Source organism: Chitinophaga filiformis (assembly GCF_023100805.1).
GTDB classification, from domain to species: Bacteria; Bacteroidota; Bacteroidia; order Chitinophagales; family Chitinophagaceae; genus Chitinophaga; species Chitinophaga filiformis_B.
Map to the genome: position 1 here is coordinate 1,326,443 of NZ_CP095855.1, position 57,671 is coordinate 1,384,113.

At 45.6% G+C, this 57,671-nt stretch carries 54 protein-coding genes and 2 tRNA genes (2 of these 56 running past the window's edge); 26 read left to right on the top strand and 30 right to left on the bottom strand.

Features of this window, described 5'->3' with window-relative positions:
• The 3 genes in view from MYF79_RS05525 to MYF79_RS05535 are tightly spaced (at most 16 nt apart) and all read left to right on the top strand, a layout consistent with a single transcriptional unit that may run on beyond the window.
• Positions 1-944, top strand: the 3' portion of a protein-coding gene (locus MYF79_RS05525; protein WP_247812921.1) for a RagB/SusD family nutrient uptake outer membrane protein. 520 nt of this gene lie to the left of the window's left edge; only the last 944 of its 1,464 coding nucleotides appear in the window; its start codon lies off the left edge, out of view; it ends in the stop codon at positions 942-944.
• 16 nt (positions 945-960) lie between these two features.
• Positions 961-1,791: a DUF4843 domain-containing protein gene (locus MYF79_RS05530; protein WP_247812922.1), complete on the top strand. Its 831-nt coding sequence runs from the start codon at positions 961-963 to the stop codon at positions 1,789-1,791.
• Between the two features lie 15 nt (positions 1,792-1,806).
• Positions 1,807-3,222 carry a PKD-like family lipoprotein gene (locus tag MYF79_RS05535; RefSeq protein WP_247812923.1) on the top strand — a complete coding sequence of 472 codons (1,416 nt, stop codon included), beginning with the start codon at positions 1,807-1,809 and terminating at the stop codon, positions 3,220-3,222.
• Between the two features lie 110 nt (positions 3,223-3,332).
• Here the strand turns inward: MYF79_RS05535 and MYF79_RS05540 are convergent, their stop codons facing one another.
• Both MYF79_RS05540 and MYF79_RS05545 read right to left on the bottom strand, forming a co-directional pair.
• Positions 3,333-3,806, bottom strand: coding sequence for a hypothetical protein (locus MYF79_RS05540; RefSeq protein ID WP_247812924.1), 474 nt, complete (start codon positions 3,804-3,806; stop codon positions 3,333-3,335).
• A 42-nt stretch (positions 3,807-3,848) separates the two neighbouring features.
• Positions 3,849-4,247 carry a nuclear transport factor 2 family protein gene (locus MYF79_RS05545; RefSeq protein ID WP_247812925.1) on the bottom strand — a complete coding sequence of 133 codons (399 nt, stop codon included), beginning with the start codon at positions 4,245-4,247 and terminating at the stop codon, positions 3,849-3,851.
• A gap of 102 nt (positions 4,248-4,349) precedes the next feature.
• Between MYF79_RS05545 and MYF79_RS05550 the strand changes: the two genes are divergently transcribed.
• From MYF79_RS05550 to MYF79_RS05575, 6 genes are all read left to right on the top strand, one after another.
• Entirely contained in the window at positions 4,350-5,345 is a 996-nt protein-coding gene (locus MYF79_RS05550) for an AraC family transcriptional regulator (RefSeq protein ID WP_247812926.1), read from the top strand.
• A gap of 24 nt (positions 5,346-5,369) precedes the next feature.
• Complete coding sequence (locus tag MYF79_RS05555; RefSeq protein WP_247812927.1) at positions 5,370-5,783, top strand: MarR family winged helix-turn-helix transcriptional regulator; 414 nt, start codon at positions 5,370-5,372, stop codon at positions 5,781-5,783.
• A 168-nt stretch (positions 5,784-5,951) separates the two neighbouring features.
• On the top strand, positions 5,952-6,233 hold the full coding sequence (locus tag MYF79_RS05560) for a hypothetical protein (protein WP_247812928.1): 282 nt from the start codon (positions 5,952-5,954) through the stop codon (positions 6,231-6,233).
• 68 nt (positions 6,234-6,301) lie between these two features.
• Positions 6,302-7,090 carry a PhzF family phenazine biosynthesis protein gene (locus MYF79_RS05565; protein ID WP_247812929.1) on the top strand — a complete coding sequence of 263 codons (789 nt, stop codon included), beginning with the start codon at positions 6,302-6,304 and terminating at the stop codon, positions 7,088-7,090.
• Positions 7,091-7,348: 258 nt separating this feature from the next.
• Complete coding sequence (locus tag MYF79_RS05570) at positions 7,349-8,140, top strand: ester cyclase (protein WP_247812930.1); 792 nt, start codon at positions 7,349-7,351, stop codon at positions 8,138-8,140.
• 131 nt (positions 8,141-8,271) lie between these two features.
• A complete protein-coding gene (locus MYF79_RS05575) occupies positions 8,272-9,060 on the top strand; it encodes a carbon-nitrogen hydrolase family protein (RefSeq protein WP_247812931.1) in 789 nt (262 codons plus the stop codon).
• Here the strand turns inward: MYF79_RS05575 and MYF79_RS05580 are convergent, their stop codons facing one another.
• From MYF79_RS05580 to MYF79_RS05605, 6 genes are all read right to left on the bottom strand, one after another.
• Entirely contained in the window at positions 9,061-9,714 is a 654-nt protein-coding gene (locus tag MYF79_RS05580; protein ID WP_247812932.1) for an alpha/beta fold hydrolase, read from the bottom strand.
• 442 nt (positions 9,715-10,156) lie between these two features.
• Positions 10,157-10,228, bottom strand: a tRNA-Arg gene (locus MYF79_RS05585).
• A gap of 60 nt (positions 10,229-10,288) precedes the next feature.
• Positions 10,289-12,097, bottom strand: a complete 1,809-nt coding sequence (locus tag MYF79_RS05590) for an AMP-dependent synthetase/ligase (RefSeq protein WP_247812933.1) — start codon at positions 12,095-12,097, stop codon at positions 10,289-10,291.
• 61 nt (positions 12,098-12,158) lie between these two features.
• A complete protein-coding gene (locus MYF79_RS05595; RefSeq protein ID WP_247812934.1) occupies positions 12,159-12,449 on the bottom strand; it encodes a 2TM domain-containing protein in 291 nt (96 codons plus the stop codon).
• Between the two features lie 433 nt (positions 12,450-12,882).
• Complete coding sequence (locus MYF79_RS05600; protein WP_247812935.1) at positions 12,883-14,109, bottom strand: MFS transporter; 1,227 nt, start codon at positions 14,107-14,109, stop codon at positions 12,883-12,885.
• Between the two features lie 5 nt (positions 14,110-14,114).
• Entirely contained in the window at positions 14,115-14,789 is a 675-nt protein-coding gene (locus tag MYF79_RS05605) for a FadR/GntR family transcriptional regulator (RefSeq protein ID WP_247812936.1), read from the bottom strand.
• 157 nt (positions 14,790-14,946) lie between these two features.
• Here MYF79_RS05605 and MYF79_RS05610 point away from each other — a divergent pair, with 157 nt between their 5' ends.
• The 3 genes from MYF79_RS05610 to MYF79_RS05620 all read left to right on the top strand — a co-directional run bounded on the left by MYF79_RS05610 (position 14,947) and on the right by MYF79_RS05620 (position 16,469).
• Positions 14,947-15,597 (top strand): tetratricopeptide repeat protein, encoded by a 651-nt coding sequence (locus tag MYF79_RS05610; protein WP_247812937.1) that lies wholly within the window; start codon positions 14,947-14,949, stop codon positions 15,595-15,597.
• 140 nt (positions 15,598-15,737) lie between these two features.
• Positions 15,738-16,313: a MarC family protein gene (locus tag MYF79_RS05615; RefSeq protein ID WP_199236197.1), complete on the top strand. Its 576-nt coding sequence runs from the start codon at positions 15,738-15,740 to the stop codon at positions 16,311-16,313.
• A gap of 84 nt (positions 16,314-16,397) precedes the next feature.
• Positions 16,398-16,469: transfer RNA gene (locus MYF79_RS05620), tRNA-Arg, on the top strand.
• A gap of 119 nt (positions 16,470-16,588) precedes the next feature.
• Here the strand turns inward: MYF79_RS05620 and MYF79_RS05625 are convergent.
• From MYF79_RS05625 to MYF79_RS05635, 3 genes are all read right to left on the bottom strand, one after another.
• On the bottom strand, positions 16,589-17,503 hold the full coding sequence (locus MYF79_RS05625) for a glycosyltransferase family 2 protein (protein ID WP_247812938.1): 915 nt from the start codon (positions 17,501-17,503) through the stop codon (positions 16,589-16,591).
• 181 nt (positions 17,504-17,684) lie between these two features.
• Positions 17,685-18,224 carry an SRPBCC family protein gene (locus MYF79_RS05630; protein ID WP_247812939.1) on the bottom strand — a complete coding sequence of 180 codons (540 nt, stop codon included), beginning with the start codon at positions 18,222-18,224 and terminating at the stop codon, positions 17,685-17,687.
• 84 nt (positions 18,225-18,308) lie between these two features.
• Positions 18,309-18,728: a hypothetical protein gene (locus MYF79_RS05635; protein WP_247812940.1), complete on the bottom strand. Its 420-nt coding sequence runs from the start codon at positions 18,726-18,728 to the stop codon at positions 18,309-18,311.
• A 94-nt stretch (positions 18,729-18,822) separates the two neighbouring features.
• On the opposite strand from MYF79_RS05635, the gene MYF79_RS05640 reads away from it, so the two are divergent.
• From MYF79_RS05640 to MYF79_RS05650, 3 genes are read left to right on the top strand one after another with little or no spacing between them, the layout of a single operon-like run.
• On the top strand, positions 18,823-20,292 hold the full coding sequence (locus tag MYF79_RS05640) for a DUF3375 domain-containing protein (protein WP_247812941.1): 1,470 nt from the start codon (positions 18,823-18,825) through the stop codon (positions 20,290-20,292).
• 15 nt (positions 20,293-20,307) lie between these two features.
• Positions 20,308-20,901 (top strand): DUF4194 domain-containing protein, encoded by a 594-nt coding sequence (locus MYF79_RS05645; protein ID WP_149698987.1) that lies wholly within the window; start codon positions 20,308-20,310, stop codon positions 20,899-20,901.
• Between the two features lie 29 nt (positions 20,902-20,930).
• The gene (locus MYF79_RS05650) at positions 20,931-24,332 is read left to right on the top strand and encodes an ATP-binding protein (protein WP_247812942.1); all 3,402 of its coding nucleotides are present in this window, start codon (positions 20,931-20,933) and stop codon (positions 24,330-24,332) included.
• Between the two features lie 76 nt (positions 24,333-24,408).
• On the opposite strand, the gene MYF79_RS05655 is transcribed toward MYF79_RS05650, so the two are convergent.
• Positions 24,409-25,569 carry an iron-containing alcohol dehydrogenase gene (locus tag MYF79_RS05655; protein ID WP_247812943.1) on the bottom strand — a complete coding sequence of 387 codons (1,161 nt, stop codon included), beginning with the start codon at positions 25,567-25,569 and terminating at the stop codon, positions 24,409-24,411.
• 387 nt (positions 25,570-25,956) lie between these two features.
• Between MYF79_RS05655 and MYF79_RS05660 the strand changes: the two genes are divergently transcribed.
• Entirely contained in the window at positions 25,957-26,319 is a 363-nt protein-coding gene (locus tag MYF79_RS05660) for a hypothetical protein (RefSeq protein WP_247812944.1), read from the top strand.
• 2 nt (positions 26,320-26,321) lie between these two features.
• On the opposite strand, the gene MYF79_RS05665 is transcribed toward MYF79_RS05660, so the two are convergent.
• The 6 genes from MYF79_RS05665 to MYF79_RS05690 all read right to left on the bottom strand — a co-directional run bounded on the left by MYF79_RS05665 (position 26,322) and on the right by MYF79_RS05690 (position 31,533).
• Positions 26,322-27,065 (bottom strand): carboxypeptidase-like regulatory domain-containing protein, encoded by a 744-nt coding sequence (locus MYF79_RS05665; RefSeq protein ID WP_247812945.1) that lies wholly within the window; start codon positions 27,063-27,065, stop codon positions 26,322-26,324.
• Positions 27,066-27,403: 338 nt separating this feature from the next.
• On the bottom strand, positions 27,404-27,865 hold the full coding sequence (locus MYF79_RS05670) for a carboxypeptidase regulatory-like domain-containing protein (protein WP_247812946.1): 462 nt from the start codon (positions 27,863-27,865) through the stop codon (positions 27,404-27,406).
• A 302-nt stretch (positions 27,866-28,167) separates the two neighbouring features.
• Positions 28,168-28,914: a carboxypeptidase-like regulatory domain-containing protein gene (locus MYF79_RS05675; RefSeq protein ID WP_247812947.1), complete on the bottom strand. Its 747-nt coding sequence runs from the start codon at positions 28,912-28,914 to the stop codon at positions 28,168-28,170.
• Positions 28,915-28,941: 27 nt separating this feature from the next.
• Positions 28,942-29,685, bottom strand: coding sequence for a carboxypeptidase-like regulatory domain-containing protein (locus MYF79_RS05680; RefSeq protein ID WP_247812948.1), 744 nt, complete (start codon positions 29,683-29,685; stop codon positions 28,942-28,944).
• Between the two features lie 45 nt (positions 29,686-29,730).
• Complete coding sequence (locus MYF79_RS05685; RefSeq protein ID WP_247812949.1) at positions 29,731-30,360, bottom strand: carboxypeptidase-like regulatory domain-containing protein; 630 nt, start codon at positions 30,358-30,360, stop codon at positions 29,731-29,733.
• Positions 30,361-30,405: 45 nt separating this feature from the next.
• The gene (locus MYF79_RS05690) at positions 30,406-31,533 is read right to left on the bottom strand and encodes an alpha/beta hydrolase (RefSeq protein ID WP_247812950.1); all 1,128 of its coding nucleotides are present in this window, start codon (positions 31,531-31,533) and stop codon (positions 30,406-30,408) included.
• Positions 31,534-31,734: 201 nt separating this feature from the next.
• On the opposite strand from MYF79_RS05690, the gene MYF79_RS05695 reads away from it, so the two are divergent.
• Positions 31,735-32,103, top strand: a complete 369-nt coding sequence (locus tag MYF79_RS05695) for a winged helix-turn-helix transcriptional regulator (RefSeq protein WP_199654740.1) — start codon at positions 31,735-31,737, stop codon at positions 32,101-32,103.
• A gap of 77 nt (positions 32,104-32,180) precedes the next feature.
• Positions 32,181-33,998: a serine hydrolase gene (locus MYF79_RS05700; protein ID WP_247812952.1), complete on the top strand. Its 1,818-nt coding sequence runs from the start codon at positions 32,181-32,183 to the stop codon at positions 33,996-33,998.
• A 69-nt stretch (positions 33,999-34,067) separates the two neighbouring features.
• Here MYF79_RS05700 and MYF79_RS05705 read toward each other — a convergent pair whose 3' ends face one another.
• The 7 genes from MYF79_RS05705 to MYF79_RS05735 form a co-directional block, all read right to left on the bottom strand.
• Positions 34,068-34,730, bottom strand: a complete 663-nt coding sequence (locus MYF79_RS05705) for a YceI family protein (protein ID WP_247812953.1) — start codon at positions 34,728-34,730, stop codon at positions 34,068-34,070.
• 15 nt (positions 34,731-34,745) lie between these two features.
• Positions 34,746-36,404, bottom strand: coding sequence for a phenylacetic acid degradation protein PaaN (paaN, locus tag MYF79_RS05710; protein WP_247812954.1), 1,659 nt, complete (start codon positions 36,402-36,404; stop codon positions 34,746-34,748).
• A gap of 39 nt (positions 36,405-36,443) precedes the next feature.
• Positions 36,444-37,523: a tetratricopeptide repeat protein gene (locus MYF79_RS05715; RefSeq protein ID WP_247812955.1), complete on the bottom strand. Its 1,080-nt coding sequence runs from the start codon at positions 37,521-37,523 to the stop codon at positions 36,444-36,446.
• A gap of 467 nt (positions 37,524-37,990) precedes the next feature.
• Entirely contained in the window at positions 37,991-39,232 is a 1,242-nt protein-coding gene (locus MYF79_RS05720) for a DUF1015 domain-containing protein (RefSeq protein WP_247812956.1), read from the bottom strand.
• Between the two features lie 144 nt (positions 39,233-39,376).
• Entirely contained in the window at positions 39,377-40,447 is a 1,071-nt protein-coding gene (gene serC, locus MYF79_RS05725) for a 3-phosphoserine/phosphohydroxythreonine transaminase (RefSeq protein WP_247812957.1), read from the bottom strand.
• A gap of 184 nt (positions 40,448-40,631) precedes the next feature.
• Positions 40,632-41,582: a zinc dependent phospholipase C family protein gene (locus MYF79_RS05730; protein WP_247812958.1), complete on the bottom strand. Its 951-nt coding sequence runs from the start codon at positions 41,580-41,582 to the stop codon at positions 40,632-40,634.
• 71 nt (positions 41,583-41,653) lie between these two features.
• Complete coding sequence (locus MYF79_RS05735) at positions 41,654-42,292, bottom strand: DUF502 domain-containing protein (protein ID WP_247812959.1); 639 nt, start codon at positions 42,290-42,292, stop codon at positions 41,654-41,656.
• Positions 42,293-42,622: 330 nt separating this feature from the next.
• Between MYF79_RS05735 and MYF79_RS05740 the strand changes: the two genes are divergently transcribed.
• The 7 genes from MYF79_RS05740 to MYF79_RS05770 all read left to right on the top strand — a co-directional run bounded on the left by MYF79_RS05740 (position 42,623) and on the right by MYF79_RS05770 (position 52,992).
• Positions 42,623-43,234, top strand: a complete 612-nt coding sequence (locus MYF79_RS05740) for a TetR/AcrR family transcriptional regulator (RefSeq protein WP_247812960.1) — start codon at positions 42,623-42,625, stop codon at positions 43,232-43,234.
• A gap of 13 nt (positions 43,235-43,247) precedes the next feature.
• Positions 43,248-44,615, top strand: coding sequence for a TolC family protein (locus tag MYF79_RS05745; protein ID WP_247812961.1), 1,368 nt, complete (start codon positions 43,248-43,250; stop codon positions 44,613-44,615).
• A gap of 35 nt (positions 44,616-44,650) precedes the next feature.
• Complete coding sequence (locus MYF79_RS05750; protein WP_247812962.1) at positions 44,651-45,757, top strand: efflux RND transporter periplasmic adaptor subunit; 1,107 nt, start codon at positions 44,651-44,653, stop codon at positions 45,755-45,757.
• Between the two features lie 17 nt (positions 45,758-45,774).
• Entirely contained in the window at positions 45,775-49,341 is a 3,567-nt protein-coding gene (locus tag MYF79_RS05755) for an efflux RND transporter permease subunit (protein ID WP_247812964.1), read from the top strand.
• A gap of 174 nt (positions 49,342-49,515) precedes the next feature.
• Entirely contained in the window at positions 49,516-50,301 is a 786-nt protein-coding gene (locus MYF79_RS05760) for a TIGR00266 family protein (RefSeq protein WP_199654753.1), read from the top strand.
• Positions 50,302-50,415: 114 nt separating this feature from the next.
• Positions 50,416-51,681, top strand: a complete 1,266-nt coding sequence (kynU, locus tag MYF79_RS05765; RefSeq protein WP_247812965.1) for a kynureninase — start codon at positions 50,416-50,418, stop codon at positions 51,679-51,681.
• Positions 51,682-51,690: 9 nt separating this feature from the next.
• Entirely contained in the window at positions 51,691-52,992 is a 1,302-nt protein-coding gene (locus tag MYF79_RS05770) for a 2'-5' RNA ligase family protein (protein WP_247812966.1), read from the top strand.
• Positions 52,993-53,055: 63 nt separating this feature from the next.
• Here the strand turns inward: MYF79_RS05770 and MYF79_RS05775 are convergent, their stop codons facing one another.
• The 5 genes from MYF79_RS05775 to MYF79_RS05795 all read right to left on the bottom strand — a co-directional run bounded on the left by MYF79_RS05775 (position 53,056) and on the right by MYF79_RS05795 (position 57,020).
• Entirely contained in the window at positions 53,056-54,039 is a 984-nt protein-coding gene (locus MYF79_RS05775) for a FecR family protein (protein WP_247812967.1), read from the bottom strand.
• Between the two features lie 4 nt (positions 54,040-54,043).
• Positions 54,044-54,715, bottom strand: coding sequence for an RNA polymerase sigma factor (locus MYF79_RS05780; protein WP_247812968.1), 672 nt, complete (start codon positions 54,713-54,715; stop codon positions 54,044-54,046).
• A 20-nt stretch (positions 54,716-54,735) separates the two neighbouring features.
• Entirely contained in the window at positions 54,736-55,494 is a 759-nt protein-coding gene (locus tag MYF79_RS05785) for a head GIN domain-containing protein (protein WP_247812969.1), read from the bottom strand.
• Positions 55,495-55,643: 149 nt separating this feature from the next.
• A complete protein-coding gene (locus MYF79_RS05790) occupies positions 55,644-55,961 on the bottom strand; it encodes a carboxypeptidase-like regulatory domain-containing protein (RefSeq protein WP_247812970.1) in 318 nt (105 codons plus the stop codon).
• 318 nt (positions 55,962-56,279) lie between these two features.
• Positions 56,280-57,020 (bottom strand): Bax inhibitor-1/YccA family protein, encoded by a 741-nt coding sequence (locus MYF79_RS05795; protein ID WP_247812972.1) that lies wholly within the window; start codon positions 57,018-57,020, stop codon positions 56,280-56,282.
• Positions 57,021-57,429: 409 nt separating this feature from the next.
• On the opposite strand from MYF79_RS05795, the gene MYF79_RS05800 reads away from it, so the two are divergent.
• A protein-coding gene (locus tag MYF79_RS05800; protein ID WP_247812973.1) for a 2-oxoacid:acceptor oxidoreductase subunit alpha crosses the window boundary here: on the top strand, positions 57,430-57,671 show its start. Its footprint extends 1,606 nt past the window's final position; the window shows 242 of its 1,848 coding nt (coding positions 1-242); its start codon is at positions 57,430-57,432; its stop codon lies off the right edge, out of view.

A 57,671-nucleotide genomic window follows, 5' to 3' on the forward strand; every position in this document is an offset into this window, starting at 1 on the left:
ACTTTACCAATAAGATAACACCGATGTCGACCGTAAAGGGTGTGCTGGATACCGCCATTCTTGACCTGATGGCGGCTAAAGAGTTATTGAAAGTGTCTGATCCTATTCTGGACGCAGGGTATAAGGTAGGGTATCCGGTAAAAGATTCCAGCACGGAAGAAAACGGCCCGCTGTTCCTGCAGAATCGCCGTCATCGGATGAACTACTATGCTGTGTGCGGAGAGCTGGCCCGCATATATCTGTACAAAGGAGATAAGGCAAACGCACTCGCCAATGCACTGGAAGTGATCAACTCGAATAAATTCCCATGGACACGTCAGAATGATTTTCTTAATCCCAATGATGAAAAGAAAGACCGCATCCTGTACAGGGAACTGGTATTTGGATGGTATATTCCAAATGCGTCCGGTGCAATAAATGGGCGTTTCCGCGACGGAGAGAATGCTTTGTTTATTACGTCCGTAGAAGGACAGAATATTTATGAAACAGGCAGTGTTGGTGGTGAGGATTTTCGTTATAAGCAATGGTTCAGTGAACAGAGCGGGGGATTGGGTATCCGTATGCAGCTGGAGAAATATTACAGGGACGGCGACGCCAATATTCATTACCAGATGGCGCCTGCACTGCGTTTAAGCGAGATATACTACATCGCTGCAGAATGCACTTTTGATACCGACCCGGTAAAGGCGTGGGGATACTTTAACACTGTTAGGTTCTACAGGGGCATTGGTACCGCTATCACCAACCAGCCGTCTAAGGATGTGTTCATGACGGAACTGGTGAAAGAATGCCGGAAAGAATTTTATGGAGAAGGACAGATCTTCTATATGTATAAACGTTTGAACAGACCGGTTACCGGACTGGCGGGCGCCAGTTATGCCGCTACGAACAGGATGTTTGTACTGCCACTGCCAGACGACGAAATCCAATTTGGTAACAGATAATAAAACCTACGGCCAGATGAAAAAATATATTCTATTCGGTGTTCTTTGCTGTATGGTATGTCTTGCCTGCAAGAAAGAAGCAACGCCTTTATTCAATACTACAGAGAATGTCTATTTTGATTTTATACCCGATGAGGATGACGACAAAACAGATAGCCTTCTTTATTCTTTTGCTTATTTCCCCGACAAAGGAGAAGATACGGTATTTATCCCGGTGAGGATATCAGGTTTTCGTGTGAAGAAGGAACGGACCTTCATAGTAAAAACTGTAGATAGCAGTACAACTGCAATTGCAAATGTTCATTATGTTCCTTTAAAGGATAAATATATAATGGCCGCAGACTCGGGCATATGTATGGTGCCCCTGATCCTGCTGAATAAGGATACCCTGCTGAAAACAAAAACGCTGACCATCGGGCTTACGCTACAGCCAACGGAAGATCTGGGAGTAGCTTTCACCTTGCAGAATAAAGGCATTGTGAAGTTCTCCAACCGATTAGAGAAGCCAAGCTGGTGGAATGCCTGGGCGAGTGAACTGGGTGAATACTCCAGGGTAAAGCACGAATTGTTTATCAGGGTATCGGGTACTACTGAACTCGGTACTAATTTCCAGGATTTCAATATAATACCTAAAGCATTATATCATACAAGGCGATTCAAATCTTTCTTGCTGGATCCGTTTAAATGGGTGCAGCAATATCCGGAAGAAGGATATGTGATTACGATGGAAGCAGATGGATATTATTACTTCTACAGTAGTAAGAATCCCGATATCAAATACCGCCTGGAAAAGAATCCTGATGATGGCCGGTATTATTTCAAGGATGAAAATGGTAACCGGGTCTAAGTTAAATCCTATACAATGAAAAGAACATATCTATATATACTGATAGCCTTGCTGGCTCCCTTTCTTTCGGCATGCTTCAAAGACAAAGGGAATTATGATTATATAAAACTGGGAGAACCTGTTGTTTCCGGTCTGGACACATTATACACTGTGTTTACCGGAGATAGCCTGATCATATCTCCTAAAATAGTGTTGCCCGAGGGAAGGACTGATCTGACCTGTTACTGGAAAATAGATATTCCCGAAGAAGCACGTTCTGACGACTATCAGGGACCAGCACTAAAAATAGTTTACGGCCTTGGAGCCAAAAGGTACAGTGCTTTGTTGATCGTGAGAGATAACGGGACTGGTATGCAGTATTATTACAAATTTGTCGTTAGCGGTAAAACTGCATTTACTACGGGAACACTTGTATTGACGGACGACGGCGGTCAGGCAAAATTATCTTTCATTAAACCGGACGGTAAAGTACAGGCTGATCTTTATTCCTCAATTAACGGAGAGAACATTGGAACAAATCCCTTGCAGATCATTCCATTAAGGAATACCAGTTATATGAATGTAAATTCCGCCTACTGGATTGTTTGTGGCGATGCTACGCATCCTGCAGTGGAAATTAACAGTGATGACCTGAAACGAATGAAGTACCTGAAAGAGAACTTTTACGATCCTCCCGGCGAACTTCTTCCGAGTTATTTCCAGCGCCTGCTTAACGGAACTACCACTGCGGTGATGAATGACAGACTTTATGTAGGTACCACCGAGACAGCACCATTTGGTACTTATTATGGCTACTTCAGTAATCCTGTACCGGGCAATTACAACCTGGCCCCTGACCTGATCTATGCCTATACAAATGACGGTGCATATTATCTCGGATTTGATAAGGTAAAAAAATGTTTCCTGCGCTTTGACCCGACCACCTTTTTCGGAACAGAATACATCCAGGAAGATTCACTCTTCAACCCAAAGAACCTGAAGATGGATCTGCTGGAGATGGAGAAGATCACAGAAAATGACATGTATGCATTTTGTGACAGCAGCGGACAGACTTATGAGTTGAAGTTCGGTCTGGATTTTCTGAAAGGGAATTCGCGTTTCAAAACGAACTATAAACGCAAATTTAAAGGCGATAGTCTGCTCACTGCTCAAACCAAATGGCAATCGTCTCCGGTAGGTACGTTCTACTTCACTTCGAACGACAAGATCTACCGTTATAATCCAATTAACCAGGAGTTGAAACAGCTGGAAGCCAATTTCGGCGGAAAGCAGGTAACAATGATAAAGATACAGGAAGACGGCAATAAGCTGATTGCAGGTACGGAAAGCAGCGTTTATACACTTGATATCAGCACCGGAAAATATGGTAATATACTCAGTCAGGTAGATGGCCTGCCGGGAAAAGTAATTGATGTCTTCGTCAGACAATAACACTTTTTATCCTATCCTATTAAACCTACTTAACCAACCATTAACCCTACAACCAAAAGCCCCGCGATGCTTTTCGCGGGGCTTTGTTATTCCGGTGCTGCCGGTTGTGATTATTTACAAACGCCTTTTACGAGAGGAGCGTCTTCAAACTTCAGCTTGCTTGGATCTTTGTCAAACACAGGAACACCCTGGCTATCAAAAGAAGATGGAATCGCTTCAAATACCTGCTTGTTGTCCACTTTAAATATTACAGGCCTTTTGCTGATAGTGCCCTCACTCATAAAGTTGTATTCAGCCTTAATGATATTGTCAGCAATGGAGCCTTTGATAAGGCCAACATTTTCGTCCTTTTCGAACAGGTGATACTCCAGTCGTCCGTAAATTGTATCCTTCTTAATTTCAAACTCAAGATAGGTTGTATCCTTTCCGGAAATCTTCGTGTAACAAGGGCGGTCTGCTGTCTCTGCCGGCGCTGTGACAGTTGCGGTACTGGTGTCCTGCACTGCTGTTTCAGATGTATTGCTGGCCGGTGGCTGACAACTGAACATCGTTAATAAGGCTGCAGCTACAAAATATGGTTTCATGTAACAAGTTTTGCCTTATAGAACGAATAGTGTGCCAGTAAGTTACTTTCCCCAGAAATTATCTTCCTGTGCAATGTCTGACGAATAAATCCTGGCCTTTACGATCCGGCCACCTGTCACGGTATACACGTCGGTGTTATCCACATCGAGTTGCTGACCTCCCGGTTTCGTGGCGGTCCAGCGAATGAGGCAAGCTACGCTGTTGCCATTCGTGGTGATGGATCTGATCTCGGCCAGCCTGAGGGTATTGCCGGTTACTTCAAACATTCCGCCTACCATCTGGAAGACTTCAGTAACATTTTTCTTAACACCTGAGAAACGGTTATTGCCAGGTTGGTCCCATTCGATAGCGGTGTCCAGTAATGCAGCAAGTGTTTGGTTGTCGCCTTGTTGTACTGCGGTCAGAAATTGGGTAACTACTTGTTTAGCCTGATTTTCCATATTGTTTGTTTTTATGGGTGATTTGTTATTGCAAAACTATTTCCCGTACGCCGGGGCATTATTATCTTTATACGACAAACAATTACCATTTGACGACATGTTATGGAGAATAGCCGGAGACATTTTGTGTTGAGCCTGATAGCATATGCAGCCCTGCGTGATGTTCCGGCCACGCAGCTTTGCCGCTTGTCGGGAATAGACCTCGCTGCATTAAAGGCTGATGCGGGCTACGCAGTCAGCAATCAGCAGCTGGATATGTTATGGCGTGAGGCCAGCCAGCTGTCGGGCGATCCTTTATTCGGATTGCACTTCGGTGAGTCTTTACAATTGTCAGCGCTCGGCATAGTCGGGGATATTATCAGAACAAGTGATACTGTGGGGATGGCGGTGGAGAAGGCGGCGTCTTTGTCGCATCTGCTGACAGACTTGTTCAGAATAGCGGTGGAATCTTCCGGCAACGTTTTTATCATCCGCTTCCTTCCCCAGACGGGAAGGCCTGACACGTTTTCCTTTCGCCAGACTTTGGAGTTGTTCATGGTTTTTGTGGTGCATGAAATGGATGGTTTGTTATTGCGGAAAATAAAACCTGTAGCAGTACGCTTGCCATATCGCCTGGAAAATGCGGAAGAGTATACAAGAGTGTTCCGGTGTACAGCCGAAAAAAGCACTGCTGAATATGCGCTGATATTTGACCGTGAATACCAGCAGGAACCACTGCTGACGGCGAACTATGATATACAGCAAACTCTGTTGCGAAAGGTGAATGAAGGAATAACAGTAACGGGCGGAGAGCTGGGAGAGAAGATACGGCATTACCTGTTGACGAATGCTTATCTTGGAATACCTTCACTGAATGAGATTGCCGCCAATTTTAATGTTAGTCCCAGAACATTACAACGCAAGTTGAAAGACGAAGGGATCAGTTATCAGGATGTAGCTGATGAAGTCAGGAAATCGCTGGCTATTCATTATCTGGAGGAGGGTGGCTATCCCGTAAAGGAAATATCGTATATGCTGGGCTACAATGAGCTGAGTGCTTTTACAAGGGCATTTAAAAGATGGACGGGCAGGACACCGCTCAGTTTTCAGAAAAATTAGTACAACGTTCACAATGCAATAACTATGGAAGCTAACAAGCCTATCGGCTGGTACCTTAAAGAGGCCGATCAGCAAATCACATCTTATATGAATGATGTTTTTAAAGATCTTTCTATTACACGTTTTCACTGGATGGTGATACGTAACATAGCAGAGCGCGGACGCATCAATACCTGGCAGTTTTTCCAGGAGGTAAAGCACTTCGTTACCGTGCAGGAATATGGAGAGATCATACAATTATTCAAGGACCGGGGTTGGATAGTGATCGGTGCGGAAGACACCTGTACACTTACAGCGGCGGGAGAGGAGGCATATAGAGATCTTGCTGCATTGCAAAAGGAAAGGGCGGCACATATGATGCGTGGAATCAGTGATGAGGAGTATAAATTAACGCTCAGTGTACTGAACCGGATCATTGAGAATATCGTGCAGCAATAAGCAACTGGTTGGCGGTGTCAGTTCCAATGTAACTGTCGTTGCAGTTGAAGGCTGTTTACAGGTGTAACGGGAGCATAAAAGGAAAAACTGTTTTTGTGCTGTAAATGATTTATCGATACTTTTGTCTGGTCTTTAAATCGCGGTTATTATCAATAAAAATATATTAATATGGCAAAGTTACCCAAGTTTATGATTGCAGATGATCCTGTTACGGATCCTGACAATGAATATATCTTTCATACCGAGCAGCCACGTTTCTTCGCTAAAAGGGTAGAAGAAGATGAGGAAAAGGCTTATATTGATATTGTGGCAGAGTTTGATAATGTGGATGAGTTCTTCAAGAATGCTCCCGGTAAGAAAGAAGAACTGCTCGACCAGCTGGAAGAATGGTACTATTCCTATCTTGAGTGGCTGGAAGAAGATGAATATGATGATGAAGAGGAAGAATAACTGATCAGTTAAAATTTATTGAGAAAGTCAGCATATTGCTGGCTTTCTCTGTTTAAGACACAATAGATATGACCGAGCTTAACTTGTACCAGGTAGATGCATTCACAAATCATGTTTTTGGCGGTAATCCGGCCTGTGTTGTTCCCCTGGAAACCTGGTTGCCTGACAGGCAATTATTATTGCTTGCAAAAGAAAATGCGGTAGCTGAGACGGCCTTTTTCATTCCTGAAGGGGATGGCTTTGCCCTGCGCTGGTTCACCCCTGAAATAGAAATGGACCTTTGTGGACATGCTACCCTGGCAACAGCACATGTGATAAAAACATTCCTTGGCTATAAGAAGGACAAAATATCGTTTAGCTCTGCCAGCGGACCGCTTGAAGTGAGTTTTAAAGATGATCGCTACGTGCTGGATTTCCCTGCCCGGAAGCCGGTGGCGGTCTCTCTGCCGGATACCATCAGCAAGGCGCTGGACCGGCAACCCCTGGCTGTATTAAAGGCAAGGGACTATGTGCTGGTGTATGGTGCAGAAAGTGACATCCGGGATATCCGTATCAACAGGCAGGTCCTGGATCAGATCAACCTGGACCCCGGAGGTGTTATTATTACTGCACAAGGGAATGACTGTGATTTCGTTTCCCGCTTTTTTACACCTCAGGCTTCCATATTGGAAGACCCTGTAACCGGATCTGCTCATTGTTCATTGATCCCCTATTGGAGTGAACGTTTACAGAAAAAGGAATTAACTGCCATGCAGTTGTCTGAAAGGGTAGGAACGCTCTATTGTACAGATAATGGAGAACGTGTGCTGATAGCAGGCGATGCATGTACTTATTCTGTCGGGAAATGCTGGATATGACGTTTTAAGAAATAATATATTTTTAAAGGGGCTATTTTAAGCCCCTTTTTTACGCGATTACGGTTGCACTTCCCTGGTCCGGGAAATGCAGTCAGGGGAACATTTCTGAAAACCACATTAGGAGCCTTCCCAACAGTGTGTCCTCAATCAAGCCGTGCATACGCCTTAGCTCTGATGGTCATGCATATCATCCTTAAATCAATGATTTTTTACAATTCCTGCAACGCCGCCCCAGGTAGCTTTGTAAAAACAAAATCAATGAAAAGTTTACTATACCTGGCCGCAGCGATGTTATTATCACAGATAACCAATGCCCAGGTTACAGACAAAAAGGAGGTTAATATGCAGAACAAGGAAGTAATCAGGAAACTCTATGAGGAAGCAATGAACAAAAGAAATCTGGCCTTAATACCTGAACTGATATCTGCCGCTTATGACGGCCCTGATTTTAAACAGGTAGTTACGGGATTGACAAACGCTTTTCCCGACGCGCAGTGGAAGGTGAAAGATGTAGTTGCTGAAGGTAATAAGGTGGTAGTATTTCAGCAATTTCAGGGTACACACCGTGGTACATTCCAGCATATCCCGGCTACGGGAAGAAGAGTGGCGAGTAATGGTATAGTGGCATATGAGCTGAAGGATGGCAAGGTTATTCATAGTGAAACACTGACTGATAGATTAGGCTTTTTACAGGAACTGGGCGTACTACCCCGTGATATTAATGGCAATCCGGACAACATCGTTTTTATTGACAAATTCACAGTTCCCGCTACGGCTGTAAATGAGTTTCTTGAGCGGGTGAAGATCAACCGTGATCTTATTAAAACACTGCCTGGTTTCATTAAAGATGCTGCTTATTCTTATACTGATGCTGATGGTAAACTGGTTTTTGTGACAACGGCTGTATGGACCAATAAGGCTGTATTCGAGCAGGCCAGGGAGACGGTGCAGGCAGCATATAAGAAGGAGGGATTTGATATGCCGGAGATGTTAAAACGCCTGGGTATAACTATTGACAGAGGGGTGTATAAAGAGCTGTTGGGCCAATAAGGGGACGGAGGGGAGTAGTAGAGGTATATACAATATCAGGATGTTGTGCCGTACATGTTACTGCAATGATGTAGGCAGCAATATTTAGTCAATAAACTTAACTTTGCATCTTATCTTACAAAGCCCTGCATATGAAAATTGCTTTAGCTTCCCCTCCCTTTCCAACATCCATCAATGACGGATTATACTGGCTTGAAAAATTGGTAAAAGACGCAGCCGCAGCACAGGCAGAAATTATCTGTTTCCCTGAATCATATCTTCCAGGTTATCCGGGTATGGGATATGAAGCTGAGGATCGTACACAAGAGAAGTTACAGGCGGCATTGGATAAAGTGTGTGCCATTGCATCAGAAAATGAAATAGCTATTATTGTTCCAATGGACTGGCATCACGAGGGGAAATTATTGAATGTCGCCTTTGTAGTTGCCGCCAGTGGAGAAGTGTTAGGCTTCCAATCTAAAAATCAGTTAGATCCTACTGAGGATAATATATGGGAAGCAGGTACAGAGCGGCAACTCTTTGAGATCAATGGTGTGAAGTTTGGCATTACTATTTGCCATGAAGGATTCCGATATCCTGAATCTGTGAGGTGGTCGGCACAGCGGGAAGCCAGGATTGTATTTCTTCCTCACTTTGGAGGAAGTAATACGGAAGGTGTGCTGCCTAAAGAGTGGGGTAGCAAGGAGAATCCTTACTATGAAAAAGCGATCATGCTACGGGCAATGGAAAATACCATTTATATGGCTAGCTCGAATTATGCATCACGATATCCTGATGCTGCGTCTTCGGTCATAGCACCTGACGGAAGCTGCATCATACATGAGGCTTATGGCAGGACCGGAGTAATCGTAGCAGATATAGATCCTTCGAAAGCAACGGGATTATTAGCGAAGCGATTTAAGAATACACTTTACAATTGATTATAGCTTTTTCTCTACCCATTTCCTTGTTTCATCCACCAGTAATGACATCACATCCTTTTTACCTGCTTTAAATGAATGATCTGCGCCTTCAAGTTTAACCAGGGTTGCCTTTTTCAGAGAACCACACACGTCTTCAATTAGATCCCAGGTAGCCAGTGTATCTTTCGAGCCTTGTAGAAAGAGCATGGGTACTTTTATTTGCTTCAGATGATCGGCCCGTTCAATAGATGGTTTACCTGCCGGATGAAGCGGAAAGCCATAGAACACAATACCGTTGACCGGACTATCCGGATGGGCCGCCAGGTATTGTGAGCTCATTCTTCCTCCGAAAGATTTACCAGCAGCAAATAAGGGAAGTTTGGGTGCTAATTCACGCGCTTTATTAATAGCGGCCTCTATTGTTGCGTGCGCAACGGCAGGAGAATCAGGCCTGCCTTTTTTATTTTCAGCAAACGGAAAGTTAAATCTCAAGGTGGCGATGCCTGCTTTGGCAAGAGCGTCGGCCAGCGTTTCCATGAAGATATGATCCATACCTGCGCCTGCGCCATGCGCCAGGGTGAATATGCATTCAGGCTTAGCCGGAGCAATGTATTTGGCAGTAACTGTGCCTATAGCGGGAGATATCTCTAGTTTGAATGATTGCGTGCTCATGGTGAGTAAAGGTAAATTATATTGGGCTTATACAGCATGATCTTGGGTTCACATGGTATACTTGTCCGTAAGGCAACTTGAAGAGTTTTGGCTGGTTATAAAATATTATAATCAGCCAAAACTCGAAAAAACGACGACTTTGGGCTGAGTATAAAAGGGTTTTTTATGCTGGTAGGGCGTATTGAAGAGTAAAAGATACTCTCCGGAAGAATGGAATCCGGAGAGGCAGAATTAATTGCAGTGTATAGGAGCTTATGGTGTAAGGAAAAATGACTATTACCGGGATATCATACAAGGTGAAGTGGTGGCGGCAGATTTGTTTAAGTGATGAAGTGTGTAGTCGGCGGCGCCAGGGAATAGTATTTTGTTTTCGGGAGAATCATTTATTTGTAAGGATGGGTTAAAAACGAAAAAAGCCAGCATCGCTGCTGACTTTTCTTTGTAGCCCGGACAAGAATCGAACTTGTATCTAAAGTTTAGGAAACTTCTATTCTATCCATTGAACTACCGGGCCATAGGGTATAAACCCTAAAGTGGAGTGCAAAAGTAAACGTTTTTTACATATTTCGAGCACTTAGCTCAAAATTTGCCCGCTCACAGTGCTATTATAGATTTTCTCAATCTGTTGTTCGTATTTCTGGGTGATCACTTTCCGCTTTACTTTAAGGGTAGGGGAGAGCTCTCCATTGGCGATCGTCCATTCCCTTGGTAGCAGTTCAAACTTCTTGATCTGCTCTATGTGACTGAAATACTGGTTATATTTTTCAACTACCTGTTGGTAAAGTTGTTGAATATCAGTGTTTTGTAGCAGTTCCTCGTGAGAAGAGGTATGGAGTCCTTTTTTAGCTGCCCAGCTTTCCAGGTTAGTAAAAGAAGGGACAATCAGGGCGCCGGTGAACTTACGTCCCTCACCTACCACCATAATCTGCTCAATGAAGGGCGATTCCTTGAATTTATTCTCTATAGGCTGGGGAGCTACAAATTTGCCTCCCGAGGTCTTAAAGAGCTCCTTTTTACGGTCTGTGATCTTCAGGAACTTGTTGTTGACAAGTACGCCGATATCGCCGGTATGGAACCAGTCGTTTGTAATGGCGTCGGCAGTCAGATCAGGGCGTTTGTAATAGCCCAGTGTGATATTGGGGCCTTTGCAAAGGATCTCTCCATCTTCAGCTATCTTAACTTCCACATTGCTGATGAGCGGGCCTACTGTACCAAACATACGGTCTTTTACATCCACACGATTCACACTGATCACGGGTGATGTTTCGGTAAGTCCGTAGCCCTCCAGAATGGGAATGTTGGCAGCGGTGAATATTTTCAGCAATCTTACCTGGCAGGCGGCAGAGCCGACAACGACAGCGTCAATATTGCCTCCCAGGGCTTCCCGCCATTTCTTGAATACAAGTTTATTGGCGATGGACAACTGGAGATTATACCACCAGCCCATCGATTTATTGATCTCATATTTCTTACCCAGTTCAACTGACCAGAAAAACAGGGCACGTTTGATACCCTTTAATTCCAGCCCTTTGGCCATGATCTTTTCATATACTTTTTCGAGTAGTCGCGGTACGGTGGTAAAGATGCTTGGCTTGACCTCCCGCAGGTTGTCGGCGATGGTATCCATGCTTTCAGCATAGTAAATAGGCACTCCTGCAGTAAGGTATACGTAGGTTACCATGCGTTCGAAAACGTGATTGAGGGGTAGGAAACTAAGCGCCCTGGCCTCCTGGCTTACGGGCAGATAAGGGATACATGCCATCACATTGCTCATGATATTCCTGTGATTCAGCATTACTCCTTTAGGGGTACCCGTCGTACCTGAAGTATAGATGATGGTAGCCAGTTGTTCAGGATCTATTTTCTCCCTGATAGTTTTTATCCTTTCGATATCTTCTGGTTTTGCCATATCAGGGATTTCCATCCAATGGCGGCAACCTGCTATTTTGGTAAAAGAGAAGATCTCTTTCAGATGAGATAGTTTATGACGTATGGGGGCGATCTTATCAAATATATCCTGTCCGCTCACAAACAGGATAGAAGCGCCTGAATCGTTCAGGATGAACTCCGTTTCATGCTCACTGATGGTCGGGTATAATGGCGCCAGGACAGCGCCGGCTTGTTGGCAGGCAAGGTCTGTCAGCATCCATTCAGGACGGTTGGGAGATACTATCGCAATCTTGTCAGAGCCCTCGGGAGTTGTATCTCCCTTGCCTATGCCAAGTTGCAGCAGCCCTGCACTAAAACGCAGTGTAAGATCGGCTACCGCCTGTGTACTGTACTTTTTCCAGACATTGTTTTCTTTTCCTACCAGCATGTCTGACTTGGGATAATTCTTTAGCTGGTGCGCAATGACATCAAATAATCTGCGTGGCTGCTCCATATTGATCTGCTTACGTGAAGTACCTTGTTAAGGTAACGGAATTTATAAAGGTGGTGGAGTTTTATAAGCCTCTGCGTTGCTTTTCCTCCTGCAATTTTTCATATTCTTTTACTGCATCTCCCATCGGATCGCGATGCCAGGCATTAAAGTACTGGAATGCCAGCCCAAGTCCCCAGCCAATTCCAGGCCATACGGGCCATGGTGTGCCGCCATATCGATAGGCTCCTGTGGCTAGCCAGAGCGCCCAGAAAAAGGCGTTCATAACGAGGTAGATGATGAGCGAAGTTTTGAATCTCGCCCTAGACTGGGCGATTTTCCAGAGTCTTTCGTCGCGTTGAGAATTTGTTTCCATATGTATAAGATTTAAGCCCCGACTAAATGTAGCAATTTTTCCTGAATAGTACCAGTGGACGGAAGGGTGGCAATAAAAAAGAGGTAAAAACATTGTCCAGCCTGGAACTGCAATGTTATTTCAGCAGCACGACATAATTTTGGTTAACGACCTGATGGACAGACTGCATAACGCGATACAAAAATCATTTTCCCGGCATTCCACGAATCACATATAAACTTATTGGTTAAACTTCATTGCATATACTAAAGATTGTGTCTTAATGGTTATTTAATTGATGAAACCCAGAGCGTTTTGTCTAATAATGCACTCACCAGTCCCTGGTGACAAAAATACCTTTTGCAAACAGGGACCGGTGAGCTGGTTTTATTTTATTAACTGTGTGTGCCACATAGCATTATCGCAGCAGCGCGGCAACTTCAACACTTTATTTCTATTTGACCTTATGCTCTACATCCGGAAGCAGACCCGTAAGCAAGCCTATCAGTGGCAGGTAAGCGCATACGTCAAATACATAAGCAATGCTGGTCCTGTCAGCCAGTTCTCCCAGCAATGCAGAACCGACACCACCCATACCAAATGCAAGTCCGAAGAACAATCCGGCGATCATGCCCACTTTACCGGGTACCAGTTCCTGTGCATAAACAAGAATGGCAGAGAATGCGGATGAAAGGATCACGCCAATAAATACACTAAGTACGGATGTCCAGAACAGGTTAGCATGTGGTAATAAAAGCGAGAAAGGCGCTACACCAAGTATAGATATCCAGATCACGTATTTGCGGCCGATGCGGTCACCCACGGGGCCGCCGATAAAAGTACCTGCTGCAATGGCAAACAGGAAAATGAAAAGATAAACCTGCGCACTCTGTACAGATACATGGAATTTATCCATGAGATAGAATGTGTAATAGCTGGTCATACTGGCCATGTAGAAGTATTTCGAAAAGATCAGTACCAGCAATATGCCCAATGCAAAAACGACTTTGCCTCTGGGCAACTGTACGTATGTTGAGGTATCTGCACCTTTCGCCTTACTACGGATGCGATGTGTATTCTTCTTGTACCACGATCCGATATTGATCATCACTACAATGGCGAGCAAAGCTGCCAGCGAGAACCAGCTGATGCTGGATTGTCCTTTTGGTACAATGATCATCGCTGCGAGCAATGGCCCCAGTGAGCTGCCGGCGTTTCCTCCCAACTGGAAAAGTGATTGCGCCATACCATGTTTTCCACCGGAAGCCATATAGGCCAGGCGTGAAGCCTCGGGATGGAAGATGGAAGAACCGACACCGACCAGTGCTACAGACAGGAGTACCAGGTAAAAGTGGTGTGCCTGGGAAAGACTGATCAGTCCCAATAGGGTGAAGCCCATACCAATGGCAAGCGAATAGGGCTTTGGGTTCTTGTCTGTGTAATATCCTACCAGTGGTTGCAGCAGAGAGGCCGTTAGCTGATAGGTGAGCGTGATCAGCCCTATCTGGCTGAAAGAAAGCCGGAGGGAATCTTTAACGATGGGATAGATAGCGGGTATCAGTGACTGTATGGTGTCATTGATCAGATGGGAGAAGCTAAGTGCCACCAGAATAGAGAATACTGTATTCTGCGCGGCCTGCTGTGCCTGCGCTTTTGCGGTTTCCTGTAATGTTTTTTCCATGATATTTACTTTGCTGGCTCGTCGTTATTATGTTGGGTAATACGTTGGGCCCATTGCCATGCTTTCTGGGCATCCCTGGCAATGATGGCGTTTAAAAGATGCTTATGCAAATGCTGGGTTTCTCTAAAGCTCTCAGCATTTTTGAACTGCGTTATAAAGTGATTTTTCAGGTGATGCGCCACTGTTTTATAGAGGTCGGTGAGGATGCTGTTGCCGGATGCTTCCGCGATGGTTACGTGGAAGCTGATATCAGCCTCAATGGCGCCGGCTGTATCATCTGCAATACCCGCTTCCTTTCTCTTTTTCAGATAAGCCTCCATCTTTTCAATATCCTCCGCCGTTCTGTTGAACGCGGCCTTTTGGGCTATCTTCATCTCCAGCAGCTGCCGTACTTCGTCCAGGTCGTCCACTGCAGCCCGCTTTATCCGTTGGGGGAATGGTTCTTCAATACCAGTACTGGCCTCCACGAAGGTGCCCAGTCCCTGTTGAACACGTAATACACCACTGTTGGCCAGAATGCGTACCGCCTCCCGTATGGACGACCGGCCCACGCCATAGGTTTGCATTAAAGCCGGCTCTGTGGGTAATTTCTCGCCCGGTTTATAGACCCCCAGAGATATCTGCTCCTGTAAGCGCTGGGCCACTTCGTCGGCCAGGCTGTTTCTCTTAATAGACGTCATAAGTTAATCATCATATCATCTGATGATTCAAAGGTACGGGAATCTCCCCGTTTCCTCACACCTTTTTTTATTTATCTTTGCGCCTCTTATAAGAAATGAGCTATAAAACGTGCAACTTTGTAAGGGGTTCCACCAGACTTTAAAACAAGACTAACAAATGAAAGCATTTAACTTTTTTATTCTATATCGTCTGCCATTGGGTATTATCTTCCTGTTAGGTGGTGTTGCACTGGGTATTACTGTCGGTTGGTGGGAAGCTACTATTCTCCTCCTGATCGGCGTGGTTTGCCTTGTTACACATTTCATGTTCGGCCCTATGAGGCTGGTACAGGAAGCGGTGGAAGCTGGTGATATTGAAAAGGCGATGGGAATGATGAACAAGATCGCTTTCCCTAAACTGCTGTATAAACCGATCCGCTCTGTTTACTATTTCATGCAGAGTAATATGGCGATGTACAATAAAGACCTGGATAAAGCGGAAGCAACTATCCGTCAGAGTATCAAATCCGGTAGTCCGATGAAGGAATACGAAGGCATGCAATACTTTCAGCTGGGTACCATCGCTTACCAGAAAAACGATATGAAGGAAGCCGACCAGAACCTGAAGAAAGCGGTTAGAATGGGGCTGCCTGACAAAGAAAACACTGCTGCCGCACTGCTGACACTCGCTTCCATTGCGATGAGCCGCAGGGACTTCAAAACGGCAAAAGATTACTTCCGCAGGGCGAAGGCACAAAAGCCTACCACCGCGCAGATAGTAAGCCAGATAAAAGAAATGGATAAATACATCTCCCGCATGCCCGGTTGATGGACCTGCTTATATGAGAAAGGCGTCCTGTTACAAGCAGGGCGCCTTTTTTATTGCCTTAATTATTTGTATCTATGATACAATATTAAAATATGTAATAATCAATTAAACCTTATTTTTGTCCAAAACACAGTCATCCTATGTTCGGTTTGTTCAGTTTTGACCAGATTCTGGCTATTACCTTCACTCTTTTCGCTGTTATTGATATTGTAGGGTCTATTCCCGTACTGATCTCCCTGAAGGAAAAGCTGGGCCATATCGACTCAGGAAAGGCTACCATTGCCTCAGGCTTCCTGATGATCCTGTTCCTGCTTGTCGGAGAGCCATTCCTGAACCTGCTGAGCGTGGATGTTCACTCCTTTGCGGTGGCTGGTTCAATTGTGATCTTCGTGATAGGTCTGGAAATGATCCTGGGGGTGGAGTTTTTCAAAAGTGAGAAAGATACTAAGACAGGCAGCCTGATACCAATCGCATTCCCGCTGATAGCCGGTTCAGGTACCCTGACCACCATTATGTCGCTCAAAGCCAACTACGAGGAAACGAATATCCTGGCGGGCATCCTTCTGAACCTGGTGATCATCTATGTTGTATTGCGCTCTCTGAGCTGGATAGAACGCATCCTGGGTAAAGCGGGACTAATGGTAGTACGTAAGTTCTTTGGCGTGATCCTGCTGGCCATTGCCGTGAAGATATTCAAGAGCAACCTGAATATGTGATTGAAAATAAGTAGAGGGGCTTTTGTAATTGATCGCTAAATACATTAGTTTTGCCTTCCTTTCCTGGTGAACAGGATGGCTTCCGGCCTCGTAGTACAATGGATAGTATAAGAGTTTCCGAAGCTCCAGATACAGGTTCGATTCCTGTCGAGGCTACAAAAACAGCCAGTTTCGATTTCCGGAACTGGCTGTTTGCTTATATGGTGTCTTGAATCTATTTCTTTGCTTACTTTCTTTTTGCCTCTAAACCCAACATGCTGTACATCCTCCTGCAACTACGCGTGTGGCCTCATTTTAAAAAACATCTTCACACAAAAAAGGAACTTTCTGAATGCATTGCGTTTCTTCATTCCCAGGAAATAACGCTGGTGTTTGAAGAATAATCGCATGCGTTTGAAGTTGTTCGGAAGAGAATAACTTTCATAGCTATCATACAGCTCCTGGAAGATCTTTCTTTCCTTTTCCAATGCCGCCGGGCATGCATCGCGGAACAGGCGGAATATTGTCCTCGTATCCTGCAGCTTTGCTTTCAGGTCAAATTTTTTGCCGGTAATATTGGAGTGATGCTGCCTCCATTGTACAAACGCAGTATTGATGTATTGTACCTCGCCATAGAGTGTAGCAAAGAATGGCAGCCAGAGGTCATAAGCTGCCTCTTTGGGATATGGCATGGCTGCAACTGCGATAGCCCTTTTCATGACAAGGGAATGGCCTGCTACACAATTGTCAGTGGCGAAATAAAGACAACTATCAAAGGGCGTCTGGTGCTTAAGATCGGAATGTTTCCACAGGGGCTGAAGGTCTTCTGAAACCAGCTGTGAATCGCTGTAGATCATAGGATGATCTCCTATGGCATTCATTAACACTGCTGTTTTTTCGGGCGCCCATATGTCGTCCTGGTCGGAAAAGGAAATGAACTTTCCTGTGGCCAGGCTGACCGCTTTTTCAAAGTTCCTCGTATAACCAAGGTTGGAGGTATTGCGGAATACACGGATATGACTATGCTGTGCCGCATATCGTTCCAGGAGCTCAAAAGTATTGTCCTTACTGCAGTCATCAACTGCTACAATTTCGATATTGGGATAGGTCTGCGCGAGCAGCGAATCCATTTGTGCTTCCAGGAATTTCGCGCCATTATAGGTTGCCATCACTATCGATACAAGAGGAAGCTGTTTTATTTCGCCAGACATAGAAATAGAATAAGAAAAATACTGTTTAGAAAGCCGTTATCCGGTTCAGCGGCGTAAAAGTATTGATATTATTCATATTTGCATAGAAAACAGCCTGGTTGGGGCGGTCTCGTCTGTATTGCAATAAAAAAGGCACTGATGATACTTTAATATCATCAGCGCCCCTATTCAGTCCGTCAAATTACTTCTCTAAATTCGATTTCAGGTTGTTAAGCCCCGTCTGCAGATCATCTCCGATCATTTTCTCAAAATCCATGAACAACAACATCAGGTTCATGGGATAATTCATATGCCCGTCGAAACCCCATCTTACCTTGGTTGTTGTGGGAGAAACGGCTTCGGTCTGCATATAAGCCTGTTCGGTAGATTCAAAGGGCTTAATGAATCGTAATTCAAAGTCAACCCTTTCGCCTTCATTGATTTTTTTGATTTCCTGTTCGCCTTTACCTACATCTTTTTTCTCGCTGTCCCAGGCGGAAATAAAACCAACAGTGCCATCTGTACCTGTGTAGGTCTTTTTCATTGCCGGGTCCATCATGGCCCATTTGCTGTAGTTGTCCTGGTTTTTCAGGAGTTTGATGTAATCAAAAACCTCCTGTTTTGGTTTATTGATCACAATTTCCCGTTCAACACCATAGCGCTTTTTAGTAAAAGCAGCGAGTATCAATACAATAGCGACTAGTACGACGATAACAAGCAGGATCTTCTTTAATGCTTTCATGTGTGTAGGTTTAAGTTACGTGAAATGGTTTTCAGGTCTTTTTTGATTTGTATCAACAATGTAAAATAGGAATTGTTCTTGTCTCTAATCATCGTCCTGCCATGTCATGCACGTGATAGTATACAGATATGTGGCACAGACAGCTTGCCCATGCTGTCTTGCAGGTTTCCAACCCCTCATTTTCATGAACTCGTTGCAAAGCACATTCCGCAGGCTGGCTGGGATCCGGTCGTCCGTAATAACAACATTCGTTACAATGCCCTGTCGATTGATATAAAGTGTTGCTCCCCGGAAACTCGTTATCGGATATTCGTGTACCTTCTTATAATAGGCAGATATCAGTGGGATGATTTTCCTGATCCCATACTTCATAATGCCCTCATCTCCACCAGGATATGCAGGAGGAACCTCGGTAACACTATAATAAGTAGTACACCGGGACTGGGAGAACGCGGTTATTTGAAGTCCGGATAGCAGTAAACAGGCGGCAAGTAATGATTTCATAGTCAGCGGATACGCCAAATTACGACTTTCCATTATCCACATCCGTTCTCAAATCCATTTTTTTTCTCCAACTTACAGGCCTTTGGGGATTTTTATGAATAAAGACGATCTATATTGGTTAATATCCACCTCGCCAGCTATACAGATGTTGCGGCTGCGTAATACGCACTGGATCTTACCCTTCTTATATGGTGTTTTTAAAGAGGAGAACAGATTTTCTATTTCTGAGGTCCAGCTGGTACGCCTGCTGGCCGAGACCCTGAGCCAACAGGATGATGGAACTGAAGACCTGGAAGAAGCAAAGATCAACTTTGGAGAAGATGAGGAAACCCGCAGCCGTAAATATATCCTGAACTGGGTACAGAAAAGGCTACTGCAGGACCTCCCGGATGCAGAAGGAAATACCCAGTACCAGCTCAGCGCCTACACCGAGAAGGTATTCCAGTGGATGCAGACCTTACAACTACGCCAGCACGTAGGAACGGAAAGCCGTTTTAAGCTGTTATTCAATTCCTTACGGGATATTGTAGAGAATACAGAAGACGACAGGGCCAAGAAACTTGAAATACTGAAAAACAAACGGGCTGATATCGATAAGGAGATCAAAGCCCTGGAACTGGGTATCGTGCCGGACAGGTACAACAATGCCCAGGTGGAAGAGCGACTGGAACTGTTTACACGCCTGTGTTACGAATTGATCAGCGATTTCAGAGAGGTGGAAGACAATTTCAAGGCCATTCATCGTACCATCGTAGAGCAGCACACAAAGGCAGAGCAGAGCAAAGGTGCCATTATAGGGTTTGCCTTTGAAGCGTACGACTCCCTGCGCAATAGTAACCAGGGAAAGAGTTTCTATGCTTTCTGGGACTTCCTGATCTCCCGGGCAGGCCAGGAAGAATGGCGACAGCTCACAGACCAGCTGCTGCATACCATGGCGGAAAGAAAGATTGGCGGCGATGAACAGTTCCTGCAGAATATCAAGTCCATGCTGCTACAGCAGGGAAAAACCGTATATGACGCCAACGATAAAATGGCCGAAAAGCTCAGCCGCATTATATCTGAGAAAGAAATAGCCAGGCATAGACGCCTGCGCAAGCAGATCAACAACATCAAGGAATTTGTCTTCGACCTGATAGAGGAAGATGACAATATTGATTGTGGCATAACCTTGGATGATAGTGTGGGCATCAGGATGGTAATGGAAAAGAAACTGGCGCTGGAACAAAAGAGGACAACTGTAGAAGTGAAACAGCCGGCCAATGCCACCGAACAGATAGAGGATATCACAAGGTTCAGCAGGTTACTGAATACATCCTTTATCAACCGTAAACAGCTATGGGAGAAAGTGGAGCATGCATTGAAAGATAAGCAGACGGCTACGTTGAAAGAAGTGCTGGAACATTCCCCCCTGGAGAATGGCCTGGCAGAGATCATCAGTTATTATGATTTCCTGCGTGAGAAATCCAGCCGTGCATATATCGTGAAAAATACGACAGAACTGATCCCGCTAAATGCGGAGCAGACAAAATTTGTAGAAGTTCCCTATTTATTATTTGGTAAATAACAGAGCGGATTTATTATGAGCACATCGAAAATATTACCTTATGCATCAGTAGTGGTAAAGCTGCTGAAAGGCCCGGTGGAATACGTGGAGAAAGGCGCCTGGGAAAAATTACTGCAATACAAGGTTGAACTGACCGGCTTCCTGCAACAACTGGGGTTGCTCCTCGTACTGGATGAACAGGATGGCTACGCTTTTGTGAAACATGCACTTTCGGAAGATGACGAAGCATACGTTAGCTGGACACAAAGACGTTCTTTCAGCTACGAGGAAAGTATCATGCTCGTATTACTGCGGGAAATGATGGCTGAATTCGAGATCAGCGAATCAGCTTCCCGGGAGCTCATCAAGAAACGTCGGGAAATAAAAGAATATGCGGAGCTTTTCTTCAAGGAAGGCGCCAGCCGTATCAAATTTCTCAAAGAAATAGACAGGTTAATAGATAAAGTAGAAGAAAGCGGGTTCCTTCATAAAATGGAAAACCACGAAGTAATAGACGAACAGAAATTCAGGATCAGAAAGATCATCAAAGCAAAAGTGGACAGTGAAGCGCTGGAGAATTTTCAGCAGCAGCTGATGGCACATGCCGGAGGCGTTGTAGCCGCTGAATAATATACCTGTAAAAACCTTTTATTAGCACAATGCAGTTAAACGTTTTTAGTACTGATAATCAGAAAAGTGGATTCCGCCTGCAATACCTGGAGGTATTCAACTGGGGTACATTTGATGAACATATACATAGTATCAAACCTAATGGTGAGACCAGCCTGCTGACAGGTGCAAATGGTAGCGGTAAGACCACTTTCATTGATGCGCTGCTCACGTTGATGGTACCGGAAAAGAAATACCGTTTCTATAATCAGAGTAGTGGTAGTGAAAAGAAGGGCGACAGAACTGAGGATTCATATGTAATGGGTGGATATGGCATGGTCAATAACGAAGCGACCGGCATAACTAAAACCCTTTACCTGAGAGAGAACAAGGAAGAGGCTTACAGCATCCTGCTGGCCAACTTTGCAAATGAAGCTGACCAGGCAGTGACACTCTTTCAGGTGAGGTACTTTGTGAACGGAGATATGCGTAAGATCTTCGGTGTGGCCCACCGCGCGATGCATATCGCTGACGACTTCAGCCCCTTTGACCTGGGTGGTAACTGGAGACGTCGCATTGACCAGTTGTACAACAAGGGCGGTCGCCGGCAGGTAGAATGGTTCGACGCTGCCAGCAAATATGCACAACGCATGGTGGATGCCCTGGGTATGCAAAGTATACAGGCATTACAGCTGTTCAACCAGACGGTAGGTATCAAGGTATTGGGTAACCTGGATGACTTCATCCGCACCAATATGCTGGAACCGCGCAATATGGAAGAACAGTTCCAGGAATTGAAGAAACACCTGACAACCCTGCTGGATGCCCAGCGTAATATAGAAAAAGCAGAGGAGCAGATCCGCCTGCTGGAGCCTGTTAAGGAACATTATGAGAACTTCTCTTCTTATCAGACCACTATCACCCAGCTGAAACAGGAGCTGAACACCGCTACCATCTGGAACAGCTTTACGCGGAATCAACTCCTGACCCAGGCCTTGTTTGAACGCAGGCAGGAAGTGCAGAGCCTTCTTAAAAAAATAGAGGAAGCAAAGATCAATATGGCCGACTTGCTGGAACAGGAACGTACTACCCTGAACCTGCTGGAACAGAATAAGGCCGGACAACGCCTGCAGCAACTGGAGAAAGAGATCCAGGACCTGGAGAAAAAGCGCGTAGAAACAGAAGAGAACCTGAAAGAATTTTCCGCCTGGTGCGACACTTTGCACCTGAAGGAAAATGACATGAACGATGAAGCAACCTATCAGCGGATATTGAAGGAAGTGCATCGTAGCTCCCTGAAACTGGAAACAGAACAGCGTCTCAACGAGGAGGACGAATACAGTGCCAAAAGAGTAAAAGAACGTGCAGAGAGTGAAAAAGAAACCCTGGAGAAGGAGATAGAGATGTTGCACCAATCACGCAATAACATTCCTTCCCATCTGGTAGCACTACGCAAAGAGATCTGTAACAACCTGAAGATTGATGTCGGTGAGATATTATTTGCCGGGGAGCTGATCCAGGTAAAAGCAGAGGAGATTGAATGGCAACCTGCGCTGGAAAAATTACTGCATTCCTTCTCACTGCGTTTGCTGGTGCCGGAGAAACATTACAAGAAGGTAACGTCTTACGTAAACAATAACAACCTGCGTACGCGCCTGATCTATTATCAGATCAAGGAGTCTGCATTGACGCTGTATCCTGAGGATGATACAGTATATCACAAACTTGATTTCCATCCCGATCATAAATTAAGTCCCTGGGTTCAACAGCAGATCATCCAGCAGTTCAGCTACGTATGTGTGAATGATGAGAAAGCACTGCAACGTCATGAAATGGCGATTACGGTGGAGGGCCTGATCAAGAACCGCGACAGGCACGAAAAGGATGACAGGAGCGGCAGTAATGATGCTTCCCGTTATGTGATGGGCTGGAACAACGAGCGTAAGAAAGATGCGCTGATATCCAAAAGAAATAAACTGAATGAGGCGATCATCTCATCGAATGAGATCCTGCAGACCTGTAAGTCAAGGTCTGGTCGTTTGCAAAAGCAATTCTATGCAATAGGACGCCTGAAAGAACACAAAGGGTTTGACGAGATCAATGTTGCGAAGATCCAGAAAAGCATCCGTAAGGCGCAGGAGCAGATAGGTGCATTGACAGATGAAAACCAGGAACTGGATGCACTGAAACAACAATTGCTGGATATCGAACGGCAGAAGGAAGATAACCAGGAAGCACAGGCGATGCTTATCAGGAATGAAGCGCTGGAGCAGCGTAACATTGCAGATATGGAGGAAGAGCAGCAGGCCATGCAGCATCTGTTACAGCATATTACAGAAGCTGACAAGGATGAATTGCTGAACTTCCAGCAGCTGCATAGTCACCTGTTAGGCAACGTGACGCTGGACAATATCGGCGCCATCTATAAGTCACTCCGCGAAAACAAGGAGCAGGACCTCAAACTGGCAGAAGATGCCCGTCATAAGGAAGAGGTGATGCTGAACAGAAGTATCAACCGTCTGAAGAGTCCATCTGCGGAAGTGATACAGAAGTTCCCTGACTGGATCGCCGATGTACAGGCCTTCTCTGATGATGCAACGCATGCTACAGAGTATATCGAGTGGCTGAATAAGCTGACCACCGATAACCTGCCGAGATTCAAGAAAGATTTCGAAAGTTATATCAACGTTACGATCACTTATAAGATCGGCGGACTGAATGAGGAAATGGAGAAGTGGGAACGTGATATTTCCAATACAATACAGAAACTGAATCATTCGCTGAGCGGTATTAATTTCAACCGTCTTCCGGATACATATATCCAGCTGGTGAAAAGGCCTGTTGCCTCCGGCTCTGAAGCCAGGGAATTTAAGGGGCGTTTGCTGGACGCTTTACCGCAGGCAGCCAACTGGCAGCAGAGTAGCTTTGAAGAGAAAGCACTGCATTTCCGTGAGAAGGTACAACCGCTTATCGCCGCATTGGATGAGAGCGAGGCTTACCGTGCCCGCGTACTGGATGCCCGTAACTGGTTTGAGTTCTGGGCAGATGAGCGCTTTAGGGAAACGAATGAGTCCAAGAAGATATACCGACAGATGGGGCAGTTGTCCGGTGGTGAGAAAGCACAGCTGACCTACACTATTCTATGTAGCGCTATTGCTTACCAGTTCGGTATCACCCGCGAAGGGAAGAATGCGCGTAGCCTGCGCTTCATCGCAGTGGATGAAAGCTTTAGTAACCAGGATGAGGAAAAGGCAACTTACCTGATGGAGCTTTGTAAGCAGTTGCATCTGCAATTGCTGGTGGTAACGCCGAGCGACAAGATTCAGATCGTACAGCATTTCATTGCTCATGTACACCTGGTACAACGTGTGAACGGGCGTCATAGTGTGTTGTATAATATGACGGTGAAAGAGTTGCAGGATAAAATGGAAGATACCGGGGTGGTAGTCTGATATGTGCTCGCTATAAACATTAACTCCGTCAGCCATCCTTATTTAAAGGATTGCTGACGGAGTTTTTTTATTCGCATTAATAACTCATTTCCACAATCTTCTCAACATCATCTGGTGTTAATGCCTTTCTTTCACCTAAGCCGTTCCAGCCTCTTTCCGTGAACCTTTGAGAGATGATCTGAGCTGTTCCTTCATATGACCCGGTGTACTCAGACAGTCTTGTGCTGATATCGAGGGAGTGAAAGAATTCTTCTGTCATCTTTATGCCGGCAGTAGCCTGTTCTTCCAGGCTCATCGCTGTTACATTCCAGACACGTTCAGCATATTGGGCCAGCTTCTCTTTTTTGCCATTAAAGTTGTAGCGGTAATGAGAAGGTGCAATAATAGCCAGGGTTCTGGCATGATCTATTCCGAACATAGCGGTCAATTCATGCCCCATGGCATGTATCGCCCAATCGGTAGGTACTCCTTTCTGTATCAGGCCATTGAGGGCCATGGTACAGCTCCACATAAAATTGGCGGCAGCCTCATAATCAGCAGGATCTCTTATGATCCTGGGTGCCACCTCTATGAGCGTCTGCATGATACTTTCTGCGATCCTGTCCTGAAGCATAGCGCCGGCAGGGTAGGTCATGTACTGTTCCAGCACGTGTGTGAAAGCATCCGTAATACCATTGGCCAGCTGACGTTTCGGAATGGAGGCTACTACCTGTGGGTCGAGAATGGAGAATTGCGGAAATAGCCCCGGGCCTCCCATGGAGAATTTCTCCTGCGTCTCCTTCCTGCTGATCACGGCCCCGGAGTTCATTTCTGAACCTGTAGCCGGTAATGTAAGGACAGTACCAAATGGCAGTCCTTTTTTAGTGGAGATTCTTTGGGATAGTATATCCCATGGGCTGTCGCCTTCATAAAGGGCGGCAGATGAGAGGAATTTGACACCGTCAATAACAGAGCCGCCACCGACAGCCAGCATAAAGTCGATCTTTTCTTCTTTGATCACTTTGAGGGCTTTCAGTAATACCTCATATTCCGGATTGGCAGGAATACCGCTGAATTCCAGTACGGTAAATCCCTGTAAGGCATCTTTTACCTGATCATAAATACCATTCTGTTTAATACTGCCACCGCCATAAAGCATCAGTAGCTTTGCCCCGGCTGGAATTTCCTTGGGGAGATTGGCAATCTGTCCTTTGCCGAATAAGATCTTCGTTGGGTTCCTGAATTCAAAATTTAACATGTGGACGCTGTTTGTTAAGGTGTGTATATTGCTCTTCCTGATACAAAGTAAATGTAAAACTGTGTGCATTATGATTAACATGCTACTATAATAAATAGTTGCAGATAGCTGGAAAAATCAGGGGTGCGTATGACATAATGGCGAAAATGCATGTTTGACAAGGTCAATTATGTATGTGGCGTTAACGGGAGCATGTGTTATTATTGTTTGGTTATTAAGTTTATAAAATATTGACTTAATCAATTATGTATATAGAGACGTATTTGTTGATACTCGTCTTACAGAGATGCAGTTTTGGCAGTGTAAATACATGAATGATGTCCTGATTTTAGCAAAACTTTAGATTTAACAGTTCTATCTTGTGCATGAAAACAGGATATAAGGACTATGATCAGAGCATATAAACTATATACAGGCGAAGACGGGCATTCTCATTTTGCAGTGGGTACAGTAACACACCGGGACGTGAATGAAGCAGATTCTATCATGTTCAACGAAACAGCACCCCATTCTACCTATGACTGGCATCCTGCACCGACTACTCAATATGTCATTACCCTATCCGGAACGTTGTTGTTTGAGACATACCTGGGGGAACAATTTACCCTAAGACCGGGAGAAATACTGATCGCTATGGATACCTATGGCACCGGGCATAAATGGGAGTTGATCGATGATGATCCCTGGAGAAGGGTGTATGTGACTTTTAAGGAAGGGGTGGATATCAATTTTGTGCCTGACGGCGAATGATATTAACGACTAAATAAGTGCCTTAATTTTAATCTGGCAAGTATTAGAAAGGAACGGCGATGGTAGGGAAGTATAATGGTTTCACCTGTGAACACATCTTGAACTTCTGATAGAGTAATACACAGTTCACTTGTATTTGAGAAGTTGTTTACAGGAACAGTGTATTCTGCGGTTTCATACCCTATCCCTGATGCCTGAACGCATATTTCTCCATGTGTTTTCCTTACATTTAATTTGAAGCTCCCATCACTTTCTGTAATCATGCCTGTCTTGGTTCCTTTGATCACTACTGATATGCCTGTAAGTGGGTTATTTTTTATGTCTAAAATTATTCCTCTGATCAGATAAGACGAATCGCTTTTTTCAACAGGAGTTTTTTCGATGTGGATCACGGGACTACCCGACTCCTGTAACTGAATGGTCTCGTGCGTTGTTTGGGCAAAACCTTTCGTAGAAGTGAAAATGAATGTCGTCAATGGAGCTAATAGAAGGGCCGGCAGAAATCTTCTCCTGATAGGTTGAGTTGCTTCAAGTGAGCGGTTGAGCTGAGATGCGTAATAATGCCCACAGCTTTTACCAGGATGCGCTTTATGGTACTGAAGTATTTGCTCATCGCTCATTTGTGTAAAGTCTACTACAACCTTTTGGCAGCTTTGACAAAACTTGCCTTTCTGCACAGGCAGCATATTGTTCCATGATTCATTACATGGCCTAGGTATGGATATTCCTGGTGAGGTATTTTTCATACGAGCACTAACAATTTAGAAGATAGAATGTTTATTGGTCAATATTCTTTCTTCTATCAATGGGCATACTGAGCTCTTTGCTTAATTGTTCAGCATGAAAGCGTCCGCAAACTTCTTCACGTCTGTTCCTGGGGTATGAAATGATCTGCTGATCACTCATATTCGAGAAGTCAGTTACCGCCTTCTCGCAGTTTTAACAGAATCTGCCTTGCTCAGTAGGCGTCATGTCTGCCCATGTCTCATGGCAGGGTTGAGGAACAGATAATATGAGCGGCGCTTTTTTCATATTGGAATAATTATCCTTGTGACAGATGTTCAGTAAATTCTTACGGTGAAGATCAATGGAATAGATGTCTTACTTTGTATCTCAGCCGCTCCCATAATGTTATTCTTCTGAATTCTATTCCTCCTTTGTACTGTGGATGCATAGTAATACACAACATCGGTTCATGACTCGTATTAGGAATCCCCGCCAGAGGTAGAATAACTTCCTGTGTATAAAAACCGGGATATGATATGACCAACATGATAGTTTTCTCCTTGTAATCTGATGGGATCTCTAAGTCGAATCTTCCCGTAGTATCTGTACTAGTGCCTATTGTTGTTGTGTCTAATCTTACGCTGGTATACCAAATGGGATCACCTGCTTCATCAGTTATAATGCCTGTGATATGCGGTAAGGTATCTGGCTGCTGTTGGGGCTTTACTGCCACATCAGATTTTTCAGGCATTGTCTGCACTTGTGTCGCTTTACCATTGGCTTCTACAGATGGAATACTTACAGATAGTGCTGTTAACATTGAGCAATAGATACAAAGGGACGCTTACGTGTGTTATCAGATGAAATGAGTTGCCTGTTCAATTGCCCTTCCCGAAAGCTACCACAGATATTACCTTTGCTTATGTTGATGAAAGAGATGATTTCGTGATCACTCATGTTTGAAAAATCAATTACCGTCTTCTGACAGCTTTGACAGAACCTGCCTTTGTCTGTCGGTGTCATTGCGTCCCATGATTCATGGCAGGGTGTAGGGATCGATAGTATCAGCGGAGTTGTTTTCATGGTTCGTCAAAGCTAAAGAATGGGTTTCAAAATACATCCTCAACGAAAAAGTTGGCCTGCTTTATATCTAAAACGTTGCCAAAAGTTAGGTTTTGATGTCAGCGAGGCTGCTTCTACCCTGGCAACTGCTCCCATGAATAAGGTTGGCGTTGGGCCTTTACGGATTTGCATTGGAAATTCTATATATGCTACATCATGGCCTGAAATAATGAAGTCCTTTGGAACATACTCACTGTGGTGTACTTCCAGCGTAAGCGGTTTGTCTTTGTAGTTCCCGGGAATTTGCAGCTCGAACTTCCCGGTGCTGTCTGTTAATGCATATACTTCTTGCCCCTTAAGTATGATGATTACTCCTGGAAGAGCAGATTTACTCGCACTGTCTATGACAATACCTTTTATAGGCAGCAAGGTATCCCTATGTTGAGGTGTTATATCAGCTCGCTCAGGAGTTAACTGTATTTTCTCCGGGTTGCTTTTAGCCATGACTGATGGAATGGACACAGTCAATGCTGCAACCATGGCCGCTATTGGTGCTAAGACATTCTTTCTTTTATTGGCGGGCATGGCGAGCTCTCTGCTTAATTGTTCGGTGTGAAAGCGCCCGCAAATTTCTCCCTGCCTGTTCTTCAGGTAAGAGATGATCTGTTGATCACTCATGTTTGAAAAATCAGTTACTGTCTTCTGACAGTTTTGACAGAACCTGCCTTTGGCTGTCGGTGTCATTGCATCCCAGGATTCATGGCAGGGTGTAGGGATGGATATGATAATGGAAGATGGCTTTTTCATGTGATAGTTGTGAATTGTGAATAATTATTAACTGAGAATAGCTCTCACTGTACCAGTGAATTTCTTCCATATGGAGAGCTCCTGTTTGTTATCAGTAATAAAGTGAATACCATATCCCCCCAATACGGTGGTGTCCTCTTTCAGCATTATATCAAGTGGTTTACTATTCTTCCGTAGTACTACCTTAACATGTTTCTTTGCATAACCGATAAAGCTGACCTCAAGTATCAGCACCTTTTCCTTGAAATCAGGAGGTATCCTTAGTTTGAAATTTCCTTCCTCATCAGTTACTGCCCCGACATTCCGATCTTTTATTTTTATAGTTGCACCCGGCAGCGGCAAGTGGTCCTTATCTGTTTTTATTACGCCTGAAATAAAGCCTACCGGATTCTCTGATGTAATGTCATATGTGGCCCGCTTTTGCTTACCATCTGCGGTTTGTTCTGTTTTAGCTGTGAAGACTGCGGCTTTTACAGAAGGTATCGCTATGCTCAGCGCAGCAACAACAGCAGCGATAGATACATAAGGTTTGTGGCGCTTTTCAGGAACCGGCGCATAAATCGCTCTGTTTAACTGGTCGGCAGTAAAACGCCCACAGGCACTGGCCTTTTTGCTCTTCAATAACTCAATGAGCTGAGCGTCGCTCAACGCAGAGAAGTCTGTCACTGTTTGCTGGCAATGCTGACAAAATCGTCCTTTGTCGACAGGATTCATCTCATTCCATAATTCGTGGCAGGGAGTGGTAATTGACAAAGTATAGGATGATTTCATTTATCTTAATTTTAGGAACACAACAACGATTATCTGGTGCTTAGTTTACAAAGAATATTTGATCAGTGCTGGCTTGTTGATAAGATCTTGATTGATTCTATGAACGTTCTCCTGTTTGACAGGCATTACGGGAGGACATCCGATATGTCGTTGATCAACGGCCATACATATTTCGATATGATCATTCTGCTGAAATTGAGATAATCTATGGACTTGCGTGATGAAGCCAACAAGTGATATTCTTAATGACAGGGAATCTTTTATGTATGAGGGTGGTATTTTTAATGTAAATTCTCCTTCGATCCCTGTTGCTGTACCAAGCGCTTCACTTGTTGGAAACAACCGTAATGTCGCGCCTGGGAGGGGAACACCTGTAGTATCCAAAACAACTCCGCATATAAATCTTACAGTGTTTGCAGGGCGAACTAAAGAAAAGGGATTGGTGGTGCTATCAACCGGAGTAGGCGGCGCCATCACAAGAGAGACAGCTAACGACACCCGTTGGGCAATGGCTTCCGGCATGAAGAAAGATAGTGCTGAGACAATAGCAGTGACAAATATGAAAAGCCCCTTTTTACCGGGAGCCCGCTCCCCCGAAAGGTATTGAGAAATGTTCTGGGTAAAGGATCGGTATCGTTTCATAGCTATAGGATGCGTTAAATGTACAAATTGCATAAAGCAATAATAAAAAAGCCCGGATATTTCTTCCAGGTTCCAATATCACCGCGTTACATTCCTTAGAAACCTATCCACCGCATAAGTGGACAGCTGCCCTCCCGGACCTTTCAGGTTGTAGTCAAATCCATGCGTAGCCCAGGGCAGGGACAGGAAAAAATGTTTAACGCCCTTGACAGTCAATTTTTTATTGAGCCGGATACTGTGCTCATAGGCCACAAGTACATCGTTCTCTCCGTGTATAATGAGCGTGGGCACTGTATGTTGATCTGCAAATTCAATTGGTGAGCTGGCGGCATAATTATCCGGAACGGCGTTATAAGCACCTCCGAGGTAATTCTCCAGGACTTTGCGGGAATCCATCACCAGGGGATTGGCGGGCAATGAATATCCCCATACCATATCTGCAGGGCCATAGAAGTCTATGACGCCTTTCAGGCCCGGTACCTTTTGACGGTACGCTGCCAGTAATGCGATCTGCGCGCCGGCAGAGCGGCCCAGCAACACGAAGTTGCTGGTATCTATCTGAAGAACTGCTGCATGTTCGCGGAGGTAATCCATCGCGGCATATACGTCCTCTATTTGTGTAGGGCAGCGAAATGCCGGCGCCAGCCTGTAGTTGACGGAGGCTACATGGTAGCCGGCGTGCGCCATATAATTATTCAGTTCAGGTAGTTGTTTGCTATCGCCACTGCTCCAGGAGCCCCCATGCACTACGATCACGCATGGCCGCAGGCCTGGTTGCTGTGCGGGATAAAAGTCCAGTGTGGAGGAAGGCAGATCATCCTTACGGTAGGGGAGGGTCTTTGAAGGGACCGGCTGTTGAGGATAGTCTTTCAGCATGGTCAGCAGGCTGAATGGCTGTATGCCGCTGGCATGCTCATTTTCTCCCAGGGCGGCATCCATTTCCGCAGGCAACTGCCTTGCCACTATATATGCTCTGAAAATGGGAGAAAGGAGTATAAAAAGGGTAATAATTCCCAGCAGGGTACCTGCCAGCTGATATTTCCCGGTTATGAACCCCGCCACCAACAGTACAAAGGTGAGCGTGATAAATACCCAGGCAAATTCGGCTACACCAATTGCCAGCAACCATAAGTGATAGGTAGGCGCTCTGAAGACGGCTAAAAGAGATACCAGGAAGGTGATAAAAATTAATGTCAAGCGGATCATATTCAATTTTTGCTGAACTGGTGACGCTGCCTGCTATTCCTCCCGGAACAGCCGTATGTGGGCGGCGACTTTGTCAGGTACTGTTTTGCGTAAAGATACGAATGATGCGTTTTCAGGGCGTCCGGCCATCCATCCAAAACTGCTTTGACTTCTGGGACAATCGCAGTAAATTGAGGGAATCGTATCAAAAAATGTGTGTATATGGCTGAAAGAAAAACGAATTCATCAAACTTCCAGAACCAGTCTTACCTGGAGAATAAATGTCCGCTGAATGAGCTGCTGTTTACAATGAGCCGCCGGTGGACCACAGATGTCCTCTTTTGCATAGAGGAAGGTAATAACCGTTTTTCCGGTATCCGCGAAGAGCTGGCGTATATTACCGATCATATTTTATCAGACAGGCTGAAAACGCTGGAGAAAAGTGGATTGATCACCCGTCATCAGTTTCCAGGCATGCCTCCTAAAGTGACCTATGCACTGACGGAACATGGGGTAGAATTGTGTAATCTGCTGAGTAAACTATGCGATTTTTCAAGTCTGATCTATGAAGACAAAGCTGTCTCTGCCTGAGGAGCAGGCTTCCACGTTATGAAGAACTACGGGATTTAAGTAATCTTTCGTTACTTTAGGCTAACTAAATATCCCAAATGAAAAAAGTTAGCCTGTATCTAAGCCTCTTGCTGGCATCCCTGCATGCCGGCGCTCAATCTACTGATAAACAGCAGCAACAGCGTTTTGCCGGTATAGATAAGATCGTGGAGAAAGTATTACAGGACTGGCATGCCGCGGGCGTAGCCATTGCCGTCGTAGAGAAAGATAAGATCATCTACTCCAAAGGGTATGGTTACCGGGACTATGAGAAAAAGCTGCCTGTTACGCCCAACACTGTTTTTGCCATTGGCTCCTGCACCAAGGCCTTTACTTCCGGCCTGCTCGGGATATTAAGGCAGGAAGGTAAGCTGGACTTTGAAACCCCTGTACGTCAGTATCTCCCCGAGCTTGTATTTAACAACGATGATCTGAACGCACATGTCACCCTGCGTGATATGATGAGCCACCGTACAGGATTGTCGCGCTATGACATATCCTGGTACCTGTTAGCCCCTTCCACGCGGGATTCTCTTTTGCAACGCATCCGGTATATGGTGCCCAATGAACCCTTACGCTACAAATGGCAGTACAACAATTTCATGTTCATGGCCCAGGGCGTTGTAGCTGAAAAGCTGACCGGCAAAAGCTGGGAGGAAAATATCAAGACACGCTTCTTTGATAGTCTTGGTATGTACCACAGCTCTACCTCCCTGGAAGGTTTCAAAGTGGAAGATGCCTCCCTGGGGTATGATGTCGAAAAAGACAGCGTGATTAAGAAGGTCCCGTACAAGAATATCACTGTAATAGGTCCTGCCGGCAGTATCAACAGTTGTGTGAATGACATGGCGAAATGGGTGATGGCCTGGATCAATGGTGGTAAACTGAACGGAAAGCAGGTATTGCCTGCTGCATATGTAACAGAGGCCACCAGCGCGCAGATGACGATTGGCGGGGGGAGACCTGGTCAGGAGTTTCCCGATATATATGGCGGTACTTATGGCCTGGGCTGGATGTTATCTACTTATCGCGGCCACTACCAGGTGGAGCATGGCGGTAACATAGATGGATTTTCCGCCAGCACCTGCTTTTACCCATCCGATAGCATCGGTATTATCATCCTGAGCAATCAAACCGGTTCACACGTACCGGTCCTGCTGAGGAATATATTTTCAGACAGGCTGTTGGGCACGAAATATTTCGCCTGGAGTGATACTGCTGTAAAGAAGCTGAACGAGATGAGAGTGAAGGAAAAAGATCAGAAGAAGAAAGATACTGCTGTTGCGAAGGTGAAGGGTGCAGATGTGATCCGGAAAGATCTGAAGGATTATACGGGTATCTATACCAGTAACGCTTTCGGCCGGTTTGAAGTGATTATGGAGAATGACTCATTGTTTGCGTTACTGCCAGATAGCAAGGAATATCTTAAACACGTATCGTACGATATCTTCCAGACATATACTGTAGATAAGGAAACAGGGATAGACAGTACGGCAGGCGGTACAAAAGTCAAGTTCAATACAGATATCAATGGTGATATTACCAGCGCAGAAGCGGATCTGGGCGTGAAAGATCCTGTGATATTCAACAGGACCCCTAAAGCCCTGCCGCTTAATAACACCACATTGCAGAAGTACATCGGTGTATATTTATTCGGTGGCATGGAGGCGAGGGTTCACATCAAAGGAGATAATCAGCTGATGCTGGATGTACCCGGACAAACAGACTATACTCTGGTGCCTGTTGATAAAGATAAATTCAGCCTAAAGGATGTGAATGGCTTTACGATAGAATTCAATGTAAATGAGAAAGGCGAGGTAACGGGATTGACATCGGTACAGCCAAATGGAAGGTTCAAAGCAGAAAGGAAGAAATGATAAGTGAAGTGATTATAAATAGAAATGCCGCGGATAGATCCGCGGCATTTCTATTTATAATCACTTCACTTATTTTTTCGCTTTCAGCCTGAATTCAATGTTCACTGCGGAATTGATCAGTTTATCCTGCATGGACTTGTCTGCCCTGTAGGTCATACCCCAGAGGGTCCTGTCGATATTGAAATTGGCCATGGCGCTTATCTCGTTCTTTTCAAATCTGATGATAGCCGGGAAGGAGATATTTTTAGTGATATTCTTAATAGTCAGATTACCTTGTATGGTATAATTTGCGTTCTTCATTAATACTTCATTACCTACAGAAGGAGAAAAATCAGACACACTGGTGATCTCGAAGGTAGCTACAGGGAATGTGTTCACATCGAAGAACAGTGGGCCTTTTAACTCGTTTTCCAGTTTGCGTTTGAGTGTAGTATCTGTTTTGGACAGGTCTATATTTTCGAGGGAATTCATTTTAATAATGATATTTCCGCCCGTAATAGCGGTGTCTTTTACTAACAGTTTTCCTTCCTGTATCTTAAAAAGGCCAACATGTTTCCCCGTTGGTTTGGTACCGATCCACTGTATTTCACTGTTAACGGTATCTACCAGGTATGGGCTTCCTACGCTCTCTTTTACCGGATGAGCTTCTGTAATAGTTGCTTTATCAGCTTTGGGCGCCTGTTCGCAGGCAGCCACAAAAATGATCAGCATGATGGAAAGTATATATTTCATAAACAAATTATTCGGTCAGCTACCGGCCACCTCCCGGTTCCCTACCCATACGAATCTTCTCAGGATGAATTCCGGATTGGTGAAGCTCGCATTTCCCGCAGGATTACCTCCCGTCACATGAAAATCAGAGAACGCCGCGTGTTGATTTACCCAGATGAATCCGGTAAAGTTAAATGATACCGGTGTAAATACACTATTCATCTCTTCAGTTATCTTTTCTTTAACTTCCGGGCTGGTTGTATAGGCAGCGCAGGTAATGGCTCCGTGCTGCTGCGCCATCTGCCGGGCCAGCTGTATAGATTCATTGGTATCTTTCGTTTTTATCAGCAACAAAACCGGGCCAAATAATTCCTGCTCGAAGATGTGCTTATCTTCACTACCCACTTCCAGTATCGCAGGTGTGCAACCACGTGCACGGGTAAACTCTTCATTTACCAGCGGCTGACCTTCCAGGATGACTTTTGCGCCCAGTTTGCCGGCATTATGAGCCCGTTCCAGTGTGTTTTCGTTCTGTAAGGCCCCAAGTGTACCTGCACCCATTTTAGGGTTGTTTACGAGGCTTACAACAGCATCTCTGAACTTTTGTACCACTTCGTCAAAGGAAAGTTTCCCTGCAGCAGTAGTAATACCCTGTGCGGGGATGAAAAAATTCTGCGGAGCGGTACACATTTGCCCCGAATAAAGGGATACTGAAAATGCCAGGTTCTGCATTACAGCATCGACATCTGCCACACTATCCAGTATAACGGAGTTGACCCCGGCCTTTTCTGTAAAAACGGTCTTGTCGGGCAGTGATTCCACATAATTTCCAAACTGGCTGCTGCCGGTATAGTCTATCAGCTGAATGCCGGGATGTTCACACAGCGTTTTCGTGATGGGGGCTGCGGAAGTATCTGATGCCAGCTGGCAGAGATTAGGGCTAAAGCCTTTTTCCTGCAATACCTGCTGGATAGCGCTTACCACTATGGCGATAGGCAGGATGGCTTTGGGATGTGGCTTTACGATCACAGGGTTACCTGTTACCAGGTCGGCATAAATGCCTGGCAGTGAGTTCCACACCGGGAATGTGGAACAGCCGATCACCAGTCCTACGCCCTTGGGAATAGCCCGGAAATTCTTTTTCAGTTGCAGGGATGTCTTACCCATGGGTTTTTCCCAGATCAGGGAAGCGGGATAACGGTTGCCTTCATAGTAACCCATAGCGATCGCTTCCAGCGCCCTGTCATTGGCATGGGGGCCGGATGCCTGGAAACTCATCATGAAACTCTGGCCGGTAGTATGCATAGTGGCATATGCAATATCAAAGAAGCGTTCCTTGATGCTTTCCAGGGTTTCTACCAATATATCAGCACGTACGTCTACCTGTGTATTACGCCATTGCGGAGCTGCACTTATCGCCCTGCCTACCAGTTCGTCGGCGGTAAAAAGGGGATAGGTGATGCCCAGGGCCTCCCGGGTAAAAGGAGAAACTTCTTCTCCTGCCCAGGTAGTTTCTCCCGTTTGCAGCAATTGCTTATAGGGCTTCTGCAGCAGGTCTTTATACCGGGCTTCGCCCTGTTCTGCTGCATTTTCGCCATAGGCTTTGGGGTGCTCCGGGTACTGCGAATAGAATGCCCGTTCATGATTCGCCTTAACGGCGCTTTCAATTGTGTTTTGGTGCTTGATGTTAAACATATGTGGAATTTGTGAATTGATTACCTGCTAATGGTCCAATCACCTTGCCAATGAAAACTTGTTGTCATTGTAATATTCGTCCGGTCTCAGTTTCAATGGGTGATTACGTTGATATTGTAGAAAAGTGTCATATTCTGCCTTGTGCATGGTGGTCCAGGCTCTGTAGGCCGGCTGATTGGCTACGGGACCGAACATCCACTGGTTGTAAGCTTCAAACATACCCTGTTTCAACAGGCTGCGCTGAAAATCGAACAGTGCATATGGGTACTTTATACCGGCAAAGTTGTACCAGTCGAGGAGGAAACGTGTGCGCAACATGATCAGCGTTTCCGGATCTATACCTGACATAACAACGCTGGCCTGCTTGCCCATGGAAGCTTTGTAAGCGTTAATGAAGTCTGCGCCTGATTTCTTCTTGCCTTTCTGATCGTTCTCGTCTTCTATTGCCCTTGTCAGCAGGGAGGGATCGTTGTACAATGATTTATAGGCATCCAGCAGGAGCGTCCTTACTTCTGCGGTACGTGCTGTATAACTTTCCAGGTTCACAAATATTTCCCCGTAAATGATCACCCATACAGGATTGTTCATATACGCATAAGCCTTGATAGCGTTGTAGTAGTTGCTGGAGAAGTTAGGTGCTTTTTCAATGCCTTTCAGGTAACTACCCATACCTCCTTCAAATACTTTCAGGAACATGAGCAACTGTCCGTTGTCATTATACAGTTCCCCGCTTTCCGGAAATTTACGCAGTGCTTTTTCGTAAAGCTTCTGGGCTGTTTTCCACTCCTGCCTGGATTGATAAATGTTGCCGGCTATCTGGAACGTCTGTTCATCGGCTTCTTTTTTATTGAGCAGGGGCTCTATAATGTTTTTGGCCTTGTTCATATCTCCCTGGAGGTAATAGGCAAAACCAAGTTGTTTCTTAAACTCAATATTATCAGGCTCCTGTTGTAACGCCTGATTCAGTACCAATATCGCATTGGAGTAGTCGCCATCGCGTATAAATCCTGTAGCTGTAGTATATAATTCCCGCGCATCCTGGGCGGATACACTTATTACAGATGAAAATAATATGGCTGTAAATAAGCCCATTTTCAATAAAGATGCCCTCATATTCATGCCTGTCAGACGTTTGCTGTAAAAATAAAGAAAAAATGTGCCAAACATTCAGTGGGGCACATCTATTCATTTTCAATCCCGGGGGAAAACCCGGGGCTACAACTATGGGGACTCCGGGCGGAGCCCAATTATGGTTTGTTAATGACGTTTGTTTATGGGAAATACGTCTCGTAACGTGCCTTTAACCGGTCTAAAATGGTGCTGCACCGGCTCACGACTTCGGTGGAGATTCGGTGCAACTGTCCTACCGCTTCCTACCTATAGGCGCTATAGTCCTACATTTCACCTACTATTCTATAGCGTTCGCTATAGAACAGTGCCTAAAATGCTATAGAAAAGAGCCTGTAGGTAGTAGCCTCCACCGAATAGTGAGGCCACAGCAAGGCCATTGCTAAGGTAAAAAACAGGAACGCCTGCCGGGAAGTATGGTGACTCCCGGCAGGCGTTGTAATATATTGTAAAGAAAATTAAATCATCTGGGAAATAAGCCCGTCGCGCAGTTTTGGTTCGAACCAGGTGCTTTTCGGAGGCATTACATTGCCACTGTCTGCGATGTCGAATAGTTGCTGGATAGTAACCGGATACAGGGCAAAAGCGACTTTCATTTCGCCGCTGTCCACTCTTTTCACCAGTTCCTGCAAGCCACGGATGCCGCCTACGAAGTCAATACGCTTGTCTGTACGCTGATCTTTAATACCCAGGATCTTGTCCAGGACATTATTGGAAAGGATGGTTACATCCAGGATGCCGATAGGATCTGTAGTGTAGGTGCCTTCCTTGGCTACCAGGCGGTACCAGTTGCCCTCCAGGTACATGCTGAATTCATGCAGCATGCTGGGCGATTGTGGCAGGTGACCGATAGATTCAACCGTAAAGTCGTATTCCAGGCGGGAGAGCAGCTCGTCTTTGGATAGCCCGTTGAGGTCTTTTACCAGCCTGTTGTAATCCAGGATCACCAGCTGACTGGCAGGGAAGATGGTGGTCAGGAAGTAATTGGCCGGGTCATCCAGAGAGATCATCTGTTTCTCTTCAAATTCCTTTTGTACCAGTGAAGCTGACGCCGCGCGGTGATGCCCGTCTGCAATATAGGTATGAGGTACTTTGGATGCAAAAAGGGAGGTGATCTCATTGATAGCAGGAGTTTCATTCACTACCCAAACTGTATGCTGGATACCATCGGCAGCAGTGAAGTCGTATGCAGGCGCATGATTGCTTACCCAATGGTCAATGAGGGAGTTCACTTCCGGAACATCGTTATAGGCCAGGAACACATTTCCTGTCTGCGCACGGGTGGTTTTGATATTGTTGATGCGGTCCAGTTCTTTATCAGGACGTGTAAATTCGTGTTTCTTGATAATGCCCTGGTTGTAATCGGATACCGAGGATGCACATACCAGGCCAGTCTGTGTACGGCCATTCATGATGAGGCGGTAAATGTAGTAGGCGGGAGCATCGTCCTGGAACAGGGTGCCTTCTTTGATAAACTTCTGCAGGTTCTCTGCGGCTTTATCATATACAGCCTGGCTGTATACATCGGTACCTTCCGGAAGGTCAATTTCCGATTTGGAAACATGGTAAAACGAGTACTGGTTACCGGCAGCTTCTGCTTTGGCCTCTGCTGCGCTAAGCACATCGTAAGGGCGTGCAGCTACTTTGTCTGCAAGTTCCGGAGTAGGTCTTAGTCCTCTGAACGGTCTGATGATTGCCATGATATTAAAATTGTTAGGCCGCAAAAGTAACTAATTAATTTTTCCCGTCTAAGTACTTGTCTGTGATTAGATTGCCGGAAAAAGCAAAGGGCCCTGTGTTGAACAGGACCCTTTGTTTATATGATATTACTATATACTAAGTTACTATGCCTTTTTCAGGCTGAAGTACTTCATGGCTTCCACCAGTACTTCCACGCTTTCGTAAGGCAGGGCATTATATAAAGAGGCGCGGAAACCACCTACCAGACGGTGTCCCTTAATACCTACTATATCTTCTTTCTTGCAGAATTTCAGGAATTCCTCCTCCAGGTCAGGTTTGTCCATGATGAACGATATGTTCATACGGCTCCTGTCCTCTTTCTGTACGGTACCACGGAACAGCGGGTTCTGATCGATCTCGCTGTAGAGCAGTGCTGCCTTCTTTTCATTCTGTTTCTCCATAGCCGCCGCGCCACCCTGGTCTTTCAGCCAGCGGAGTGTGAGCATGGAGATATAGATAGCAAATACGGGAGGGGTGTTTAACATCGAACCGTTCTCAATATGATTGCGGTAATCCAGAATGGTGGGAATCTTACGGCTTACCTTACCCAGCATGCTTTTACGAACAGCAACGAGTGTAGTACCGGCAGCGCCCATGTTCTTCTGTGCACCTGCATAGATGAGCGAGAACTTGTTAAAGTCCATTGGACGGCTCAGAATATCACTACTCATATCTGCGATCAATGGAACAGTTGTTTCCGGGATCTTATGCCACTGCGTACCATAAATGGTATTGTTGGTCGTGATGTGGAGGTAAGAAGATTTCGGGGAAACATTAAACTGTTTGGGGATGTGGTTATAACTGCTGTCTTTAGAGCTGGCAGCTATATCCACGAAGCCATATAACTTGGCTTCTTTGATCGCCTTATTGCTCCATACGCCGGTATCGATGTAAGATGCCGTGCCATCATTTTCAAGGAGGTTCATGGGTATCTGCATGAACTGCGTGCTCGCACCCCCGTGAAGATAAAGCACCTCGAAGTCTTCGTCGAGTTGCATCAGCTCTCTTACAAGATCCCTTGCCTCATCCAGTACAGCCTGAAACAGCGGTGTTCTATGCCCTATTTCTAAAATTGACATTCCTGAACCTTCAAAGTCAATCAAAGCTTTACTGGCCTTGTACAGCACTTCATTCGGCAATATGGAAGGCCCTGCGTTAAAATTGTGCACCTTCATAGGTCGTTCTAAGTTAAATAAATTGTTTGCTTGTTCCACTTTGTTTGGTTTTGTCAGAGGAATGGAAAAAAAAGTATGGCATTTCACTTATGATGCTGAACGCGTGTAGGATAAGGCTAAAAAGATAGTACTAACAAAGATAATTTATATTTTTTTAAAATCGAAATTAATTGACGAGAGGTTTTTAGCCCTCCTGTCTGCCAATCATACCTGTTACAGGTTGCTGAATAGGCTCATCAGCTACTTTGCAGTGCTGAAGCTCATTTAAAGGCGGCATGCCTGCATTGACCCAGGCTGTGTACCAATAGCTGGCTGTAGTGCTGATCGCATCCCTCATACGACGTTCTACCATGTCCCCCAACAAAGAATAATAGTTTTTTACATAAGCTGTCGCGTAGTTTCTTACCAGTTTTCCATTGCGCTTTTCGTACGCAAATTTCCTGCCGGATGTATACCTGTTGCTCAACATCTTTTCCAGCTTCAATACAGTATCCGCCGCCATGGCGCTTTGCAATACGATTTGCCAGGTATGGGCACTGATATCCTTTATGTATCCAGCCTTGCCCGTCCAGTAGCGGAATGTTCTATCTGCCATCAATTCGGGGATTCGGGATTCCCACAAACCGTGGATGCCCTGTTGTCCTGTCAGCTGTCCGTTATGATTGGAGCAGGCGTGTAATGGTACATGTGCATCGCCTATGTAGTGGCCTATGTCGGCGCTGAGCTTCATGATCCTATCTGCGTCACATTCGCGGAAGGCCTGTGTGAGCCTGGACATCATCTGCCCTATGTACCAGGGTAGGATGCCATACCTGTTCAGGGTATCTGCCGTGAAACGCAGCACTGCCTCCTGCCAGGAGCGTGGCAGGTCCGGAAAGGGCGCCTGGCCGTAATGATCTATATCGATGTAATGCCGTGGCCCTTCTTCCGGGATAATATACCGCCTTTTATCTGCATCCGTGGCATGTGTAGCGAGATACTCCAGGTTAGGTTTATAGAATACCAGCATCTCCGGAGGCAATGTAAATACCGCCAGCCGGTTAATACGCTGATGTGCAAAGAAACCCCAGCCATGAGCAGGAAGGGAAAGGACGGTTAACAGACTTATTGTCCAGCAGATTTGGTGTATGATCATCTTTAAATATATGGTTAACAAAAAACGGAGCCAGCGGGCTCCGTTTATAATATTAGATAAAAATGTTGAGACTAAGCGTGCGTTTCTTTTTTCTCGTGTACCTCAATATTTGTTACACCGCCGCTGACAGCAAACTTCATGGCCTCACCGGCAGAGATATTGGTAAGCGGCCGTACCTTGCTGACAGGCACGATAAATACCTTCCCGGTAATGGCATAGGCATGTGGTACATATACCGCGGTATATCCTTCCAGGCCCAGGCTGGATACGTCCGCCTGGGTGATGAAACCCATTTCCCAGACGTCCACACCATAGATCTGTACCAGTACCGGATGGTCGAATTTCTTTTTCTCGCCTACAAAGGCATCAAAGACATCCTTTACAGAAGTATATATATATTTAATGAAAGGCGTCCTTTCCAGCAAATGATCAAACAAGGCGAAAATGCGGCTTACAATGAAGGATGAGCTCAGGTAACCGACCATGATCACCAGTGCAAGCACCAGTACGAATCCTACCCCTTTATAGCGCAGGTATTTCAGCGGAGCATCCACAGGTACGATGTCCCTGGGAATAATGTTGTCAATCGTGATGAAAACCCAGTACAATGTCAGCGCGGTAACACCAATGGGGGCCAGTATCAGTAAGCCCTGGAAGAAATACCGTAATACGCGGGCCGCCAGAAGCTTAATACGTTTTTTAGGAGACATATTATTTAAGTGCAAATACGTGAATAATCCGGGAACCCCAGGAAATTGAATATCTGACGGCGTCAAAGTTACATTGTTTATTTTATCCTTCAGAGCGGATGTGTATAAAGCTGTGAAACAATCCCTTATCAGATAAGTATCCGGCTACTGGATAACTATATTAAAAATAATTACGTTGGAAACTTTTGCGGTTTAAAAAGTTTCCATAGTTTTGTTCCAGCATCGCAAATCAAGTTGGAGACCACCAGAAAACTATGAAGCCAGGACGGAACCAACAGCCGCCATTGTAAGGATTAAAGAATAAACCAAGAACGCACATACAATCACAAAATGGAAATACAGGAACGTATTCTGGATACTGCATTCAGTCTGTTCTGTCAATTCGGAACACGCTCAATCACCATGGATGATATTGCCCAACGAATGGGAGTGTCCAAAAAGACCCTGTATGCTCATTTTGCTGATAAGGACGAGCTGGTGGTGCATGCCATCAGCCGCTATCTCAACAGGATAGATAAAGAGTGTAATGAGAACCAGGAGATGGCCTCAAATGCAATTGACGAACTGTTCCTGGTCATGAAAATGATCGACCAGAGCTTCCGTAACATGAACCCAATCATCCTGTTCGATCTTCAGAAGTTCCATACCAAAGCTTACCAGGTGTTCCAGGAGTACATGAATACCAATATGCAGAAAACCGTGAGGCAGAATCTTGAAAGAGGCGTGCGTGAAGGATTGTACCGGTCAGACTTTGACATTGGAATTATGACGCAGTATCGCCTGGCAACCTCTATGTTATGTTTTCAGCCGGAGATATTTCCTTTCGGGAAGTATGATATGAGTAAAGTACAGTGCATTGTGCTGGAACATTTCCTTTATGGGTTGGTATCGCCTGAAGGGTATAAACGGGTAGAAGAGAACAAACTACAACTACAGAAATAAACCAATGACCTTTATGCAACTTGACAAAAAGCACGCAGGACTGACCGGATTACTGCTGCTGCTGATCTTTCACTATGGGATGGCCCAGCAGCAGGCGAAACCACCGCTGCAGGAAAATGTCCCGCTGTCTGTAAAACAGGCAGTAGATTACGCACTGGCCAACCAGGCTACTGTGCGTACCGCCAAACTGGATGAACTCGTCCAGCTGGCCAAGAATAAAGAAGTAAGCGGCCTGGCCCTGCCCTCTCTGGCTGGTTCAGGAACGTTCCAGCATAACCCGATTGTACAGAAACAATTGATCGATGCCTCCAACTTCAGTGATACCGTACCCAAAGGCACACTGGTGCCTTTTTCATTCGGCCTGAAGTTTAATGTGATCGGTGAAATAACACTGAAACAGGTGTTGTTCGATCCCAGCGTACTGGTGGCTTTGCAGGCCCGTGAAACGCTGGAGCAGCTTGCTGCCAAAAGCGTACAAAAATCAGAGATCGATGTAAAGGTAAATGTGTATAAGGCGTATTATAATGTGCTTTCCGCACGCCGTGCACTGGACATTCTTGCCAATAACATTGCCAACCTCGACAAACTGCTGGGTGAAACCAGGGAGATCTATAAGAACGGTCTTGCTGAAAAGCTGGATGTAGACAGGCTGGTGGTACAACTCACCAATCTTCGTACTGAGGAAACAAAGCTCCGTAATGTAACAGAAGTAGGGATTGCCGCGTTGAAATACCAGATGGGAATGCCCATTCAGCAACCTATCACGCTCACAGATACGCTTACCACTGCAGAGATCAAATCTGCCGTAGCATCGGAGCATTTCGATTATTCACAGCGCATCGAATACCAGCTGTTGCAGGCACAACGGAAAGCATATGAATATGATCTGAAACGCTATAAGCTGGGAGTACTACCTACACTGTCCCTGTTCAGTACAGCAGGTATGAGCCGCGCGAGTGACGTTTTTAATTATTTCGACCGTCAGACCTGGTATGGATATGTGGGGTATGGCGTAAACCTGTCGTTTACCATTTTCGGCGGGTTACAACGCAGACGTAAGGAAGATCAGGCTTTCCTGCAGGTAAAGAAAGCTGAGATCAGCCTGGAGAATACCAAACTGGGTATTGATATGGAGCAGGCGCAATCCACTTCCAACCTCAGGAATAACATCCTGACACTGGAAGCACAGGAAAGCAACATGCAGCTGGCACAGGAGGTGTACAATACCACACAGATCAAGTATCGTGAAGGGGTAGGGTCCAGTCTGGAAATGAGTACTGCAGAAAATGAACTGCTCACAGCACAGAACAATTATTTCAATGCACTGTACAACGCTGCGATCGCGAAAGTGGATTACCTGAAAGCGTACGGAAAACTGTAAGCCAATACTACAACAAACTATTAACTCTTATTATTATGTCCAAGATATATCGTCCCGCTCTGTTGATCGTCACTCTTATGGCCGCGTGCAGCGCGCCTTCGCCGGAGGCTAAACTGGCGGAACTCAAAAAAAAGGAGGCTGATCTGAAACAACAGATCGCTACACTGGAGAAGAGCATGAAGAAGACGGATACCACTGAAACAAAAAAGAAATCAGTAGTGGTAACCGCTGTGGAAGATACTTTATTCGAACATTACATAGATGTGCAGGGAAGCGTAGATGCAAGAGAGAATGTGAACGTGTCTTCCAAGGTGCCCGGCATCGTTACTGCTATACATGTAAAAGAAGGTCAGTCTGTAACCAAAGGACAGGCTTTGGCCCAGGTAGACGACCAGATACTGAGAGCCAATATGGCTGAACTGCGTACGCAGCTGGATCTGGCCAATACCTTGTTCCAGAAACAACAGAACCTCTGGAATCAGAAGATCGGTTCTGAAGTACAGTACCTGAATGCGAAGACCCAGAAGGAGTCCCTCGAAAGGAGAGTAGCTACCCTGCAGGATCAGATGGGCCAGACAAGGATCATATCACCTATTAATGGTACCGTAGATGCGGTGATCGTTAAGCTGGGAGATAATGCAGCTCCGGGCAGCCCTGCCTTCCGTGTGGTAAATGGCAGCAACCTGCGTATAGTGGCAAATGTTGCTGAAGCCTATGCCAGTAAGGTAAAGACCGGCGATCAGGTGGTGCTTGATTTTCCCGATATCAATAAACAGATCCGTACAAGAATAGGCTTTGCTTCAAAAGTGATCGATCCGGTAAGCCGCACCATCAGAGTGGAAATACCTTTACAGAACGATCCTGCACTGCGTCCGAATATGGTGGCACGTCTGAAGATTGTGGACTATGTAGCACCGAAGGCGGTAGTGGTACCGGTAAACATTATCCAGTATTCCCTTGGCAAACCTTATGTGATCCTGGCTCAGAACCAGGGCGGTAAACTGATCGCCAAGAGAAGGGAGATCGAAATGGGACGTACCTATAATGATAAGGCTGAAATCAAGACTGGACTGCAGGCTGGTGAACAGATAGTGACTATCGGTTACCAGGGATTGAACGACAATGACCTTATCCAGCTTTAATACTCTAAACCTGGTTTATGCAAGACAATCTGAATAAAGAATTTAAACCCACCAGCTGGTCGATAGATAATAAGGTGAGCATTTATGTTGCCACCATTATCCTGGCCCTTGCAGGTATCTTGTCATATCAGAGCCTGCCGAAGGAACAGTTTCCGGAGGTAGTGTTCCCCCAGTTCTATATCAGTACCATTTATAGCGGTACATCTCCTGAAGATATGGAAACACTGGTGACAAAGCCTATCGAAAAACAATTGGGAGGTATCTCTGGTGTGAAATCCATCAAGAGTACTTCCATGCAGGACTACTCCGCTATCACCATAGAATTTGAAGCCAGTGAGAATATGGAAACGGCCCGGCAGGAGGTGCGTGAAAAAGTGGATGATGCAAAGAAGGACCTGCCTAATAACCTTACACAGGAACCACAGATCATTAAGATAGATGTATCGCAGATACCTATTATGAACGTGAACCTGTCCGGTGATTTTGACCTGCAATCGCTCAAGAAGTATGCAGACGAAATGCAGGACCGCATTGAAGCATTGAATGAGATCACCCGTGTGGACATTGTCGGTGCATTGGAAAGAGAGATCCAGATCAATGTAGACAAATATAAAATGGATGCAGCGAGGATCAGCTTTGATGATGTTGCGAATGCGATCGCTATGGAAAACCGTACCATCTCCGGTGGCCTGGTATCTATGGATGGGCAGAAGCGTACATTGAGTGTGAAGGGTGAATACAAGGATGCATCCAAGATCCGTGATATCGTCATCCGTAGTATGTCAGGTGCTGTGGTATATCTGAAAGATATTGCCGAAGTAGTGGATGGCTTTGAAGAGCAGGAAAGCTATGCACGCCTGGATGGAAAGAATGTAATTACGCTGAACGTTATCAAACAAAGCGGTAAGAACCTGATCGATGCTTCCGATAAGATCCGTGTAATCATCGATGAAATGAAGAAGGATTATCTGCCAGCCGGACTTGATGTAACGATCACGGCAGATCAGTCCAACTCAACACGTGTTACCTTACATGACCTGATCAATACGATCATCATCGGTTTCTTACTGGTAACAGTGATCCTGATGTTCTTTATGGGAGCGGTGAACGCCATCTTTGTGGCGCTGTCTGTACCGATCTCCATGTTCATTGCCTTCCTGCTGATGCCTGCGTACGACTTCACACTGAACATGATGGTGTTGTTCTCCTTCCTGCTGGCATTGGGTATCGTGGTGGATGATGCGATCGTAGTGATCGAGAATGTGCACCGTATCTTCTATGAAAGAAAGGACCTGGGTATTGTGAGGGCTGCGAAAGTGGCAGCAGGGGAGGTGTTCCTGCCTGTGTTCTCCGGAACGCTGACGGTACTGGCGCCATTCTTTCCACTGTTGTTCTGGCCTGGCATTATCGGTAAGTTTATGTTCTTCCTGCCGGTAACGCTGATCACTACACTGGGTGCTTCATTGATAGTGGCCTATATTATAAATCCTGTGTTTGCGGTTGACTTCATGGACCGTCATGAAGGGGAGAATCATCCTAAGCCGCGTTTCACCAGGAAGTTCATGATACTTACCATTGTATTTGCTTTCATTGCACTACTGGGGTATGCGGCCGGGAATCCTGGTTTAGGCAACTTTACCGTATTCCTGTACCTGATGATCTTACTTGAGCGCTTCTGGCTGGGTGGCGTAGCCCGTCGTTTCCAGAGCAATATATGGCCGCGTGTGCAGGAACGTTACAGACGTATCCTTAAATGGTGCCTCGTAGGATGGCGTCCGGTATGGATACTGGTGGGTACTTTCGGGTTGCTGGTGTTCAGTATCATGCTGACCGTGATCCGCAGTCCTAAGGTGGTATTTTTCCCACAGGCAGATCCTAACTTCATCTATACATATATAGAGCTGCCGATGGGTACTGATCAGAAGTATACAGACTCTGTCACCCATATTATCGAAAACAAGATCACTGCTGTAGTAGGAAGGAAGAATCCGATCGTGGAATCTATCATCTCCAACGTAGCGGTAGGTGCGGGAGATCCTTCCCAGATGGATATGAGCGTGCAGCCACATAAGGGTAAGGTGACGGTAGCCTTTGTAGAGTTTGGGAAACGTAACGGACAATCAACTGTACAATACCTTGACAAGATCCGTAAGGCGGTAAGGGGTATTCCGGGCGTTGATATTACGGTAGAACAGGAGCAGGGAGGCCCGCCAACGGGTAAGCCGATCAACATCGAGATTGCCGGCGACGAGTTTGAAGAGCTGACGATAGCTTCCGAAAAGATAAAACGCTACCTGGACTCACTGCAGATCGGAGGGGTGGAAGAGCTGAAATCAGACTTCCAGAGTAATAAGCCTGAGATCCTGGTGAATATTGACCGTGAGCGTGCGAACAGAGAGGGTATATCCACTACTACGATCGGTATGGCGCTGCGTACAGCGTTGTACGGACAGGAGGCCTCCAAGTTCCGTGATCCGGAAGATGATTACAAGATCATGGTGCGGTTCAGGGAAGATCAGCGTAACAATATCAATACCCTGATGAACCTGAACCTGGTATACCGCGACATGAACATGGCAGGAGCGATCCGTCAGGTGCCATTATCAGCAGTAGCAGATATTAAGTATTCCAATACGTATGCGAGCATTAAGCGCATCGATCAGAAGCGTGTTGTAACATTATATTCCAATGTACTGACAGGCTATAATACCAACGAGGTAGTACAGCAGATCCAGACAGCATTGAATGACTTTCCTAAGTCGCCGGGTATCACGGTGAAAATGACAGGAGAACAGGAAGACCAGCAGGAGACATCCAACTTCCTAGGGTTGGCAATGGTGGGCGCCTTTGGCCTGATCCTGATGATTATGGTGACGCAGTTCAACTCTATCGGACGACCGCTTGTTATCTTCATGGAGATATTGTTCTCTATTATCGGTGTGTTCCTGGGCTTTGCCATCTTTGGAATGGATATATCGATTGTAATGACAGGTGTGGGTATTATGGCCCTGGCAGGTATTGTGGTACGTAATGGTATTGTGTTGGTAGAGTTCACAGACCTGCTGGTACAACAGAAGATGCCGGTATATGAAGCGGTGGTGGAAGCGGGAAGAACCCGTATGACGCCGGTATTGCTGACGGCTATAGCCGCGATCCTGGGCCTGATACCATTGGCGGTTGGATTCAATATTGACTTTGCCAGCTTGTTCTCTTCATTTGAACCACATATCTTCTTTGGAGGCGACAACGTAGCATTCTGGGGGCCGCTGGCCTGGACAATGGTATACGGACTGGTGTTTGCCACTTTCCTGACCCTGATCCTTGTACCGGTGATGTACGCAATGAACAAGCGTTCCATTGATGTACTGGACTATTACAAGATGCCGCGTGCCCTGAAATATGTGCCTTTCCTGGTGCTGGGCCTGAAGCTGGCCATGAAGAAGGAAATGGTGCGTAAGATGCATGATCCGGGATATGTATCGCCTAAGCCTTATCATTTCTTCCCGAACGGAGAAGATGATGCCGAAGCTGAGAAGCATGTTCACAGGCATCATCAAGATAAGAAGATACACGAAAGAGTTTAGTTCACACTATATACAGTGTAACAGTTGTAGGTTTAACAGGTACCGTCCCGTATCCACGGGACGGTTTCTTTTTTTACACCTTAACAAACTTTAACAATTGACTGCGATTTCAATTACTTATTTTTGACGTAGAAGAACCATTATTGTTAACCTGATTAATATTATCAATACGCTATGCGACGCAACCATGAAATAGATTACCGTATCTATGGCGAAGAAATACAGATTGTCGAGATAGAACTGGATCCACAGGAGACTGCTATTGCAGAAAGCGGCAGTTTTATGATGATGGACCAGGAGATTCAGATGCAAACAATGTTCGGGGACGGTTCACAATCTAATCAGGGGCTTTTAGGTAAATTAATGTCAGCCGGTAAAAGGATATTGACAGGGGAGAGCCTGTTCATGACCGCTTTTACCAATGTGGGTAATGGCAAGCAGAAGGTTAGTTTTGCGGCTCCGTATCCCGGTAAGATCATTCCGATGGACCTGGCTCAGATGGGCGGCAGAGTAATCTGTCAGAAGGATGCGTTCCTATGTGCAGCGAAAGGTGTTAGTATTGGCATAGAATGGCAGAGAAGGTTGGGAACCGGAATTTTTGGCGGGGAAGGCTTCATAATGGAGAAGCTGGAAGGAGATGGTATGGCATTTGTGCATGCTGGAGGGATGGTGATAGAGAAGCAGTTACTGCCGGGGCAGGTATTAAAAATTGATACGGGATGTGTGGTAGCGTATACTTCAGGGGTACATTTTGACGTTGAATTTGTAAAAGGCATCAGAAATATGGTTTTCGGTGGCGAAGGTTTGTTCTTTGCCACGTTAAGAGGTCCAGGTAAAGTCTGGATACAATCCTTACCTATCAGCAGAATGGCCGCCAGACTGGTTTCTTACGGCACAGGGAAGCGCAAGGAGGAAGGCAGTATACTAGGAGGGTTAGGCAATTTACTGGACGGAGACTGATTGGAGACACGTTATAGCGGTTCCGTTTGCCCCAGGCAGGGAAAAGTACTCATTTTTTTAAGTAGAGTACAGGAATAAACGGGATCGGGTAAGAGAAACCTGGAATTTTGAAATATGTTTGAACTATCAAGGCAGTTTGCTGAAGAGCAGGACCAATCGGACCCATTAAAGACGCACAGGGAACAATTTTATTTCCCCCAGAGAAATGGAAAGGATGCGATTTATTTTTGCGGAAACTCTTTAGGATTACAGCCCAAAAAAGTAAGACCGGCCATAGAACAGGAATTGACTGATTGGCAACATCATGCAGTAGAAGGATATTGGAATGCTGAGAATCCGTGGCTTTATTACCAGCAATATTGCAGTAAACCGTTAACTGATATAGTTGGAGCCAGCCAGGAAGAGCTGACAGTAATGAATACGCTTACAGTAAATCTGCATTTATTACTGATGAGCTTTTACCGTCCGACAAAGGAGCGGTTTAAGGTATTGATGGAAGCCGGCGCCTTTCCAAGTGATCAATATGCTGTTGAAACGCAGGTGCGGATGCATGGTTTTGATCCGGAGACAGCGATAATAGAAGTAGCTCCCCGACCGGGCGAATATTTGATAAGAGAGGAAGATATTTTTGAAATAATTGCGCGGGAAAGTAGTAGCTTAGCAATAATATTATTGGGGGGAATAAACTATTATACCGGCCAATTGTTTAATATGCAGTCCATTACGGAAGCAGCCCATAGAGTTGGGGCTGTCGCCGGGTTCGACCTGGCACACGTAGTAGGAAACGTACCTTTGAAGTTACATGACTGGGAAGTAGATTTTGCCGTTTGGTGCTCATATAAGTATTTAAATGGAGGCCCCGGCGCTGTAGGTGGAGCATTTATACATGAAAGACATGCCCGAGATACAAACCGGCAACGACTAGGTGGCTGGTGGGGCAACGAAGAAAGTACCCGTTTTAAAATGGAGAAGGGTTTTAAACCCAAAAGCCGTGCAGAAGGCTGGCAAATTAGCACGGCACAGGTATTTAACATGGTAGCATTAAAAGCCTCACTGGAACTTTTTGAGTCCGCTGGGATGGCAGCTTTAAGAGATAAGAGCATTAAACTCACCAATTATCTTGAATTCCTGTTAAAACATATAGAAAACATAAAATTTGAAATAATTACGCCAAAAAATTGTAAGGAACGCGGTGCTCAATTATCTTTGCTTTTCCATGAAAAAGGGAGAGAAATCCAACAAAAGATGACTGACGCCGGTATAATCGTCGACTGGCGGGAACCCGGAGTAATTCGCATTTCACCGGCGCCCTTATATAACTCTTATGGAGACGTATTTCATTTTTATGAAATCATAGCTAATATTGATTCAAACGCTTAATTAAGTAAGATGACTTTTGAGAGAAACGAACGCCCCCGCAGGCCCTACTCTCCTCCTGGTGCAGACAAAGACCAAGATCCCAATAAGGAGAGACCAAGCGGTTACTTCAAACCCGATTTTAATAGTGAAAGAGAGGGTAGACCCGGTGGTTACAACCGGGATAATGACAGACCTTTTAACTCTGACCGTGAAGGCGGTGGCGGTTACAATCGTGGGGATCGTGATGGCGGCGGTGGCGGTGGATATCGCCCGCGCGACAATGGAGGCTACGGCGGTGGCGGTGGCTACGACCGTGATGGTGGTGGCGGCTACAACCGTGGTGGCGGATATGGCGACCGTGAAGGCGGTGGTTACAACCGTGATGGCGGTGGTGGTGGTTACGACCGCGGTGGCGGTGGTGGCGGCTACAATCGTGGCGGCGGTGGTGGTGGTTACGACCGCGGTGGCGGTGGTGGCGGCTACAATCGTGGCGGTGGTGGTGGTTACGACCGCGGTGGCGGTGGTGGCGGCTACAATCGCGGTGGCGGCGGTGGTGGTTACGATCGCGGCGGCGGTGGTGGTGGTTACGACCGCGGTGGCGGTGGTGGCGGCTATAATCGTGGCGGCGGTGGTGGTGGTTACGACCGCGGCGGCGGTGGCGGTGGCTACAATCGCGGCGGTGGTGGCGGTGGCTACAATCGTGGCGGCGGTGGTGGAAACCGTGGCGGCGGCCGTCCAAGCTTTGGTGGTGGTAGAAAACCGTTTACACCAAAACCTGACAACAAGATTTACTTTATCGCCTTACTCCCTACTGCTGAAGTAGGTAAGGAGATCATTAAAATAAAGCAGGAATTTGCTGAGAAATATGGACCTGTATATGCGCTGAAAGTATTGCCGCATATCACCCTCCAGGTGCCTTTCACAGCAGATCCGGCACTGGAAAAAGCTTTCTGTGATGAACTGGCGGAATTCGCTAAATCACAAGCTCCGTTCGAGGTTTCACTCAATGGTTTCGGTACCTTCCCGAACAAACAGAACCGCGTTCTGTTCATCAACGTGGAAAAGAGCGAAACCATGAGCGCCCTGCACAGACAGCTGATCAACTTCCTGCGTAAGGAGTTTGGTTTCAGTACTATGCTGGCTCGTACCGGCTTTACTCCGCATGTGACCGTGGCCTTCAAAGACCTGGAAGATGCGCAGTTTGAAAAAGCATGGCCTGAGTACGAAAATCAGGAGTATAAAGCTACATTCAAGGTGAATAACCTGTACTTCCTCCGTCATAATGGCAAATCCTGGGAAGTTTTGCAGAAATGCAAACTGGGTGGAGCCTGATAATAAAAAAGGTGGTCTGTCAAACAGACCACCTTTTTTTATTTTGCTTATTTACAATTGCTGTTATTTCCTGTTCAGCTTATATACATTCCCTTCTTTTTCCCAATTGGCGGTAGCACTTGCCGCAATCACATCCAATACCTGTTCCAGCGGCTGATCCGGGGTTATCCTTGTTTTAATGCTATACTCAGCCACACTTTCTTCTGCTACGATCTTTACTCCATATAACGCTTCTACTTTCCTGATCACGTTACGGATAGGTTCGTCGTTAAAGACCATGATATTATCCTTCCAGGCAATGAAATCGTGGTTGGAAATAGCATCTTCCGCCAACTCCTGATCTTTTCCAAATGTAACTTTCCTGCCTTCTGTCAATACTACTTCTTTTGATTGCTTTTCCTGTCCTGATACAGCTACTTTCCCGGTCAGTACGAATACTTCCACCGGCTGTACAGCATAAGCTTTTACATCGAAGGTAGTACCCAATACCTGTGTTCTTGTGTTGGAGGTATAGACAACAAAGGGATGGGCTTCATCTTTCACTACATCAAAAAATGCTTCCCCTTCCAGGTGGATGGCCCTTTCGCCATCTTTAAAGTTGCTGGCGTAACGCAGGCTGCTATTCTTGTTAATGAATGCCCTGGTGCCGTCGGGCAGTGCGATGATATTGGTCTCGTTGGCTGCTGTTTGTACGGTAATATCTTTAGGGGCGTTCAGCATGTACCAGGTGGTAGCTGCACCTCCCAGTAAGAGTACAGCGGCTGCAGCACGGAATGCAAACCAGCGGAAACTGCGTACAACACCGGTAGGCTGAACGTCTGCCTGTAGCTTTCTGTTAAAGCTGGCCCAGTTCATTTCGATATCTGGTGTTATGTCTGCGTCGGCAGTACCGGTCAGCTCCCAGGTCTTTTGCAGTTCTCCGTAATACCGGCGGTTTGCGTCATCTTCCTCCAGCCAGCTTTGCAGCTCTTCCTGCTCTGCTGGGGTAAGATTGCCTTCCAGCGAGCGCGCAATCAACGTTTCTATGTGGTCAAAGGTGTATGACATGCTGTTAAAATTGTAAAAGTAAAGGATAAATAGCGGCGCCTGCCAGAAATAGTACGATCACATGCAGGTAGTCCTGCAGTGACACCCTGAGCTTTTTCAGGGCGGTGATCATCTGGTTTTCCACTGTTTTAACTGATATATTGAGTGTGCTCGCAATTTCCTTGTAGGAGAGCTCTTCATAACGGCTGAGTATGAATATTTCCCGACATTTCTCAGGGAGTTTGTCAATAGCCTGCTGAATATGCCGGGTGGTTTGCTGCAGGCTGCCTCCTTGTGGGGCTGCCTGAACAGGTTCCATATAATCCTCTATAGGCATATGAACCCCTCTGCGTTTGTTTTTATCAATATAATCCAGTGCCATATTAATACCTGCTCTATGCAAATAAGCCTTAAAATAAACCTGCTGAAGCTCGGAGCGGCGGTTCCAGATCTTTATAAACACATCCTGTGCAAGATCTTCAGCGGTGGCATTGTCCTGAACAATGCGGTAAATTGTCTTACAGACAAAGGAAAAATAGGTCCTGAAGAGTGTTTCCATGAAGGCCTCTTCATTTTCCTGTAAAAGTTTTTGTAGTTGTGCATTTTCCGGCATAGTACAAAAATAGGTTTTGTCCTTATTCCTGCTCACAAAACTGCTGGCAGTACCTGAAAATGCTGCTATGTAGCTAGCCTGCATGTGTGACGTTTTCGAAAAAATTATAATTTAATTACTTTTCCTGATCCGGAAATGTCTGTCCTGACTACTGCTGTGCCCCTGTATCTCACCTCTCCGCTGCCGCGTATACTAACATCGAGCGAGTGGGATACGTTTAGTGTATGTCCACCGGAACCCTTGACAGATATATCGGCATCCTCACAATAAAAATCCATTCCCCGGAGGTCCCCGCTGCCGTCAATATTGCTGTTGAAAGTATGGGCGCTGCCATTAAGCTGGATACTGCCGCTTCCGTTGATCTCTGTCTCCAGCCTGTCTGTCACGATGGGGAGCCGGGCATTACCACTACCATCCAACCTGTATTCAAATCTGTCTGTTCTGATGGTATCCAGGCTTTCTACACTGCCCGAGCCGGTGAAAAATACGGAATTGTAGGTGGCCGATTTAAGATAAATATCAATATCCCTGGTGTTATGTAAGCTGACGCCACGTTTGATGCGCACATGCAGGGTAGTACCACTAACATAGGTATCGATAACGCGCATCAGGTTGTCTTCAGCGGTGATCTGCACCGGTGCAGGGGCTCCCTGCCCGAGATGCACGTGCATGGGACCATCAACATCTACATCGGTGAACACACCTGTTTGCCGGGTTTCACTGATCACATAACCGGAGCCGGACAAGCGCTCTTTATCGCAGGATGCCAGCATGATATTAAAAATTACCAGTAACAGCAATTCCCACCCGATTGTTTTCCATCTGTTATAGAGGACACGTTTTCTATTATTGACCTTTTTCATATGTCAAAGGGGCTTTATACTATAACGGCGGAGGAAACTGTTACCCCTAAAAGGGCCAGGTATGTCATAAAAAAAAGAGCCGGCCATACAGACGTATGGAACCGGCTTTTTGATTAACCCCTATGAAAACCAACTATTGCTTTCGTTATTTATTGTTCTAATTTAATCTCGCCCAGGTCGGTCACTTTTCCCTCATCCACTTTTACATCAGAGATGGTCACATTCTTAAAAGGTTGTTTCGCACCAATGACCACTGTATATGTGCCGACCGCTGCGCCCTGCAGGCTGAACGTTCCGTCAGCTATGTCCGCTTTCAACGAATCTGCACCTGAGATGGCCCAGACCATGCTGGCCCCATCCAGGGGCGTTACCTTGCCGGATATAGTCCCCCCGTCCGTATTACGGAAGGCGAGTACTGCTATAGCTGCGGCTACAAGAGCGAATATGCTCACTTTGACTGATCTCATTTTGTCAGATTTAAGGGTGATACGATTAAGTATAGCCTTGTGGTGTGAAGCATATTTGCCTGAGATTAGATTTAAAGAACTGAGTAATAAAAATCAATTACCATGCCACCGGCGCTATAATAAGTTTATGTAATGGTTTTTAACATTCCTTTACGAAGGCTTTAACACTAAAGGATATAGCCTTAACAAATGCCTGACATGAAATGCAAAATGGTCATGTCAGAATGGAGAAGCGGGGCAACAAATTGGAGCATCCTGCCAACAAAAAGCCCGCACATTTGTGCGGGCTTTTCTTCTATCTATTCTATTAAGAGAATATTATCTTTTGTTGAGTTTGGATAAGAGACGGAGTATCTCAAGGTACAACCAGATCAAGGTTACCAGTATACCGAAAGATGCATACCATTCGAAGTACTTGGGAGCACCTTGTGCAGCACCAGTCTCAACAAGATCAAAATCGATGATGAGGTTCAATGCAGCCACAGTAACTACCACCAGGGAGAATATGATACCGATAGTGCTTCCCTCATGCAGGAAAGGTATATGGATATTGAAGAAGCTCAGCACAAATGCCAGCAGGTAGAACAATGCAATACCGGCAGTAGCGGTAAAGACGATTGCTTTGAATTTCTCTGTAGCACGAATGATGCGGGCTCTGTACAGTATAAGCATGGCCAGGAAAGTGGCAAAGGTGATACCCACAGCCTGCAGTACAATACCTTCGTATAAATTGCTATATAAAACAGAGATAACACCCAGGAATAAACCTTCTGCCAGTGCATAGGCTGGCGCCAGGTACTGTGCCCATTCCTTCTTAAAGGTGATGATGATGGCTAGTACAAAGCCGCCTAGCGCACCGCCCCACAGGAATGGCATAATATCTTGTTGTCTTGCAGGAGCACCCCATGCGTATACTGCTGCTGCCAGCACCAGTACTAACAGGAAGGCCATTTTGTTGATTGTCCCTTTGATGGTCATTGTGCCTTCAGCGTGGGAGGATCCCGCTTTCTGAAGTACTTTTTCATTAAATACAGGGTTATTGGATTGAAATAATGCCATGTAAAAAAAATTTAGTCACACTAAATTACAATTTCGATCATAATTAATCGCTATTTATTAGTTGTAGTTATAATATAAGGAGTAAATTACTGATAATCAGCTGTAGTGTTACAGCGGAAATCAAATTCCCGAATACATAAACAAAGAGGCGAAAGCTGAAATAGCTTTGCACTAACAGCAGGCGAGCGCCACATTACAGGCAAAGGAATGCGGCAGGAATAGAAGTAATTACTTAAAGTTATGAGGCATAACATATAGCTATATCTTCCGGCGCTTAAAAGTCTATAAGGTTTGTGTACTTTTGTCATTACTGGCCTTAGTACGATACCTGTAATATATCAGCGGTTACTACCTAGCGAATTATTAAATTTACAGCCTGAAAACAAAGGACAGTTAAATAAGATATTCAATGTCAAATATTTCGGTTCAACAGATAGACGATGTAGTGATAAAATTTGCCGGCGACAGTGGAGACGGGATGCAGCTTACCGGTACCCAGTTTTCCAATAATACTGCGTTGGTTGGCAATGACTTGAGCACATTCCCGGACTTCCCGGCAGAAATACGCGCCCCGCAGGGAACACTGCCGGGTGTGAGCGGCTTCCAGCTGCACTTTTCCTCCAACCGTATATTCACTCCCGGCGATGCCTG

What these genes read in the sequence shown, in the direction of transcription:
- MYF79_RS05610 (WP_247812937.1), top strand. Translation starts at nt 14,947, where the DNA reads ATGAAAGCATTTAACTTTTTTATTCTATATCGTCTGCCATTGGGTATT.
- serC (WP_247812957.1), bottom strand. Translation starts at nt 40,447, where the DNA reads ATGAAGGTGCACAATTTTAACGCAGGGCCTTCCATATTGCCGAATGAA.
- MYF79_RS05655 (WP_247812943.1), bottom strand. Translation starts at nt 25,569, where the DNA reads ATGTTAAATTTTGAATTCAGGAACCCAACGAAGATCTTATTCGGCAAA.
- MYF79_RS05590 (WP_247812933.1), bottom strand. Translation starts at nt 12,097, where the DNA reads ATGGAGCAGCCACGCAGATTATTTGATGTCATTGCGCACCAGCTAAAG.
- MYF79_RS05770 (WP_247812966.1), top strand. Translation starts at nt 51,691, where the DNA reads ATGACTTTTGAGAGAAACGAACGCCCCCGCAGGCCCTACTCTCCTCCT.
- MYF79_RS05625 (WP_247812938.1), bottom strand. Translation starts at nt 17,503, where the DNA reads ATGTCTGGCGAAATAAAACAGCTTCCTCTTGTATCGATAGTGATGGCA.
- MYF79_RS05695 (WP_199654740.1), top strand. Translation starts at nt 31,735, where the DNA reads ATGGCTGAAAGAAAAACGAATTCATCAAACTTCCAGAACCAGTCTTAC.
- MYF79_RS05665 (WP_247812945.1), bottom strand. Translation starts at nt 27,065, where the DNA reads ATGAAAAATACCTCACCAGGAATATCCATACCTAGGCCATGTAATGAA.
- MYF79_RS05530 (WP_247812922.1), top strand. Translation starts at nt 961, where the DNA reads ATGAAAAAATATATTCTATTCGGTGTTCTTTGCTGTATGGTATGTCTT.
- MYF79_RS05780 (WP_247812968.1), bottom strand. Translation starts at nt 54,715, where the DNA reads ATGCAGGCTAGCTACATAGCAGCATTTTCAGGTACTGCCAGCAGTTTT.
- MYF79_RS05635 (WP_247812940.1), bottom strand. Translation starts at nt 18,728, where the DNA reads ATGAAATCATTACTTGCCGCCTGTTTACTGCTATCCGGACTTCAAATA.
- MYF79_RS05555 (WP_247812927.1), top strand. Translation starts at nt 5,370, where the DNA reads ATGGAAGCTAACAAGCCTATCGGCTGGTACCTTAAAGAGGCCGATCAG.
- MYF79_RS05575 (WP_247812931.1), top strand. Translation starts at nt 8,272, where the DNA reads ATGAAAATTGCTTTAGCTTCCCCTCCCTTTCCAACATCCATCAATGAC.
- MYF79_RS05685 (WP_247812949.1), bottom strand. Translation starts at nt 30,360, where the DNA reads ATGCAATTTGTACATTTAACGCATCCTATAGCTATGAAACGATACCGA.
- MYF79_RS05720 (WP_247812956.1), bottom strand. Translation starts at nt 39,232, where the DNA reads ATGGCAATCATCAGACCGTTCAGAGGACTAAGACCTACTCCGGAACTT.
- MYF79_RS05630 (WP_247812939.1), bottom strand. Translation starts at nt 18,224, where the DNA reads ATGAAAGCATTAAAGAAGATCCTGCTTGTTATCGTCGTACTAGTCGCT.
- MYF79_RS05705 (WP_247812953.1), bottom strand. Translation starts at nt 34,730, where the DNA reads ATGAAATATATACTTTCCATCATGCTGATCATTTTTGTGGCTGCCTGC.
- paaN (WP_247812954.1), bottom strand. Translation starts at nt 36,404, where the DNA reads ATGTTTAACATCAAGCACCAAAACACAATTGAAAGCGCCGTTAAGGCG.
- MYF79_RS05570 (WP_247812930.1), top strand. Translation starts at nt 7,349, where the DNA reads ATGAAAAGTTTACTATACCTGGCCGCAGCGATGTTATTATCACAGATA.
- MYF79_RS05545 (WP_247812925.1), bottom strand. Translation starts at nt 4,247, where the DNA reads ATGGAAAATCAGGCTAAACAAGTAGTTACCCAATTTCTGACCGCAGTA.
- MYF79_RS05700 (WP_247812952.1), top strand. Translation starts at nt 32,181, where the DNA reads ATGAAAAAAGTTAGCCTGTATCTAAGCCTCTTGCTGGCATCCCTGCAT.
- MYF79_RS05790 (WP_247812970.1), bottom strand. Translation starts at nt 55,961, where the DNA reads ATGAGATCAGTCAAAGTGAGCATATTCGCTCTTGTAGCCGCAGCTATA.
- MYF79_RS05650 (WP_247812942.1), top strand. Translation starts at nt 20,931, where the DNA reads ATGCAGTTAAACGTTTTTAGTACTGATAATCAGAAAAGTGGATTCCGC.
- MYF79_RS05550 (WP_247812926.1), top strand. Translation starts at nt 4,350, where the DNA reads ATGGAGAATAGCCGGAGACATTTTGTGTTGAGCCTGATAGCATATGCA.
- MYF79_RS05560 (WP_247812928.1), top strand. Translation starts at nt 5,952, where the DNA reads ATGGCAAAGTTACCCAAGTTTATGATTGCAGATGATCCTGTTACGGAT.
- MYF79_RS05730 (WP_247812958.1), bottom strand. Translation starts at nt 41,582, where the DNA reads ATGATCATACACCAAATCTGCTGGACAATAAGTCTGTTAACCGTCCTT.
- MYF79_RS05580 (WP_247812932.1), bottom strand. Translation starts at nt 9,714, where the DNA reads ATGAGCACGCAATCATTCAAACTAGAGATATCTCCCGCTATAGGCACA.
- MYF79_RS05540 (WP_247812924.1), bottom strand. Translation starts at nt 3,806, where the DNA reads ATGAAACCATATTTTGTAGCTGCAGCCTTATTAACGATGTTCAGTTGT.
- MYF79_RS05605 (WP_247812936.1), bottom strand. Translation starts at nt 14,789, where the DNA reads ATGACGTCTATTAAGAGAAACAGCCTGGCCGACGAAGTGGCCCAGCGC.
- MYF79_RS05645 (WP_149698987.1), top strand. Translation starts at nt 20,308, where the DNA reads ATGAGCACATCGAAAATATTACCTTATGCATCAGTAGTGGTAAAGCTG.
- MYF79_RS05600 (WP_247812935.1), bottom strand. Translation starts at nt 14,109, where the DNA reads ATGGAAAAAACATTACAGGAAACCGCAAAAGCGCAGGCACAGCAGGCC.
- MYF79_RS05670 (WP_247812946.1), bottom strand. Translation starts at nt 27,865, where the DNA reads ATGTTAACAGCACTATCTGTAAGTATTCCATCTGTAGAAGCCAATGGT.
- MYF79_RS05680 (WP_247812948.1), bottom strand. Translation starts at nt 29,685, where the DNA reads ATGAAATCATCCTATACTTTGTCAATTACCACTCCCTGCCACGAATTA.
- MYF79_RS05595 (WP_247812934.1), bottom strand. Translation starts at nt 12,449, where the DNA reads ATGGAAACAAATTCTCAACGCGACGAAAGACTCTGGAAAATCGCCCAG.
- MYF79_RS05675 (WP_247812947.1), bottom strand. Translation starts at nt 28,914, where the DNA reads ATGAAAAAGCCATCTTCCATTATCATATCCATCCCTACACCCTGCCAT.
- MYF79_RS05660 (WP_247812944.1), top strand. Translation starts at nt 25,957, where the DNA reads ATGATCAGAGCATATAAACTATATACAGGCGAAGACGGGCATTCTCAT.
- MYF79_RS05565 (WP_247812929.1), top strand. Translation starts at nt 6,302, where the DNA reads ATGACCGAGCTTAACTTGTACCAGGTAGATGCATTCACAAATCATGTT.
- MYF79_RS05640 (WP_247812941.1), top strand. Translation starts at nt 18,823, where the DNA reads ATGAATAAAGACGATCTATATTGGTTAATATCCACCTCGCCAGCTATA.
- MYF79_RS05760 (WP_199654753.1), top strand. Translation starts at nt 49,516, where the DNA reads ATGCGACGCAACCATGAAATAGATTACCGTATCTATGGCGAAGAAATA.
- kynU (WP_247812965.1), top strand. Translation starts at nt 50,416, where the DNA reads ATGTTTGAACTATCAAGGCAGTTTGCTGAAGAGCAGGACCAATCGGAC.
- MYF79_RS05750 (WP_247812962.1), top strand. Translation starts at nt 44,651, where the DNA reads ATGTCCAAGATATATCGTCCCGCTCTGTTGATCGTCACTCTTATGGCC.
- MYF79_RS05755 (WP_247812964.1), top strand. Translation starts at nt 45,775, where the DNA reads ATGCAAGACAATCTGAATAAAGAATTTAAACCCACCAGCTGGTCGATA.
- MYF79_RS05745 (WP_247812961.1), top strand. Translation starts at nt 43,248, where the DNA reads ATGCAACTTGACAAAAAGCACGCAGGACTGACCGGATTACTGCTGCTG.
- MYF79_RS05795 (WP_247812972.1), bottom strand. Translation starts at nt 57,020, where the DNA reads ATGGCATTATTTCAATCCAATAACCCTGTATTTAATGAAAAAGTACTT.
- MYF79_RS05740 (WP_247812960.1), top strand. Translation starts at nt 42,623, where the DNA reads ATGGAAATACAGGAACGTATTCTGGATACTGCATTCAGTCTGTTCTGT.
- MYF79_RS05690 (WP_247812950.1), bottom strand. Translation starts at nt 31,533, where the DNA reads ATGATCCGCTTGACATTAATTTTTATCACCTTCCTGGTATCTCTTTTA.
- MYF79_RS05735 (WP_247812959.1), bottom strand. Translation starts at nt 42,292, where the DNA reads ATGTCTCCTAAAAAACGTATTAAGCTTCTGGCGGCCCGCGTATTACGG.
- MYF79_RS05785 (WP_247812969.1), bottom strand. Translation starts at nt 55,494, where the DNA reads ATGAAAAAGGTCAATAATAGAAAACGTGTCCTCTATAACAGATGGAAA.
- MYF79_RS05535 (WP_247812923.1), top strand. Translation starts at nt 1,807, where the DNA reads ATGAAAAGAACATATCTATATATACTGATAGCCTTGCTGGCTCCCTTT.
- MYF79_RS05775 (WP_247812967.1), bottom strand. Translation starts at nt 54,039, where the DNA reads ATGTCATACACCTTTGACCACATAGAAACGTTGATTGCGCGCTCGCTG.
- MYF79_RS05615 (WP_199236197.1), top strand. Translation starts at nt 15,738, where the DNA reads ATGTTCGGTTTGTTCAGTTTTGACCAGATTCTGGCTATTACCTTCACT.
- MYF79_RS05715 (WP_247812955.1), bottom strand. Translation starts at nt 37,523, where the DNA reads ATGAATATGAGGGCATCTTTATTGAAAATGGGCTTATTTACAGCCATA.